The organism is Phyllobacterium sp. 01N428, from assembly GCF_056399405.1.
This window is the reverse complement of the sequence record NZ_JBFTRH010000005.1, coordinates 281047-337475: the sequence shown is the minus strand read 5'-3', so window position 1 is coordinate 337475 and position 56429 is coordinate 281047. Positions and strand designations below refer to the sequence as shown.

The following is a 56429-nucleotide window of genomic DNA, read 5'->3' as shown; positions in this document are numbered from 1 at the left end:
AATTTCCTCCGCGAGGGCCGTCGATTCTCTATCGGCCTTTGCGCCAATATCCTGCAAAACTTCATCGACCAGTGGGGCATCACTTGGCCTGGGCGTTTCTGGCGGCGGTTGATCAGTCATCTTCTTGCTCCTTTGCCAACGAGTTTAGAAACAGCGGCCAATGAAAATTGTTCCGGAGCGAATGTCGTCCCTAGGACAATCGCCAGCAACTGAATTTCTCGCATCGGTGAAGTGGTGAGAGTGAGATGAGACGTTGATTGATGATGACGAAAACGCCGCAAAATCTAAGGGCCAGGTTTTACAGCGTGCGCAACGACGCTGCTGGGATCGGTAGCCAAAAAAGCAAAGATGTCGGCCTGTACGGGGCCTTCCTTATTTTTGCGAACGCAATACCAACCCGATTATGCGCGGCATGGTCGGGGATAAGCTCACGGTCGTTGTTCCGACCATTCCGTGATCCAAGACATCAGGCGCGCTTGGAGCGACGGGGCGCAGGAGCGGTGAGATCCTGCCACGGATCGGTCAGGAGACAATCATCATCGTTGGCGCACCACACGGCCCCGGGCCGGTGTTCGCTCTGGGCAACCGCGAAGTGCAGGGCCGATTCCCTGTCAGCAAAGAGTCCGCCGACCAGACGCTGCCTGTCGCAGACGATCCAGCATCCTTCCAGATTTCGACCAACGAGAAAACGGGTGCACGTTCTAAAACGATCGTGGCTTTTACGTGGGTATCGCATGATCTTCGCTTTCAGCAGCTGGCAGGCGCAGGCCTGGCGGATGCAGCATTGTTTGATGAAGAGTCGCTTGCTCAGATCCGCCAGTTGAGCGGCTGGGGTGCTTTTTCGATCGGCCTTTCGTCCGCGCCGAAAATCGCATCGGCTGGATCGCACGGGACTTCGCTGCCCGGATCGCCCAATCGGTCGAGCGCTATCCTGATCCGATCCGCCGTCTCTGCCGAAACAGGCACGAGCGGCAGACGCATTTCGTCATTCATGCCGCGCCGATATTTCAGGGCGTACTTGATGGGGCCGGGATTCGTGTCGAGGTCGAACGCTTTATAGACCCGCATCAGCCGCTGCTGAATATAATTGGCGGTGGACCAGTCGGGTTTCCGGCATGCATCGTGCAACGCGGCGAAGACGTGCGGCAGGACATTGGCAGTTACGGAAATCGTGCCGTCGCCTCCCGAAAGGTTGAAGGCGTGCGACGACGCATCATGCCCGGACAAAAGAATGAAACGGTCTTCGAATGCGCGGCGCATTTCCCCGACACGCCTGACTTCGCCCGTCGCGTCCTTGAGGCCGATAATGGAGGGGATCTCGGCAAGCCGCGCGAGCGTCCCCAGTGACAGGTCAATGCCGGTACGCGAGGGTACATTGTAGACGATGATAGGCAGGTCGACGCGCCCTGCGATCGCCTCGAAATGACGGACAATACCATCCTGGCTCGGCTTGTTGTAATAGGGCGTTACGACCAGCGCAGCGTCGGCGCAGCAGGATTGGGCGGCCAAGGTATGGGCGATCGTCAGTTCCGTACTGTTCGTGCCGGTTCCGGCGATCACGGGCACCCGTCCGCGCGAGGCTTTCACGCAGGTCCTGATGATTTTCAGCCGCTCGTCCCAGGCAAGCGTGGGGGCTTCGCCGGTTGTCCCGCAAGGAACCAGTCCGCTGATTCCGAATTGAATCTGCCAATCCGCAAGGGCGGCGAGGGCGTCGTAGTCGACGGCTCCGTGGTTGAAGGGGGTGATGAGGGCGGTCATCACGCCCTTTAATCGTGAGGGTTGCTCGGTTCTGCTGTTTATCATGGATTTGCTCATCGATTGTGATCGGCAACGACTCAAGCCCGATTGTGTCGGGACCGTAAGATAGCGGCTTGCTCAGATCATGTGGTTGAAGGCGACCCAAACGCGGAGCGCTATACAAACTGCGACGATGACGGCAAGGGCGATAAAAGTTGGCAAGTTCCGCCAATGTCCATGCTTAAAATCGGCGGCGGGCTGGCAACGGTATATTACCTTCGTTAGTCGCTCAGACATTCCAGGCACTCCTTTGTTGAGTACGTGGCAACAGGTATCATGGGGTCGGATAGGCTTTCTATTCCGGCTTCAAGGCAAAATATCAGGAATTCATAAAAATCGGTCGTCGCCCTCTCGGTTGTGCAAATATGCGTCATTTTCACGATCGACGTTAACTTGTGCTCTGGCAGACGCTTGGTTACGGTGAACAACCACAAAACAGGTTTTCAATGAGCAAAATCGAATTCGACCACACTTATAGCCGGCTGCCGGACAAATTCTTCATCCGCACGTTGCCTACGCCCGTCGCGTCTCCGAGATTGATTAAACTGAACCATGATCTCGCACGACAGCTAGGTCTCGAGGATCAGTGGTTGAGCAGTGCAGAGGGTATCGACATGCTGGCGGGAAATAATGTTCCGCAAGGCGCTCACCCCATTGCCACCGCATATGCAGGGCATCAGTTTGGTCATTTCGTCCCTCGACTGGGCGATGGTCGGGCGATCCTCCTCGGCGAAGTCATCGATCGAAACGGCGTCCGCCGTGATATTCAGTTGAAGGGTTCGGGACGCACGCCTTTTTCGCGGGGCGGAGACGGACGCGCGGCGCTGGGTCCTGTGTTGCGCGAATACATCATAAGTGAAGCAATGAATGCCCTGCGGATTCCAACAACCCGCGCGCTCGCTGCCGTTCTGACCGGAGAAACGGTTGCACGTGAGACGTCTCTGCCCGGTGCCGTTCTCACCCGTGTTGCGTCCAGTCATATAAGGATTGGCACGTTTCAATTTTTTGCCGCACGGGGTGATATTGAGGGAGTTCGTACTCTCGCGGACCACGTCATTGCCCGGCATTACCCCACGGCGGCAGAGGCTGAAATGCCCTATTTGTCGCTCCTGGCCGAAGTGATCGGAGTCCAGGCTTCGCTGGTTGCGCAGTGGATGTTGGCCGGATTTATCCACGGAGTGATGAATACAGACAACATGTCTATCGCGGGCGAGACCATTGACTATGGTCCATGTGCATTCCTGGACAATTACGATCCGGCGACCGTTTTCAGTTCCATCGATCATGCGGGCCGCTACGCGTATGGTAACCAGGGGCCGGTCGCTTTGTGGAACCTGGTGCGTATGGCAGAGACACTGCTCCCGTTGTTAGCGGACGATCAGGACAGGGCGGTGTCCCTGGCCCAAAACGCGCTAGCCACCTTCGACGCACAATTCGAGGCGGTGTTTATTACGGGGATGCGAAGTAAGGTTGGTTTGTTCACCGAAGAAGAAAATGACCTGACGCTTATCAAAGAACTGCTCGACATAATGACCAGGGGGCAGGCGGACTTTACTTTGACGTTCCGCTATCTGAGCCATTCTGCCGGGAACGCTACGGAGGACGAGGAACTGCTCAGCCTGTTTGCAGAACCTGGCGTATTTGTGGAGTGGCTGGCACGCTGGCGGTCGCGCATCTCGCGCGAAGCGCAGACAGGTTCTGAGCGCCGGAATGCAATGCTCCACGTCAATCCGCGCTTCATCCCGCGAAACCACCGCGTCGAAGCGGTCATCACCGCAGCGGTCCGGAATAATGATTTCCGCCCGTTTGAAGAATTGCTGACAGTTCTCGGCCAACCCTTCGAGGACCAACCGGAATTCGCACATTACGCAGATCCTCCGAAAATCAACGAGCGCGTCCTTCAAACGTTTTGCGGCACTTGACGTCTCGTTCCTTCAGAAGAAATAGAGGGTTGCTCCACAAATTTGAGCCTCCAAGCGTGCTTGGACGAGCACTAGGTGACGGTGGCTGACGCAGTCGTCGGATCACATATTTCGGCTTTGGCAGGCCGATGGTCCGCCGATCACAAACAGAAGAGACCGATTGTGCCGTGCTAGAAATGTCAATTCGTGTCAATATTGTTGATGCTATCAACACGAGTCCGTAAGGGGGCTTTCAGGTCACGTGCACCGGGCCGCACTTTAAACTCCATCGTACCAACATGCGAACGAACGCAGTTGCGGCAAAAGGCGTGTAACGGTATGAAGTTATGAAAATTGAAACGTTCTGTTCGAAGCTAGGGGAGCCCTTCTACCGTTTCGGTTCCATGGACAGCCGAAGCGAGGCACATCTACGGCAAGCGAATCTTCAGCCGAACGCGTTGCTCGATAGATTTCATCAAGTTTATTCTGGAGGGTAGCGTGCGTCACAGACCTAAAGCGCGTACCAACAACGTCATACAGAAAACGCTACCTCGCGAAAGGGCCGATCTGAATATCAACACTTAGTTGACGAACCGTACAATAACGCCAGGCTTCACCATTCCAGCTAGCTCCTCGGCGTCCCAGTTGGTCAGACGAATGCAGCCATGCGATCCAACTTTGTCGATAAGTTCGGGATCAGGCGTTCCATGAATGCCGTATGTTGGCTCGGTTAGATCGATCCAGACAGTTCCGACCGGTCCATTGGGGCCTTTGGGGATCGTGAGTATCTTATTGTTCTTCCCTTGCTTAAAGTTGACCTTTGGATTGTATCTGAACACGGGCATCCGCGCGACGCCCCTCACCTTGTGCGTACCCTTTGGAGAAGGATTATCCTCGCTGCCAACTGTCGCGGGATATGCCGCTAGTATGGCGTCGCGCCTGTCGTAAGCCGTGACCTGCCCAGCGGTCTTGTCGGCTTCGATGCGGACCACCTTTCCATGGCGCGGGGGACCGGGCATCGCCACCTGGACCGTATCCCCGGAAGCGAAATCAGAACCTGGATTGAGCGTAGTCAAAAGGTCGATATGCATGTGAAAACGCTCTGCCAGTTTTTCGGCGACGCTGGTGTATCCCAAGCTGGGCATCTTCGCCTTTTCGCCGTAGTCCACGGAAATATGGTCCACGAGACCTTTCAGGTCATCGTCCGTCACCGTGTAGGTGCCAATAATCGGGCCCCCTGTCTCCAGCCTGCTGACAACATCGGGGTCGATCGCACCGTCCGGAGGCATCCCCATCATATTTTCGAAACTTGTCACCGCCTTGGTGACGTTTGTTCCATCAAGGCCGTCGATCACTCCCGGCGACACACCTGCGCGGTCTAGGAGAACCTGCAGACGGACGATCGCTGGATCGGGATCAGATATTGATTTGGAAGCGGGCCCCGCAGTAATTGTGGAAAGTGAAGCAGAATTGATCGCGTCGGGTGTTACCTCTGCAGCTTCACCGACGATGACGGAAACGATCAGAAAGAATGTGGACATTCCAACAATTGTTTTCATGTCGTTCAAATGGAGTTGGTGATGAAGATGTTCCAAAAATAAGTTTCTTGTGAAGTTACAACATCTTCATAAAGTTTCGTGGTTCGAAAGTCGCGTCATCGCTCAGCAGGAACCGCACGTTCCGCAGACAGGTCCGATTCTGCTCCTGGAAAGGGCCGCTCGTACGCCGACGTCACGCCGACCAACTGGCCGGGCTGCCTCCCGAACACCTGCACCATTTTGAATGTTCGATAATCTTCATACACGGCCGCAATGTAGGGGCGGCGTTTCCGGATTCCGAATCATTAAATCGCACTTTATTTTTTTTGCGGGTCCGGCGTGGCCCGATCCGCCATTTCGCATTTACATGGGCGGGTCGGGCCGGCTGATGTTGGCCTATCAACCAATGGAAGCCTGCGCTGCCATGGTTAAAATATGGTGAAAGATGTATGCGTTTCCAATGGGCTACTTAGCTGATAATGCCGCTCGGTGGGCTGTACTTCGGAGGCGTGACGGCTTCTACAACGACAACTCATGTTCCTTGGCGCGCCATAAGGCATCGATCGTTGCCGGAATTTCCACCAGATTATTGAAGGCCCAGGGTTAGCGCCGTTTTGTCCTATCTGGACTATCTCCAGTCGGAGGTAACCGATGAGTTCGCTTATCGCCTCATCGATCTCCTTGAAGTGTTGCACTGTCATGATGCTCAGTGGGCCTTTCGAAGATGTGAGAAAGCTCCGCCAGATCGTCTGAGTATATTCGATAGTTTTGTCCAATCGCGTGATGGTCTCGGCTCAAGCGCGTGGGCGGCCAAGAGTTCCTCTGGCGATGCGAAGTTATCTTTTCTGGTGTCACGACTGCCGCGTAAGCGGGTCACTACGTGCTTTAAACGCTTCATGATGCTATCTCCTGAAAAAGATTAAAGTATTTAGATGCCTCGAAAAGGCATTCTGGCGAATGCGAGACGTCAGCAATGTTTTGGATAGCAACTAGTTAATACGAAATTGAGGTTTAACTAAGTTTTACCACAGGGTCCACCATGGGAAACTAGCTCTGCATGCCGTGAGGCCCGACGTTGACGGGGTACAGCGCTTCTCGCCGAGCCTCGGCCGGAGGTTGGGCTCTCCGACGTGGCCCAACGCCACCACCCTTCACAAGTTCCAGCTCTAAATCGAACTGCCTAGTTGCCTTTGGCGGGCAGCCTTTGCAGCGCGTGGGTTTACAACCCGACAGGTCGGATGTGTTGCTTACAGACGCTGCTGGATTGTGAATAGAGAGCCTGGTTGGTGCTTATGACGGCAACCAAGCCAGGCTCGCGCTGAATACTCGGCAGAGGTCAGCGGCCAAAAATAGCTGTTACTATAGCGCGACGAAAGATGTCTTTGGGCGAACTGGGATTTAAGCACGTGGCCTGAGCCGCCGATACGAAGCAAGTAAGGCCGGCTTATCAAGCATCAAATCTTTAGCCGGTCGCTTTGAAGGTTGTCGCCAAGGGTTAGACGCCTCGGATATCGTTGCGACAGCCGTTGATGACGTTTTTTCCCCAAGGGCGACCGGTTGATGTAAAGTCCGAGGTAACCCAGAGGAGGACCGGTGAGATGCCCATACAAGGGCCACCAAGTTGTGAGGAATATGCCGATCGAACCATTGATTGTCAAAAGGCTCTGGAGCCGCGGTTCCGCGAGGCGCTGGAGCAAAAAACCGAGCTGTTGGACATTTTGGAGGAAGCGACATCGGTAGGGTGGAGCCGCGAAGAGTCGCTGCTTGCCTTGAATGAATTGTTGGCTGCCCAGACAAAAGAGGACGATGCGCTTGAGGCTGAGGAAGAAGGTTCCCCCAAGAAAAACAGCCATCAGCCTGAGTGATTGGGCTAGGCAACTTTAAACCGATAGTCGCTCAATCGGTCCTTGTGTCTGGATGGCCTCCGTGGTCTATCGATCGCCATTTGAAGCGCTCCCATCGTCGGCAGCAGTACGGCGTCTTTTCGCACGCTGCCGGGCTAATTACCGCTCGCGATTCTTAGCATACCAGGCGTTTTGCTCGCTCGGCTTCCTTTGCTATCTGCTCACGGGAGCCACCGCTGCACACGTTCAGATGATCCTTCAAAAGTTGCCTCGAAGACCGATGACGCAAGCACGGCACGCAAGTGAAGGATAGCGGGCCCTACGTTTCTGAAACCGTGTTTCCGTCGAGCGGGCACAATGAGGGATTGGTCGCCAGTTACAATAAAACGTTCGTCAACTATCCACATCTCCGCTTCACCTGAGACAACGGTAAGTACTTCCTCGACCGCATGCCAATGGGTCGGAGCGCCAACGGCTGGCGTTACCCATTGCTCAAATATGCAAAGCTGCGTTGCACCTTTGCGGGCCGAGACCTGCATCTGCGTCTTTACTCCTACTCGCCAGTCTTCAAATGGTTGGTCTCTATGAGCGATGGTCGTCATCAGAACAGATCCCTTTTTGACAATCCAGACATCAAGTCATCAACAGCTGGCCCCAGCGAGGCTGTCGCTACTCTTGTTCGGGCGGGCTTACGCGCAGTCGGTTTGCGAAGGAACGGCCCCGGTTGCATCCGCCGCCAAGTTCTTCAGATCGAAGTTCAGGTATTTTGCCACAAGCTTAGAAATAGTCATCATTGGTGTCGGCCAGGGCCTGATTGGTCGCAGCGCCCCTGCCTTCGATCATCGCCTCGCTACACGAGCACCCGCACTCGCTGGAATGTCCTGTAATCCTCTTAAGCCACGGTCGGAAATATAGGACCGGTGTTTCGGGAATCCGAAGCAATCAATTTATTCATTGAGGGAACAGTAGCCTGTCTGGACGCTTGTTGATATGCGGTCACTTCAACAGGAGCTATAGGCACAATGCCAATCTTTCATTTCGCCTATCACGAGGGAGACGGGCTTCCCATCGAAGTGGTCGAAATGGAGTGTGTCGATGGTGAAGCCGCCCTTCACGCTGCCGCAGAAGCCGCTCGCGACAATATCCATGAAGCTGTCGGGAAGAATATCGATCCTTCGAAGTTCTTGGTCCATGTATATGATGATACAAGCAGGCTTATCGGCACGATGCGCATTTCTGACGTTATGACCGCACCTGGCGGGTGATAGTCGCGCACGGCTGACTGTTTTGTCGTTTGAGGCACAGATTGGGCGATTCGACCATACTACGTGTCATTTGATTATTTGATTTTGCAACGCTGTGGACACATCAAACACCCCATCAAAACAAGTCAAAAAGAGTTGCACACCTCAACGGGTTGATCTAAGACTTTAGCCGGAGGAGAATTCTCGTGGGGAAAATGACGCTTGAAGACGTCGCCCGAGAAGCCGGTGTAAGTCTCGCAACGGTTGATCGCGTCGTGAACGGGAGGATGGGCGTGCATGCACGCACCATCGAGCGCGTCAATGCGGCCATAAAACAGCTTGGTTTCCTGTCGGACCCACATGCCTCGCGCCTTGCACGCGTGCGTGACTACGACTTCCGCATCATTCTGCCGACCGGCGAAAACGAATTCATGCAGAGCCTCGCCGCCGAGTTTCGCGCAACACGCGAGCGCCAGCTGCAGGAGCGCGTGCGACTTTCGATCGAGCATGTCGATACCTTTGACGGCGTCGCCGTTGCAGCGGCGCTGGAAAGCCTTCCTTCCGGAATAGATGGCGTCGCCGTCGTCGCGCTTGATCATCCGGCCGTGACCGAGGCGATCAACGCGCTCGCCGATTCCGGGGTCGTTGTACTGACACTCGTATCGGACGTTCCAAATTCCCGCCGCGCCCACTATGTCGGTATCGACAATTTTGCTGCCGGTCGCACGGCAGCCTCGCTCATTGGCCGCTTTGTCGGGCCGCGCAAGGGCAAGGTCGGCATGATCGCGGGGTCGCTCGCCCTGCGCGATCACATCGAACGCCAGTTTGGCTTTGAGCAGATCATTTCACGCGAGTACCCGAACCTCGAAGTATTGCCGGTGCGCGAAGCCCGCGACGAGAACGCCCGCGTCGAAGCGGCGGCAGGCGCGCTTTTGAAGGACCATTCGGATCTTGTCGCAATCTATAATGCCGGCGGCGGACAGGCGGGCGTGATCAAGGCGCTTGAGGCAAGCGGCCACGTCTCCGACGTGATTTTCGTTGCCCACGAACTGACGCCCTCGACGCGGCGGCATCTGGTGCGTGGCACCGTCGATGCGCTTATCAACCAGGATGCAGGCCATATGGCGCGCAGCACCGCACGCATCCTGACGGCGCTGCGCGAGGGACGCCCCATCGTTCCGGGGCAAGAGCACATTCGCATCGATATTTTTCTCAGGGACAACATGCCCTGACGGCAGGAGACTTAAGGGAGGAATTCATGAAGACGATCAAAGGACCAGCCATTTTTCTCGCACAGTTCGCGGGAGATGCGGCGCCATTCAATTCCTTCGATGCCATCTGCGGATGGGCCGCATCCCTCGGTTATAAAGGGGTGCAGATTCCGGCTTGGGATGCGCGCTTGATCGACCTGAAGAAAGCGTCGGATTCCAAGGATTATTGCGACGAACTCGCCGGTACGGCGTCGGCGCATGGCCTGACCATCACCGAGCTTGCCACCCATCTTCAGGGGCAGCTCGTGGCGGTTCATCCCGCCTATGACGAAATGATGGATGGATTTGCGGCACCGGAAGTGCATGGCAATCCCAAGGCGCGTCAGGAATGGGCGGTTGATCAATTGAAGCGCGCTGCGCGGGCGTCAAAACATCTCGGCCTGAAATCCATGCCGACCTTCTCCGGCGCCCTTGCATGGCCGTATATTTATCCGTTTCCGCAGCGTCCGGCCGGTCTGGTCGAAACAGCGTTCGATGAACTTGCCAAACGCTGGACCCCCATCCTCAACTATCTCGACGAGCAGGGTATCGACGCCGCCTATGAAATTCATCCTTCGGAGGACCTCCATGACGGCATAAGCTACGAAATGTTTCTGGAGCGCGTGAACAATCATACGCGTGCCAATCTGCTCTACGATCCCTCGCATTTCGTACTGCAGCAGCTCGACTATCTCGACTACATCGATATCTATCACGAGCGGATCAAGGCGTTCCACGTCAAGGATGCAGAGTTCAATCCGACGGGACGCCAGGGTGTCTATGGCGGGTTCCAATCATGGGTCAACCGCGCCGGTCGCTTCCGTTCGCTGGGCGACGGTCAGGTGGATTTTGGCGCGGTGTTCTCGAAATTGACCGCCCATGATTTTGATGGCTGGGCCGTTCTGGAATGGGAATGCGCGCTGAAGCACCCCGAGGATGGTGCACGCGAGGGCGCCGAGTTCATTATTGCGCATCTCATCCGTGTGACCGAACGCGCGTTCGACGACTTTGCCGGAGCCGGCACCGATGAGGCCGCAAATCGCCGCATACTTGGCTTGAAGTAAGGGGAACGAGATGGTCATCGGAGCATCGAAGGAAAAGCCGGCGTCACGCCGCATTCGCATCGGCATGGTCGGCGGCGGGCAAGGCGCCTTCATAGGGGCGGTGCACCGCATCGCCTTGCGTATCGACGACCAATATGAGCTGGTCGCCGGCGCGCTGTCGTCCGATCCGGAACGAGCCAAGGCTTCGGCACGCGAGATCGGCATCGCCGAGGACCGCGCCTATACCTCCTTCGAGGATATGGCCAAGCAGGAGGCCAAGCGGTCGGACGGCATCGAGGCGGTTTCCATCGTCACGCCCAACCACATGCACGCGCCAGCCGCCAAGGCATTCCTGAAGGCCGGCATTCATGTCATCTGCGACAAGCCGCTGACGACGACGGTGAAGGAAGCCAAGGAACTGGTCTCGCTTGCCGGCAAGAGCGGCAAGCTGTTCATCCTCACCCACAATTACACCGGGTACCCAATGATCCGACAGGCGCGGGCCATGGTGGCAAAGGGTCTGCTCGGCGACCTGCGCGTAGTGCAGGCTGAGTATCCGCAGGACTGGATGACCGAAAAGACCGAGGCCACGGGTTCCAAGCAGGCTGAATGGCGCGTCGATCCGAAACGCTCGGGCGCTGGCGGAGCCATCGGCGATATCGGCACGCACGCGTATAACCTTGCCTGTTTCGTTTCGGGGCTGAAGCTGAAGCAGCTATGTGCCGAGTTGACCAGTTTCGGCGAGGGCAGGGTGCTCGACGATGACGTGCAAATCCTGCTCCGCTTTGACGGTGGAGCAAAGGGCATGATCTGGGCAAGCCAGGTGGCGCCCGGCAACGAAAACGGGCTGAAGCTGCGCGTCTATGGCACCAAGGGCGGTCTCGAATGGACCCAGGCCGACCCGAACTATCTCTGGTACACGCCATTCGGCAAGCCCAAGCAATTGCTGACCCGGGGCGGGGCGGGGGCTTCGCCCGAGGCGGCGCGCCTGACGCGCGTGCCAAGCGGCCATCCTGAAGGCTATCTGGAAGGTTTCGCCAATATTTACAGCGAGGCGGCGCAGGCGATCATCGCTGCGCGCACCGGCAAGAAGGCACCAAAGGATGTAGTATTCCCAACCGTGGAAGATGGTCTCATAGGCATGGAATTCATCGAAGCCGCGGTGAAATCGTCGAAAGCCGGCGGCGTCTGGACGAAGGTGTGATGGGCAATCGGCAGGACAGAGGGCGGTGCCAATCATGAGCGTGGCATCCACAGGAGAGACCAGCACTTCGCTCCCCGTCCTCGAGGCGCGTGGCATCGCCAAGGCATTCGGCCCGGTCGAGGTCCTGACCGATATAACCCTGTCGGTCATGCCGGGCGAGGTGCATGCCATCATCGGCGAGAATGGCGCTGGCAAGTCGACCCTGATGAAGCTCCTGAGCGGCCATCTTGCACCGACGCGTGGAACGGTGGCGATTGACGGAGAGCCCGTCATATTCAACGGTCCCGTAGATGCGGAACACCGCGGCCTCGTGCTCGTCCACCAGGAGATTTTGCTCGCGCCGGATTTGACGGTTGCCCAGAACATCTTCATGGGCCGGGAACTGAAGCGCGGTCTAATGGTCAACGACCGCGAAATGAACCGCCAGTCCGCAGAGGCGGTTCGCAGCCTCGGTGCAGAGATTGAGCCGACGACGCAGATTGCGCGGCTATCGATTGCCCGCCGCCAGTTGGTCCAGATCGCGCGCGCCCTGCAGGTGCCGCATCGTGTCGTCATCTTCGATGAACCCACTGCCTCGCTGACGCCCTTCGAGACGGAAGCCCTGCTTAAGGTCATCCGCGACCTGCGCGACAAGGGCGTCGCCGTGCTCTATATCTCGCATCGCCTGCCGGAAGTCGCGGCGATCGCCGACCGCATCACCGTGCTGCGCGACGGCAAGCTGATTGCAACCCGCAATGCGGCTGAACTGCAGCCAGTCGACATGGCACGGCTCATGGTCGGGCGCGACATGTCGAAGCTCTATCCCGAACGGGAGGATACTGCTACGCGGCAAAACGTTCTCGAGGTAAAGAATTTTGACGTGCCGGGCTATGCAAGCGATGCGAGCTTTGTCTTGCGCAAGGGTGAAATCCTCGGCTTTGCAGGCCTGATCGGCGCTGGGCGCACGGAATTGTTCGAGGGTCTTGTCGGCCTGCGCACTGCCCATGGCGAGGTCAAACTCAATGGCAAGCTGGTCAAGTTTCACAGCGTGCGCGACAGCATGGCAGCGGGCATCGTTTACCTGAGTGAGGATCGCAAGGGCAAAGGCCTTTTGCTGGCGCAAGACCTGCGCACCAACCTGACGCTGGCGACGCTCGGCAAATTTACCAACGGGCCGCTCATCGAGCGCAAGCGCGAGGACAAGAGCCTCGACAAGGCAATCGCTGATTTCGACATCAGGGCGCGCCGGCGCGACCTTCTTGCTGGACAGCTTTCAGGCGGCAACCAGCAGAAACTGCTCCTTGCCAAGATGATGCTGCTCGAGCCGAGCATCGTCATCATTGATGAGCCGACGCGCGGTATCGACATCGGCACCAAGGAACAGATCTACAGGTTCATTGCCGATCTCGCGAAGGCAGGCAAATCCGTCGTCGTCATATCCTCCGAAATGCAGGAACTCATCGGCATCTGCCACCGCATTCTCGTCATGCGTTCGTCGCGCATTGTCGGCGAGGTCACCGGCGACGCGATGACGGAAGACGAGATCGTCGTCTACGCCACCGGCGTCAAGATCAACGAAGCAGAGCTTTACAGTGCGGGGAACGCATGAGCGACACCAAGGTAATCACCGACACACGCGGTTTTGGCCGCAAACTGGCGGATCTCGACAAGACGGCGATTGCGCCATTCCTGGCGTTGGCGGCGCTGTTCGTCCTCGGCGCGCTCGTCAATCCGAACTTCCTTTCGATCGACAATTTGCTCAATGTCTTAACGCGCTCGTCCTTCATCGCCATCATTGCCGCTGGCGCGACTTTCGTGATTTCCGCGGGCGGGCTCGATCTTTCGGTCGGATCGATGGCGGCGCTCGTCGCCGGCATCATGATCCTGTTCCTGAATTCAGGTGCTGTTGATGGCGACATGGCGATGCTTGCGGCCGGCGTAGTTGTCGCCATCGGCGTCGGTGCGCTGGCGGGTCTGCTCAACGGTGCTGTGATCACCATCGGCAAGATCGAGCCCTTCATCGTGACGCTTGGCACCATGGCGATCTTTCGTTCCGTGACCGTGTGGCTGGCGGATGGCGGCTCGATCGCCATGAAATCGATCGCGATGCGCAACATGTTCCGCCCCGTCTACACCGGCGTGTTTCTCGGCCTGCCGATACCGGTCTGGATCATCATCATCGTCGGCGTTCTTGGCGCCTTCATTCTCTATAAGACGTCCTTTGGCCGCCACGTGATTGCTGTTGGCTCGAACGAAGACGTCGCGCGCTATTCGGGCATTCACGTCAATCGCGTACGCGCCATGACCTATATTCTTCAGGGCATTTGCGTCGCCATTGCGGTCGTCGTCTATGTGCCGCGTCTCGGCGCAGCGACGACGACAACGGGCATGCTGTGGGAATTGCAGGCGATCACTGCCGTCGTCATCGGCGGTACGGCGCTGCGCGGCGGCGTCGGCCGCATCTGGGGAACGATCTGCGGCGCCTTCATGCTGGAAGTCGTCGGCAACATCATGGTGCTCTCCAATATTGTCAGTGAATACCTGATCGGTGCCGTTCAGGGCACGATCATCATCATCGCCATGCTGGTGCAGCGCACGCTGCAGAAGAAAAAGGCGTGACGCTGGCAGAGGCAAACCGGTGGCAGGGCCACCGCAACGAGACCGGACGGGGGAACAGGGCCACCCACCGCGCCGCAATCAAGGCCCGAGCAGAAAATTGGGAGAAGACAAATGCGTAAACTATTGATCGGTCTTGTTGGAGCGGCGCTCGCTTCGACGATGACCTTCGCCTACGCGCAGGACAAGAAGGTCAATATCGCCGTCTCTATACCTGCGGCCGACCACGGCTGGACCGGCGGCGTCGTCTATCATGCAGAACGGGCCGCCAAGCTTCTAGAAGCCGCTCACCCAGGCCTGAAGATCACCATCAAGACTTCGCCGGACGGTGCTGCGCAGGCAAACGCGCTCGAAGACCTGACCACACAGGGCATCGACGCGCTGGTAACCCTGCCGCACAATTCGGACGAACTGACTGATCCAATCCGTGCGGTAAAGGAAAAGGGCGTCTTCGTGACGGTCGTTGACCGCGCTCTTTCCGATCCGACGATCCAGGATCTCTATGTTGCCGGCAACAATCCGGAGCTTGGCCGCGTCGCCGGCGAATACCTCAAGGATACGTTGAAGACCGGCGACGTCGTTGTCATCCGGGGCCTCCCGATCGTCATTGACGAAGAGCGCCAGAAGGGTTTCGACGATGCGATTGCCGGCAGCGGAATCAAGGTTCTCGACAAGCAGTTCGGCAACTGGTCGCGCGATGATGCCTTCAAGATCATGCAGGACTATCTGACCAAGTTCCCGAAGATCGACGCCGTATGGTGCCAGGACGATGACATGGCAGTTGGCGTGCTCGAAGCCATCGATCAGGCTAAGCGCACTGACATCAAGATGGTCATCGGCGGCGCCGGTATGAAGGACATGATCAAGCGCGTTGCCGACGGCGACAAGATGACCCCGATCAACGTTCTCTACCCGCCATCAATGGTTGCAACGGCGATGGAACTGACGGTTGCGAACTTCTACGATCAGGTTCCGGTGCGCGGCAAGTACATCCTCGACGCAACCCTTGTGACCAAGGACAACGCCAAGGAATTCTACTTCCCGGATTCACCGTTCTGATTAAGGCTGATCTGTCCAGCTTGCGATCGAAAGGCCCGCAAGGGCCTTTCTTTTTGACTGAAATCCGGGTCCAGCGATGTTGTCTGACTTTCGATTGATTGACTTGATCTGAGTGTTCGGATTAAATATGAATATATTTATCAAGTTTATTGAACGGCGGCCGACGCGGGTTGCCGTTCAACGAAAGGCCCAAAATGTCCCGCCGCCAGATCATCGACCTTCAGGTCCGCCTTCCAAATCCTGTCTCGCGACCTGCCGCGCCTGTCCAGCCATCAGCACCTGAATTCCGCGTTCTAGGTAGTGATGTGCTTTTCAAAGGCAATAAGGAAGTTGGTATCGAACATGGCGGCTCCTTGTATCGGTTGAAGATCACGCGCCAGGGCAAACTCATTCTCAACAAGTAACCGAGCGATTCCTATGTCTCGGACGAGCCTCGGGAGGGCCGCGTGGCAGGGTGGTGCGCGCCTGCGGCGTTGCGACATTTTTTGCCGCCATTAGAACTGACTTGTTGACATAAAGATATCTTTATGTGACCTTGGCGCCTCTCTAAAAATCATTATGAGGCATTTCGAGTCATGGGTATTGCATCTGGAACCATTGGCGAAAAATTGCTCGGCCCGGAAGCGGCACCCCGCGACGGCTCCGAGGTTTTTGCAGCGCTGACGCAGGCAGCAAAAGAGCGAATCCTCATCCTTGACGGCGCTATGGGAACTCAAATCCAGGGCCTCGGCCTGAAGGAGGAAAATTTTCGCGGCGAGCGTTTCGCCGATTGCGCCTGCCACCTCCAGGGCAACAACGATCTTCTCATCTTGACCGAACCGCAGGCGATTGAGGACATCCACTACGCCTATGCCATGGCCGGCGCGGACATCATCGAGACCAATACTTTTTCCTCGACCACGATCGCCCAGGCCGACTACAGCATGGAGGATGTGGTCTATGAGCTCAATCGCGATGGTGCCCGGCTTGCCCGCCGCGCCGCGCTGAAGGCGGAGCAGAAGGACGGCAAGCGCCGCTTCGTTGCGGGCGCGCTCGGACCGACGAACCGCACGGCATCGATATCGCCTGACGTGAACAATCCGGGCTACCGCGCGGTGACGTTCGATACCCTGCGGGCGGCCTATGCCGAGCAGGTGAGGGGGTTGATCGACGGTGGCGCCGACATCATCCTCATCGAGACGATCTTCGACACGCTGAATGCCAAGGCTGCCATCTTCGCGACGCAGGAAGTCTTCGAGGAAAAGGCAATCACCCTGCCGGTCATGATCTCCGGGACCATCACAGATCTTTCCGGACGCACCCTGTCGGGACAGACGCCGACCGCCTTCTGGTACTCCGTACGTCATGCCAGGCCCTTCACCATCGGTCTCAATTGTGCGCTCGGGGCCAGTGCCATGCGCGACCATCTGGCCGAGATCGCGGCAGTCGCCGATACGTTCGTGTGCGCCTATCCCAATGCAGGACTCCCGAATGAATTCGGTCAATATGACGAGAGTCCTGAAGCGATGGCGGCGCAGCTCGAAGAGTTTGCCAAGGACGGCCTGCTGAATATTGTCGGCGGCTGCTGCGGATCGACTCCGGAACACATAAGAGCCATTGCCGAAGCGGTCGGCAAATACAAGCCGCGCGCCATTCCCGAGACCGAAACCCATATGCGGCTATCCGGCCTGGAGCCATTCACGCTGACCAAGGATATCGCCTTCGTCAATGTCGGCGAACGCACCAACATTACCGGCTCGGCGAAATTCCGGAAGCTGATTACCGCAGGCGATCTGCCAGCGGCGCTCGATGTTGCGCGCGACCAGGTCGCAAATGGCGCGCAGATCATCGATATCAACATGGACGAGGGACTAATCGACAGCGAGAAGGCCATGGTCGACTTCCTCAATCTGATCGCCGCCGAACCTGACATTGCACGGGTGCCGGTAATGATCGATTCGTCGAAATGGGACGTGATCGAGGCCGGGCTCAAATGTGTCCAGGGCAAGCCGCTCGTCAATTCTATCTCGATGAAGGAAGGTGAAGACGCCTTCATCGCCCACGCAAGGAAGGTTCGCGCCTATGGGGCGGCCGTCGTCGTCATGGCGTTCGATACCGAGGGCCAGGCCGATACGCTCAAGCGCAAGGTCGAGATTTGCACGCGCGCCTATGAACTCCTGATACGGGAGGCTGGGTTCGCGCCTGAGGATATCGTGTTCGACCCGAATATTTTCGCGGTCGCTACCGGTATCGAAGAGCACAACGGTTATGGCGTCGCCTTCATCGAAGCCACACGGCAGATCACGCGGACCTTGCCGCACGCTCATATTTCCGGAGGCGTTTCCAATCTTTCCTTCTCGTTCCGTGGGAATGAACCGGTGCGCGAAGCGATGCACGCCGTTTTTCTCTACCATGCCATTCAGGCCGGCATGGACATGGGCATTGTCAACGCCGGACAATTGGCGGTTTACGAATCGATCGATCCGGAACTGCGCGAGGCCTGCGAGGATGTGGTCCTCAACCGGCGCAATGATGCGACTGAACGCCTGCTCGACCTTGCCGAGCGCTACAAGGGCTCGGCCGGCAGGGAAGCACGCGAGCGCGATCTTGCCTGGCGCGAATGGAGCGTCGAAAAGCGGCTCGAACACGCGCTCGTCAATGGCTTAACCGAATTCATCGAAGCCGACACCGAAGAAGCGCGTGCACGGGCCGAGCGCCCGCTTCATGTCATCGAGGGACCGCTGATGGCCGGCATGAACGTTGTCGGCGACCTGTTTGGTTCCGGCAAGATGTTCCTGCCGCAGGTAGTGAAATCCGCCCGCGTGATGAAGCAGGCCGTCGCCGTGCTGCTGCCCTACATGGAGGCGGAGAAGCTTGCCAATGGCGGATCGGGAAAACGCGAAAGTGCCGGCAAGGTGCTGATGGCGACCGTCAAGGGCGATGTCCACGACATCGGCAAGAACATTGTCGGCGTTGTCCTCGCCTGCAACAACTACGAAATCATCGATCTCGGGGTCATGGTGCCGTCAACGAAGATTTTGCAGACGGCGCGCGACGAGAATGTCGATATTATCGGCCTTTCGGGCCTTATCACCCCCTCGCTCGACGAGATGGTGCACGTTGCGTCCGAACTCGAGCGCGAGGGCTTCGATGTTCCGCTGCTGATCGGAGGCGCAACCACGAGCCGTGTACATACGGCGGTCAAGATCAATCCGCGCTACAGCAATGGCCAGACCGTATATGTGACCGATGCAAGCCGGGCGGTGGGTGTCGTCTCGAACCTTCTGTCGATCGATGCGAAGCCCGGCTATGTCGATACGATCCGCACGGAATATGAGAAGGTTGCGGAAGCGCATGCCCGCAACGAAGCTGACAAGCAAAGGTTGAGCCTCGAAAAGGCGCGTAGCAACGCTCATAAGGTTGACTGGTCGTCCTATCAGCCGCCCGAGCCGCAATTCACGGGCACACGCGTTTTCGAAAATTACGATCTTGCGGAAATTGCCCGCTACATCGACTGGACGCCTTTCTTCCAGACCTGGGAGCTCAAGGGTCGCTATCCTGCGATCCTGCAGGACGAGGCACAAGGCGAGGCGGCGCGCCAGCTCTTTGCGGATGCGCAGGCGATGCTGACAAAGATCATCGATGAGAAGTGGTTCAATCCAAAGGCCGTCATCGGGTTCTGGCCCGCAGGGTCCGTCGGGGATGACATTCGCCTCTTTGCCGACAACGCCCGCGATAAGGAGATCGCAACGCTGTTCACGCTGCGCCAGCAGCTTTCAAAACGCGATGGCCGGCCGAATCTCGCTCTTGCTGATTTTGTCGCGCCGGTGTCGAGCGGTGCACAAGACTATGTCGGTGGCTTCGTCGTCACGGCAGGCATTGAGGAAATCGCCATCGCCGGACGGTTCGAGCGCGCAAATGATGATTATTCCTCGATCCTCGTCAAAGCGCTCGCCGATCGCTTTGCCGAAGCCTTTGCCGAACTCATGCACGAGCGCGTCCGCAAGGAATTCTGGGGCTATGCGCCGGAAGAAACATTTGCGGCGGATGAACTTATCGGCGAGCCCTATCGTGGCATCCGTCCCGCTCCCGGCTATCCGGCGCAGCCGGACCACACAGAAAAGGATACGCTGTTCCGTCTGCTTGACGCGGAAGACAAGATTGGCGTGCGGCTGACGGAAAGCTATGCGATGTGGCCGGGCTCCTCCGTGTCGGGCATCTATATCGCTCACCCGGAATCCTATTATTTCGGCGTTGCCAAAGTCGAGCGCGATCAGGTGGCTGACTATGCGAAGCGCAAATCCATGCCGGTTGAAGAGGTTGAGCGTTGGCTGGGTCCGATCCTCAACTATGTTCCGGGCCCCCGCGTTCAGGCGGCGGAGTGAAGGTAATGGCGCGGCGGGGCGCCCAGCATGCGTTTGAACATGGTCGTGAAGGCGGGAACGCTGTAGCCGAGATCGAGTGCGACGCTGGTCACAGGTTCGCCCTCGGTAAGGCGGGGCAGGGCCGCGAGCAGACAGGCCTGCTGACGCCACGTCGAGAGGCTTAATCCTGTTTCGCGGCGGAACATACGGGTAAACGTGCGCCGGCTCATGCCGAGCCGGTCCGCCCAATTGTCGATATTGGTGTGCGGCGAGGGATCTTTCAGGAAACCCCGACAGAGCATGGCAAGCCGCCGATCCTCGGGAAACGGCAGGCCAAGTGGGCGCTCCTCAAGGTTCGGAATCTCATGCAACAACAGTCCCATGACGAACATCGTGCGTTCTTCCGCCTGCCTCTCGGGCGCAACGGCGACTGCTTCGCGAATGAGATTGTCCATCAGCGGTGTCAGGCCGACGACGTGCAGGTGATCCTTCAATCCCGCCACGGCATCCGGCCGCACATAAATCGAATGCATCGAAACATCGCCAAGCATGTCAACCGCGTGTTCGACGCCGGCCGGCAGCCACAGCGCGTGGTGCGGAGGCACCATCCAGCGGCCGAATTTCGTGGTCACCATCGCGACGCCGGAAATTGCGTGGAGCAATTGCGCCTGGATATGGTGGTGGTCGGGAATGTGGTGGCCTGACGGATAAAGCGTGGCCAGCGCGAAAACATCGCCCTCGGCCTGCTCCAGCCATTGCAGCCGCAACCGGTGCAACTGTTCGAGCTCCAATCCGGCGGCATTACGCGCAACAAAGGTTTGGTAACGCATGTTTTGGCCCACTTGCGAAAGAATTGGACCAAACCACGAAAGCAGGTTGATGGCAACCGATATATCAGTTTGAAAAAGGGCGGGGCAATCCTTGCGACGACGCCCTTGTTTTTCGATGGAACGCCTTGATGACCGATACGACCTTGCCCGCACAGCGGACCTCCGCTGACACGACCGTCTTTGCGATAATTTTCGCCGTCAGCTTCTGCCATTTGCTCAACGACATGATGCAGTCGCTGCTTGCCGCGATCTATCCGATGCTCAAGCAAAATTACGGTCTCGATTTCAAGCAGATCGGCTTTCTGACGCTTACCTTCCAAGTGACCGCCTCGCTGCTGCAGCCCATCGTCGGAACGTATACCGACAAGCGGCCCATGCCGTATTCGCTCCCGGTTGGCATGGCGTTTTCGCTCGTCGGCCTCGGACTTCTTTCTGTGGCGACCCACTACGCGATGCTTCTTGCCGGCGCAGCCTTCATCGGCATCGGTTCATCCATTTTTCACCCGGAATCCTCGCGGGTGGCGCGTCTTGCCTCGGGCGGCCGCCACGGTCTTGCGCAATCCTTCTTTCAGGTGGGCGGCAATTTCGGTACCGCACTCGGTCCGCTGCTCGCAGCTTTCATCGTGCTGCCTCGCGGCCAGCAGAGCATTGCGTGGTTTTCCGCCGCGGCCCTCATCGGAATGATCGTCCTTTATCAGGTCGGCAACTGGTACCAGCGCTATCGCAAGGCCAACGCGAACAGGCCGGCTGCAAGCAAGCAACTCAAACTGCCGCGCGGCAAAGTTGCCATGTCGCTGATCATCCTGACCTTGCTTGTCTTTTCCAAGAACATCTATCTCGCAAGCATATCGAGCTATTACACATTCTATGTCATCCACAAGTTCGGGATCTCGGTGCAGCAGTCCCAGATGATGCTGTTCCTGTTCCTTGGCGCAGCGGCAGTCGGCACCATTGTCGGCGGGCCGATAGGCGACAAGATCGGCACGAAAGCCGTGATCTGGTTCTCGATTCTCGGTGTCTTGCCCTTCACGCTGATCATGCCCTATGCGGACCTCTTCTGGACAGGTGTCCTCACGGTCCTGATCGGCCTTATCCTGTCGTCAGCCTTCCCTGCGATCGTTGTCTTCGCTCAAGAACTGGTACCGGGCCGTGTCGGCATGATTGCCGGCATCTTCTTCGGCTTCGCCTTCGGCATGGCCGGCATAGCGGCGGCGGTGCTCGGTTTCGTCGCCGACAACAAGGGCATCGACTACGTTTACATGATCTGCTCGTTCCTGCCCTTCCTCGGCCTGCTCACAATCTTCCTGCCGAGCATGAAGGAAGTGCGCGGCGAACAGGCTTAACAATTGAAGGCCCGGCATTATCCGGGCCTTTTTCTCGATCAGCCAGATCCTGGGCTCTGCTGACGCCGAATGTCAGGAGAGGTGGTTTGAAAATCCCGGCTTAACCCCATATAAGGAACACCATTCCCCTGGCGACCTCCGCCAAAGGGTTTCGTTTCGCGCGCCGCATTCAAACCCAAAGTCCTCCCCGGGAAGCTTCATGTCGTCAGCCATTTCCGTCTCCAGCCTCAACAAAACCTATGAGTCCGGTTTTGAAGCGCTGAAGAATATCAATCTCGCTATCCGCCACGGCGAAATCTTCGCACTGCTCGGGCCGAATGGCGCAGGCAAGACGACGCTGATCAGCACGATTTGCGGCATCGTCAATCCGACCTCCGGCACGATCCTCGCCGATGGTCACGATATCATCAAGGAATACCGCGCGGCGCGTTCCAAGATCGGTCTCGTCCCGCAGGAGTTGACGACGGATGCATTCGAGACCGTCTGGGCGACGGTCAGTTTCAGCCGCGGCCTTTTCGGCAAGCCGGCCAATCCCGCACACATCGAGAAGATCCTCAAGGAACTTTCGCTATGGGACAAGAAGGACAGCAAGATCATGACGCTCTCGGGAGGCATGAAGCGGCGCGTCATGATCGCCAAGGCGCTGTCGCACGAGCCGGAAATCCTTTTTCTCGATGAGCCGAGCGCTGGCGTCGATGTCGAATTGCGGCGCGACATGTGGAATGTGGTGCGGGCGCTACGGGAATCGGGCGTCACCATCATCCTCACGACGCACTATATCGAGGAGGCCGAACAGATGGCCGATCGCATCGGCGTCATCAGCCATGGCGAGATCATTCTCGTCGAGGAGAAGGACGCATTGATGCGCTCGCTCGGCAAGAAGCAGTTGCGCCTGCTTCTCCAGGAGAAACGCGAGGAAATACCCGAAGCTTTGGCGGCCTACGGGCTTGAACTTTCGCCTGACGGCAGCGAACTCGTTTATCACTACGATACGCGCAAGGAACGAACGGGCATTACGGCGCTCCTGAAGGATCTCGACAAGGCGGGTGTCCGCTTCAGCGATATTCAGACGCGGGAAAGTTCGCTCGAGGAAATTTTCGTCAACCTGGTGAGGGAACGCAAATGAACCTTTACGCGATCAAGGCGATCTATCTCTTCGAGATGCATCGCACCTGGCGCACGCTCATGCAGAGCGTCATTTCGCCGGTTCTGTCGACGAGCCTTTACTTCGTGGTTTTCGGTTCGGCGATCGGCGGCCGTATCCCCGAGATCAACGGCGTAAGCTACGGTGCGTTCATCGTGCCGGGCCTGATCATGTTGTCGCTGTTGACGCAGAGCATTTCCAACGCGTCGTTCGGCATCTATTTCCCAAAGTTCGTCGGCACGATCTACGAACTCCTCTCGGCACCTGTCTCCTACGTGGAGATCGTGATCGCCTATGTCGGGGCTGCGGCGACGAAGTCGATCATTCTCGGGGTGATCATCCTTGCGACTGCGGCGCTTTTTGTACCGCTGCGCATCGAACACCCCTTCGTGATGCTGCTGTTCCTGGTGTTGACAGCGGTAACCTTCAGCATGTTCGGTTTTATTATCGGCATCTGGGCTGATGGCTTTGAGAAGCTGCAGCTCGTGCCGCTGATGATCATCACACCGCTGACGTTTCTCGGCGGTAGTTTCTATTCGATCGACATGTTGCCGCCATTCTGGCAGACCGTGACGCTGTTCAATCCGGTGGTCTATCTTATCAGCGGGTTTCGCTGGAGCTTCTTTGGCCTTTCGGATGTGCATATCGGAACGAGCCTTGTCATGACAGCCGTGTTTCTCCTCGCGTGCATTCTGATCCTGCGCTGGATATTCAGGACGGGGTACAGGCTGAAGAGCTAAGTGGTTCGTTCGCCAATGACATGCAGACAATTTCGGCCATCCCGTACTGCATCGGTTACGAGGCGCCGATCAAAGGTCGCCAATTTCCCTTGGTGTGCCTGAGCAAGCGCCAGGAGGTATGTATCCGTGACCTGACCGGCATTCAACAGCCGCGACGGATCAATGGAATTGTCCATCAAGCTGATGTCATCTGGCCAAAAGACATGACCCGGAATGGCACGTAATCCGGCCAGAAGCGCAACAACCGCGGCTGGCGTGCCCGGTGAGTTAGGGTAGCGGGCGCTGCTGATAATACGGATCGCACCGTTCTCGGTTATTGGGCAAGTGGCCCAACTGGACCGTCCAATATCAGCAAACCACTCATGTGCAGGATCGTGATGGACATGTGCGGGATCGAATAGGGCAATCAGCACATTGACGTCCAGGAGATATGGCGTCACGGCAATTCATCGCGAAGTTGGTTCACCTGTTCCATCGTTACCGGTGTGGAATTGGTGCCTGCTGGCAGGAGCGGCACGCCGTTTCGCATCGCTTGACGTGCCGTTGGAGCTTGCAGACCTTTGCGGGCGAGTGTCGATATGACTTCACCTACAGTTTTGCGCTGGCGCTCCGCAAGGCCCTTGGCCGCCGCGAGGACGTCATCATCAATTGCAAGCGTTGTTCGCATCGTCTTGCCCCTCATCACGCATCAAACATCACGCATCATATATGCGAGATCGTTGCCTAAATCAATGCGGCGCCGCTTCCAGCAGTCTATTCCGCGAGTTTCTCCAGCGCCTCGAGGCCATGCTTCAACGCTGCTGCTCCACGCGGTCCCAGTTGCTGCAGCAGTTCAGCCTCGAAGTCATGCGCAACTTTCACAAGGTCGAGATAGGCCTTCCGCCCGGCCGGCGTCAGCACAAGATTTTCGACACGGCGGTCGGTCTCATCGCGCTTTCGCAACAGCCAGCGCCGCTGTTCGAGGGCAAGCACGGCGCGCGAGACTTTTGTCTTGTGCATTGACGAATGAGTCCCGATCGCCGTGGCGGTCATGGTGCCAAACTGGCCCAGCGTTGCAAGTGTTCGCCACTCCGGCCGTGTCAGTCCATACTGATCCCGGTAAAGGCTCGCGAAACGATGGCTCACGGCTTCTGCCGCCTTGTTGAGACGGTATGGGGTGAACGCCTCCAGTATAAGCGGCGGGTCGATGTCGATCTTGTTGTTCATGTCTACAATCCCGATTGTCATTGATAGTTACAAAATAGATCGTCACAATTGCAACTAAATTGGAGGTTCGATCATGGCTCTTCACTATATGCCGGGCTTCGGCAACGACTTCGAGACGGAATCGCTTCCAGGCGCCCTGCCGCAGGGACAAAACTCGCCGCAGCGCTGCGCTTACGGCCTTTACGCCGAGCAACTCTCCGGCTCCCCTTTTACTGCGCCGCGCGGCACGAACGAGCGATCCTGGCTCTATCGCATTCGCCCATCGGTCAAGCATAGCGGGCGATTTTCGCCGGCAAAGCGCGAGCACTGGAAGACCGCGCCAAACCTCGATGACCATGAATTGCCGATCGGACAGCTACGCTGGAATCCGACGCCAATGCCGCGCGATTCCGTCAACTTTATTGATGGCATTCGCACCATGACCACGGCTGGCGATGTCCACGGTCAGGTGGGCATGTCCGCACATGTCTACGCGTTCAATACTGCCATGGAGGACGACTACTTCTTCAATGCGGATGGCGAAATGCTGCTTTTGCCCGAGAAGGGCAAGCTCAACATTTTCACCGAGATGGGCATCATCGAAATCGAACCTTCGGAAATCTGCGTGATCCCACGCGGGATGATGTTCAAGGTGTCGGCGCCTGACGGCGAGGCCAGGGGCTATATTTGCGAGAATTACGGGGCAAAATTCGCCCTGCCGGATCGCGGACCGATTGGTGCCAACTGCCTGGCCAACCCGCGCGATTTCAAGACACCGGTTGCAGCCTTCGAAGACAAGGAAGTTCCTTGCCGTCTGCATGTGAAATGGTGCGGCAAGTTCTATCAGACGACACTCGATCATTCCCCGTTGGACGTCGTGGCTTGGCACGGAAATTATGCGCCCTACAAGTATGACCTGCGCACGTTCTCGCCGGTCGGAGCGATCCTGTTCGATCATCCCGATCCATCGATCTTCACCGTGCTCACCGCGCCGTCGGGCGAGGAGGGAACGGCCAATGTCGATTTCGTTATTTTCCCGCCGCGCTGGCTGGTTGCCGAGCACAGTTTCCGGCCGCCCTGGTACCACCGCAACATCATGTCCGAATTCATGGGCCTGGTGTATGGTCAATACGATGCCAAGGAAGAAGGGTTCGTGCCTGGGGGCATAAGCCTTCACAACATGATGCTGCCGCATGGACCGGACACGATGGGGTTCAACAAGGCATCCACGGTGGAACTCAAGCCGCAGCGGCTGGACAACACCCTTGCCTTCATGTTCGAGACGCGCTTCCCCCAGCACCTTACCCGCTATGCAGCTGATACACCGGCGCTGCAAGACAATTACGCCGACTGCTGGAAAGGTCTCCGCAAGCGGTTCAACGGGACGCCGGAAGGCGACTGGTCCGAGGAGATCGTAAAGTAATGAAACTCGCCTCTCTCAATAATGGAACGCGCGACGGCAAACTGGTCATAGTGTCGAAAGATCTGACCCACTATACCGATGCCTCGTTCCTCGCGCCGACGTTGCAGTCCGCACTTGACGACTGGTCGCGTATCGCCCCGCACCTCGCGGCGCTTGCCTCCAGCCTTGAACTGCGGGCTGTTCCCCTGGAGCGCTTTCACGAACATGATGCGCTGTCGCCTCTGCCGCGCGCCTATCAGTGGGCCGACGGTTCAGCCTATGTCAATCATGTCGAACTGGTCCGCCAGGCGCGCAATGCGCCGATGCCCGAGAGCTTCTGGACTGACCCGCTCATCTATCAGGGTGGGTCCGACAGTTTCCTTGCTCCGCGCGAACCCATCCGCATGGCCGACGAAGCCTATGGCATTGACATGGAGGGTGAGGTTACGGTGATCGTCGACGATGTGCCGATGGGCGCGGGTCTCGACGAAGCGCGGGCCGCGATCCGCCTGATCATGTTGGTCAACGATGTCAGCCTGCGCAACTTCATTCCGGCCGAGCTTGGCAAAGGGTTCGGCTTTTTTCAGTCAAAACCGTCGTCGGCTTTCTCACCCGTGGCGGTCACACCCGATGAACTCGGCGAGGCCTGGGATGGCGGCAAAGTGCGCCTGCCGCTCTGTGTCGATCTCAACGGCCGGCCCTTTGGCCGCGCCAACGCCGGCATCGACATGACGTTCGATTTTCCGACGTTGATTGCCCATGCGGCGAAGACGCGCCCGCTTTGCGCCGGCACGATCATCGGATCGGGAACGGTGTCGAACAAGCTTGACGGCGAAGCGGGCAAACCCATTGAAGAGGATGGCGCCGGCTACTCGTGCATCGCCGAAATCCGCATGATCGAGACGATTGCCACCGGCAGTCCGCGAACGCCATTCATGCGTTTCGGCGACACAGTTCGCATAGAGATGAAAGACGCATACGGCCATTCGATCTTCGGCGCCATCGAACAACAGGTGACCCGCCATGAGCGCTAAAGCCATCCTCTATGATTATTGGCGCTCGTCGGCGAGCTACCGCGTGCGCATTGCCCTTAACATGCTCGGGCTTGAGTATGACAGGGTGCCGGTCGACCTCTTGAGCCAGGAGCATAAAGGCATCGATCACCTCTGTCGCAATCCGCAGGGGCTCGTGCCGACACTCGCGATCGACGGGCATATGATGACCCAGTCGCTTGCGATCATCGAATACCTCAACGAATCCCACCCCGAGGCTCGCTTCCTGCCTGACGATCCTTTGGGGCGACAACGGGTTCGCGCGCTTTCCTACGCAATCGCGATGGAAATCCATCCCGTCTGCAATCTGGGTGTGGCATCGCATGTCATGCAGCTTGCAGGGGGCGATGAAGCGGCGCGGCGCAATTGGATGCATAAGTTCATCTCTGAAGGTCTGGGCGCATTCGAGACCATGCTCGATCACCCCGAAACCGGGCACTTTTGCCATGGCGATACCCCTTCCATGGCCGATTTCTGCCTCGTGCCGCAGGTCTTCAATGCGAGGCGCTGGGGAGCCAAAATCGAAAGTCTGGAGCGCGTCAATGCCATCGCTGCCCGTTGCGATGCGATCGGTGCCTTTGCCGCGGCGCATCCTGATCGGCTGAGGCCGGGATCACTTGGTTAATCGCCGGACGGGTCTCGCGGTTATCTGTAGCCATCGGCTTCGGGATAACGTTGGGCAAAGTCAGAGGTTTAGACGCCGCTGAAAGATCCGATAGGGTTTTGGACGTGGTCTGGCCAGCGACGCATGACTTCGCCCGTTAAAGCTCTGATGGATCTCCTCGCATCGGTCATTTCCATTTGCAGTACTTCGCTTGCACGCTGCAATTCGTCTGTCGAGTTCAATTTCGAAACGACCCACGCGAGTTTGCGGACAATGTCGGCACCATAGGCACCTTCGGCCTTGGCGATCGCATTATCGGGTATGTTTTTATGATGGTGCACGAGCATGCCAAGGTCGATGGCATCCCGATATGCAACGGAGCGATCGTGACACCTGTCGGCATTTGCCAGGAGCTTCTCCGCAAACAAATCCTCTTCGACAAGCATCGGTAGGCCAAGCTCCGAGTCGATATGGCCACACAGCTCAATCCGCGCTTCGCGGATGATTTCGAATTTGATCACCTGTTCGTTATGCCGTAGCGCGGTTCGCAATCCGTATTGATCGATTTTGAATGTGCGCAGCGGTTCGACAGGTGCTGGAAAGAACGCGCGAATACCACGCTCGACAGCTGCGCTGCGCAGTTCGCGATATCCGTCCGGGTCAGCGCAAAGGAAATCAACATCCAGCGACTGCCGATATTCGCCCAGTTTGAGGACGATTGACGTACCACCACCGAACCAGCATTGGTTGGTCGCCAGAAACGAAGCATCCATCAGGCGCAGCGCCTCAAGGATAACGCGGTGTTCCGCCCTTTTTAGTTCGGTCATATTTGTTCTCGCTGTGCACTGGTACTATGCAGCAGCAAGCATGGATCCGAAAGTCAGGAATTCAGCAATACGCCATTGCCGAAAGTATCGGTCAAATCTTTGATGAGATCCGCTTCAGGTCCCGTCAGCTTATCCGTATCGATGAAGCGCCAATTGCGCTCGTAGATTTCAAACGCTTCTTGTGCCGGTATCGCGCGCGCAACATCGCGGTTCCAGGCAAGCTGCTTAAGCTGCGGGAAATCGGCTGGTACAATAGGGGCGATTGTCGCTGGTTTCATAATGCATCCAATATAAATGTGGACTGCGGATCTTTAAAGCTCCAATCTATACCTACTCCGCCGCTTCGATATTGATGACGCCGCGCCGGATCTGGTCTTCCTCGATCGATTCAAACAAGGCGCGGAAATTGCCTTCGCCAAAGCCTTCGTCGCCCTTGCGCTGAATGAACTCGAAGAAGATCGGGCCGATCACGGTCTTGGAGAAAATCTGCAGAAGGATCTTCGTAATGCCGCCATCTATGACACCTTCGCCGTCGATCAGAATGCCGTGCGTCTTCATGCGCTCGATCGGCTCGTCATGGCCCTGCACACGCTCGTGCGACTTCTCATAATAGGTTTCAGGCGGGCCGGGCATGAATTTGAGCCCGTTTAGGGACAGCTTGTCGGTAGCTTCGTAAATCGCCTCTGTCCCGACCGCGATATGCTGAATGCCTTCGCCCTTGTATTTCCGCAGATACTCCTCGATCTGGCTCTTGTCGTCCGTCGACTCATTGAGCGGGATGCGGATCTTTCCGCAAGGCGACGTGATCGCGCGGGAGACGAGCCCCGTCAGCTTCCCGGCTATATCGAAGAAGTGGATCTGCTTGAAGCCAAAGAGCTCGCGGTAGAATGCCCACCATTTGTCCATGTTGCCGCGATAGACATTGTGGGTGAGGTGGTCGAGGTAATAGAACCCGACGCCTTCCGGCTTCAGATCGCGTTCGCCGAGCCATTCGAATTCGGCGTCGTAAGCCGATCCGCGCTCGCCATAGGTTTCGATGAAGTACAAAAGCGAACCGCCGATCCCTACGATGGCAGGAACGTCTAGGGTCTTGTCCTCGCCTTCATACGGGGTCGCACCCTTGGCGACCGCGTGATTGAAGGCATGATTGGCATCGACCACGCGCCAGGCCATGGAAGGGGCGCAAGGGCCATGCTTCGAAACGAAATTGGTCGCATGAGAATTTGGCTCGGCGTTGAGAACGTAATTGATGTCGCCCTGCCGCCACACAGTGATGTTCTTGCTCTTGTGGCGCGCAACCGGCACATAGCCCATGCGTGCGAACAACTCTTCGAGCTTTTCCGGCTCGGGATGGGCAAATTCCACGAACTCGAATCCGTCGGTGCCAGCTGGGTTTGCCTTGGTGATTGCGGCTTTCGGTGCGTCGTGCGGAAACGGTCCCATATCATCCTCCATGTACCACCCTCATTATCGCGCAAATCAACCGCATGGTGCTTGCATTTCAACGCTGTCTGGACGTAAATAATGCACGTTGTATGCATATTGGCGTTACAAGGAGCACGAATGGAGCATCTTGACGCATTTGACCGCAAGATACTGTACAGCTTGCAGGAAGATGGACGGCTGACAAACAACGAGCTTTCGGAAAAGATCAATCTCTCGCCCTCGCAATGTTCGCGCCGCCGGTCGCGCCTGGAGGAGGAGGGCTATATTCGCGGCTACCGCGCGGAGATCGACCGCGAAAAACTCGGCCTTGGCATCGTCAACATTATTTCGGTGACGCTCGCGACACACAATCGCGACAACGCCCGGCGCTTCTCCGACCTTATCTCAAGATTGCCGCAAGTGATGGAGGCCCATGCGCTCACAGGCGAAATGGATTACTTTATCAAGGTAGTGACGCCTGATCTGCGGGCGCTCTCCGCCTTCGTCAATGAGGTATTGCTGCCGCATGAATCAGTTCAGAATGTCAAAACCGCTATCGTGCTCGACACGCTGAAAGAGGATGGGCGGTTGCCAATCTAAAGATAAAGCGCCTTGCCGGTCATCGCGTAAACGCGGGCGCGCCCGAGCATATAGGCGGTGAGGGCATGGATATCGAAGAGGCCGTGGAATGCGCGGCTCATGATGTTCATCCCGCCCGTATAGGCGCCGAATGCCGGCATGATCAGCCGCGAATGGTCGCTGACGAAGCAGCGCCGCTGCACTGACTGGCCGCGGTGCACCACCTTGGCTGCCGGGTGGAGGTGTCCGGCAATTTCGCCGCGGCACGCAAATTTCGAGGGCTCATGGCGGAAAATGAGATTGCCGAATGCAAGTTCCGTGAAGGTTTCGCCCGGAAGGTCGGCCGGATGTTCGGGGTCGTGGTTGCCTGTGATCCATATCCATTCGCGCCCCGCCATCAATGCGGCAAGCTGCGCCGCATAGACCGCTGGCAGGCGCGCCGCGGCCTTGCCGTCATGAAAACTGTCGCCGAGGCTGATGACGCAGGCCGGATCATAGCGCGCCATCACCTTGGCAAGCGCCGCGAGCGTCGAGGCTGTATCATATGGCGGCAGCATCATGCCGCGCCGCGCGAACGACGATCCCTTCTCGAAGTGCAGATCCGAAACGATGAGGACACGGTCGTCTTCGAGATACAGCGCGCCTGAGGGATCCCCGATCGCCGGATGTCCCGCAACGGCAATCTGCGCCGAGCCGTGCAGTGCTGTCTTCGTTGTGTGGAATGCCGGATTCACTTCTGTTCCATCTCGCGGGTAAGATCGTCGGCAATCTCCTCGAGGATCCTTTCATGCGCCTCGCCCGGAACGCGTTCCCTGCCGATTTCCAGCATGACGGGAACGGCAAGCGGCGAGATCTGATCAAGATCCTTGTGAACGATATTGCCCTTGATTCGCCCAAGCATATCGGCAAGTCGGCGAATGTCGAGGAGGCCGGTCGCCGCATCGGCCCGCGTCGCCTGAATAAGTATGTGATCCGGCTCGTGCTCGCGCAGGACATCGTAGATAAGATCGGTCGAAACCGTCACCTGCCTGCCCGTCTTCTCCTGCCCGGGATGACGCTTTTCGACAAGGCCCGATATCAGCGCGCAGTTACGAAAGGTGCGCTTCAGCATCCAGCTTTCCGCCAGCCAGGCTTCGAGGTCATCGCCCAGCATGTCCTCATCGAAAAGCTCGGCCAGCGGCAGTTCGCCGTTCTTGAACATGCGGCCCATGTCGCGCATGCCCCAGATGGTCAACGCATAGTCCGTTGCAACAAAGCCGAGTGGACGCGCCTTGGCCCGTTCAAGACGCCGGGTCAAAAGCATCCCGAGCGTCTGGTGCGCCAGTCTTCCTTCGAAGGGATAGGCCACCATATAGGAGCGCTCGCCGCGCGGGAACGTCTCGACAAGCAGGCTGCCGGCTTGTGGAATGATCGACCTGTCCCTCTGGATGCGCAGCCAGTCGCTCACCTGATCCGGGAGCGCGCCCCAACGCTTCGGGTCGGCGAGCATTCCTCGCACCTGATCCGCGAGATAGGTGGTCAGCGGGAACTTGCCACCGGCATAGGAGGGAATCTTTGCGTCGAAGCCGTCCGCTTTCGATACGAGGCACTCGTTTTCGCGAATGCCTTCGAACCGCAGCACGCGCCCGGAAAAGAAGAAGGTATCGCCCCGCGACAATGCTTCGATAAACGATTCCTCCACCTTGCCGAGAACCGGTCCGCCGCGCACAGCGCCCTTGCTCCCTTGCCGGACGAGCCTGACATTGAGCGCCGGAGCTTCGATGATAGTGCCGACATTGAGCCGATATTGCTGGGCGAAACGCGGATGCGTCACCCGCCATGTGCCGTCGGCGGTCTGCCTTATCTTGGCGAAGCGCTCATAGCTCTTGAGGGCGTAGCCGCCGGTTGCCACGAAATCGATGATCCGGTCGAAGGTTTCGCGCGGCAGGTCGGCATAGGGAAGGGCGGTGATCACTTCAGCATAGAGATCGTCGGCGTGGAACGGCGCGGCGCAGGCCATGCCGAGAACGTGCTGCGCCAGCACGTCGAGCGAACCCGCGCCAAGCGGCGGGGTATCCTGTGCGCCGATGTAGTTCGCATCGAGCGCGGCCTGGCATTCCATCACCTCGAAGCGATTTGCAGGAACGAGGATCGCGCGCGACGGCTCGTCCATGCGGTGATTTGACCGGCCGATGCGCTGCGCAAGGCGGCTGGCACCCTTCGGCGCGCCGACATGGATGACGAGGTCGACGTCGCCCCAATCGATGCCGAGATCGAGGGTCGAGGTGGCAACGACGGCACGCAGGGTATTAGCGGCCATCGCCTGTTCGACCCTGCGGCGTTTGCTGACATCGAGCGAACCGTGGTGTACGGCGATTGGCATGTTGTCTTCGTTCGCCATCCAAAGGTCATGGAACAGGCGCTCAGCCTGACTGCGGGTATTGACGAAGATCAGTGTTGTCCGGTGCGCCTTGATCGCCTCATAAATACCGGGGATCGCATAAATCGCCGAATGTCCGGCCCAGGGCACGTGGTCCTCGGTATCTAGGATGGTGATATGGGGTTTGGCGCCGCCCTCCACGGTCACGAGGCTCGCTTTTGGCGCATCCTCAGTCTGTGGCAGCAGCCATCGCCGCAATCCGTCTGGGTCGGCGACGGTCGCGGACAAGCCCACCGCTTGTAATCCGGGCTGCAGTTGCCGTAGGCGTGCCAGGCCGAGGGCAAGCAGATGACCACGTTTCGAGGTGACGAGCGAATGAAGCTCGTCGAGGATGACGTAGCGCAGGTTTTCGAAGAACTTGCCGGCATCCTTGCCGGATATGAGCAGAGCGAGCTGCTCGGGGGTGGTCAACAGAATGTCCGGGGGGGCGAGTTTTTGCCTCTGACGCTTATAGGCGGGCGTATCGCCGGTGCGTGTTTCCAGCGAAATATCGAGGCCCATCTCGTCGATCGGCTTTTCGAGGTTGCGGTGGATATCGACGGCAAGGGCCTTCAGCGGCGAGATGTACAACGTATGGACGCCGCGGCTTGGCGCATTGCTCTTGCCGCGGGTGGACAGGTCGACGAGAGCGGGCAGAAATCCTGCGAGGGTCTTGCCGGCGCCGGTCGGGGCGATCAGAAGCGTCGATCTTCCCGCCTGCGCCTCCTCGAGAAGTTGGAGCTGATGCGCGCGCGGCGACCAGCCCTTCGACTGGAACCAGTCGAGAAAGGCCGGCGGCAGCATGGGTATGCCGGTCTCGGCTATGGCGGCTTTGCTGGTGCTCACTTGCGCGAATGTAATGGCGCGGTGTCGATGCGCCAAGTTTTCTTTGTCAGGATTGTACGGAGCCAAATGTGACCTATGTTCGTTCATGCCAATAATGGAAAGGTGGCGATGAATTTTTTCCGATCAAATGTGGCGCTGGTCTTTCCCTCCCCCTTGTGGGGAGGGTCGACGCGCAGCGTCGGGGAGGGGTTTTGCAATGGTAGAAGTGCCCCTCCCGGCTGCTGCGCAGCCACCCTCCCCACAAGGGGGAGGGAAACCATCGGCATCGTTGCGTCATGTTAACTCGCCCCGAAGCGCTCCTTTGCTCAACCCCGGCCGGGCTCTACTCGCCGGCCGGGGATTTCTATATCGATCCGGTACGCCCAGTTGACCGGGCGTTGATTACTCACGGACATTCCGATCATGCCCGCTCTGGACATGCGAAGGTCATGGCCACAAGGCAGACGCTTGATATCATGGCGCTGCGCTATGGTGCGGGCTTCGCCGGCCAGACCCAGGCAGCAGAGCTTGGCCAGACCACGGAAATCAATGGCGTGTCCGTGAGTTTCCATCCGGCAGGGCATGTGCTTGGTTCCGCCCAAATTGCTGTTGAAAAGGAAGGAATGCGGATCGTTGCCTCGGGTGATTACAAGCGGCGTCCTGATCCGACCTGCCTCGGTTTCGAGCCAGTTGCATGCGATGTTTTCATCACCGAAGCAACCTTCGCTTTGCCGGTCTTTCGCCATCCAGACAGTCGCGATGAGATCGCCAAGCTGTTGAAATCTGTCGAGCAGTTTCCCGAGCGTTCGCACCTCGTCGGTGCCTATGCGCTCGGCAAGGCGCAGCGGGTTATCCGTATGCTAAGAGATGCCGGCTATGACCAGACGATCTACATTCATGGCGCGCTGGCAAAGCTGTGCGACTACTACCAGTCGCAGGGCATCGACCTCGGCAAGCTTGCGCCCGCGACGGTCGAGAACGGAAGGTCCGATTTTCGCGGTGCCATCATTGTCGGGCCGCCATCGGCGTTTCTCGACCGCTGGGCCCGCCGCTTTCCTGATCCGGTGTCATGCTTCGCCTCGGGCTGGATGCGCATCCGCCAGCGGGCGCGTCAGCAGGGCGTCGAACTGCCGATCATCCTTTCGGACCATTGCGACTGGGATGAGCTCACGCAGACCATCGGCGATCTCGGGCCGAAGCAGGTTTGGGTCACCCATGGCCGCGAGGAGGCGCTGGTGCGCTGGTGCGACCTCAACCATATCGCGGCGCGGCCGCTGCATCTCGTCGGCTATGAGGACGAGGGCGACTGATGGAAGAATTTGCAGAACTTCTCGACCGGCTTGTTCTTACCCCGGCACGCAACGGCAAGATCACCTTGCTGGTCGATTACTTCCGCGTGACGCCGGACCCCGATCGCGGCCTTGCGCTCGCGGCGATCACTGGCGATCTCGACATTGCCAACGTCAAGCCGGCGATGCTTCGCGCGCTGGTAAACGAGCGCATCGATGAGCAGCTCTTCGCCTATTCCTACGACTATGTCGGCGACCTTGCCGAGACCATTTCGCTTGTCTGGTCGGCGGATGAGGCGGTGCGCGCCAATGCGGCGCCCTCGCTTGGCGATGTCGTCGCATCTCTCGCTCTGGCATCGCGCAGCGACGCCCTCCGACTGGTCGAGCGCTGGCTCGACCAGCTCGATGCTTCGGCGCGCTATGCCCTGATCAAGCTCGCCACCGGCGGCCTGCGTATCGGCGTGTCGGCGCGCCTTGCCAAGCAGGCGCTGGCGCAGTTCGGCAATGTCGACGTCGTGGAGATCGAGGAGTTATGGCACGGCTTGAAGCCGCCCTATGAAGAGCTGTTCGCCTGGCTGGAAAATACGGCGGAGAAGCCGCAAACTCTTGCCGCCGCTCCCTTCCGTCCGGTCATGCTCTCGACCCCGCTGGAGGAGCCGGACTATGCCCGCATCAATGCTGAAGACTATGCGGCGGAATGGAAATGGGACGGTATCCGCGTTCAGTTGACGGCGGAAGGCGGGCAAAGGCGCATCTACTCGCGCACGGGGGACGACATCTCCCATGCCTTCCCGGATATCGCCGATGCCATGGATTTCGAAGGCACGCTCGACGGCGAACTCCTCGTCGGTCGCAGTGCCGAAGACGGTATCGAGATTGGTGCATTTGGCGACCTGCAGCAAAGGCTGAACCGCAAGGCGGTCTCGGTCAGGCAACTTGAAACGCATCCGGCTTTCGTGCGGGTCTATGATATTCTTTTCGACGGACCTGATGATGTCCGCGCTTTGCCCTTTGCCGAGCGCCGGGCACGCCTCGAGACGTTCGTCGAGAAACTCGACCCAACGCGCTTCGATCTATCACCGCTCGTCCCATTTGCCGGTTTTGAAGATCTTGTCGAACTGCGGCGCAACCCGCCACATCCGATCATTGAAGGACTTATGCTCAAGCAGCGCTCGTCCTCCTATGTTCCCGGCAGGCCGAAGGGGCCATGGTTCAAATGGAAGCGCGATCCGTTCATCATCGACGCTGTGCTCGTTTATGCGCAGCGTGGCCATGGCAAGCGCTCGAGCTATTATTCGGACTATACATTTGCTGTCTGGACGGGTCCGGAGACGGAGCCGCACCTCGTGCCTGTCGGCAAGGCCTATTTCGGTTTCACCGACGAGGAATTGAAACGGCTCGACGCCTATGTGCGCAACAACACCACCGAACGCTTTGGCCCCGTGAGGTCGGTGCGGGCCGAGCCCGAACATGGACTTGTGCTTGAAGTCGCCTTCGAGGGACTCAATCGTTCGAAGCGCCACAAGTCCGGCGTCGCCATGCGGTTTCCGCGTATCTCCCGCCTGCGCTGGGACAAACCGCCCATCGAGGCGGATCGGCTCGAAACCCTCGAAGCATTGTTGCGCGATACCGAGGCGGTCGACTGAGTGGTCAACGCGGCGGGCGCGGGAAGAAAATACTGGTGCGCCGTTGATAATCGCGAAAGGCACTGCCCCGTGTTGCCAGCATGTGCTGCTCGAGTGGCGGAACCCCGGAAACGTGACGCAGAAGCACGTACATCAGGACAGGCGCGACTAACGTCAGCCAGCCATGGGCATAGTCGCCGTCGAAATCGGCGCCGATAAAGACATAGGAAGTCCATCCAAGCCACTCGAAGAAATAGTTGGGATGGCGCGACCATGACCAAAGACCGGCATTGCAGACCTTGCCGTAGTTGGCGGGATCGCTGGCAAACTTTCTTAGCTGCCAATCGGCGACGGCCTCGCCGAGGAGCGCAACAAGCATGATCAGCGCGCCGAGATAATCCGGAAATTCGAGTTCGGCATCGGGACGCGATGCTGCTACGTAGACGCAGATTACCAGCATCGCTCCGGCGAACGCCTGGCTTTGCAGGAAGAAGAACATGCGCGAGGCGGCATTGGGTCCCCATTCGTGCCGCAGCCTGGCATAGCGGGGATCGTCGCCATTCTTCAACGTCCGGACGAGAATGTGGCCGCCGAGCCGGAGTGACCAGATGAGGACGAGGGCAATGACCAGATATTTGCGGTCGGCAGAAACCATATCGCTTGAGACATAAACGGCGAGCGACGCTATCGTTCCGACACCGAAAGACCAGAATACGTCGGCCCATCCGTCGTTGCCAGTTACCCGCTGCACCAGCCACGCCGCCGCCATAACGGCCGAGAAGGCAATCGTCGCGGTAATTAGAATGGCAACTGCCGACATTGGAACCACAACTCCTTTCCAACTTGCGCGTGAAGTGAAGCTCGCACTGGAAGGAGCGACTCACCGCTCATGAGTATACGTCACGCCGGACAATTCGGACTACCGGCTACAAAAGGGACTAGCGCTTTGTCTGGCCAGTGGAAATCAGTCGCGCTGCTTTTTGCTCTCGATACGCCATTCTTTGGCGCCGAACGTTACGTCGAAGCGCGACAGGAAGGAGCGCCCGAGCAAGCCGTCGGTACCGTCCCCCAAGGCATGGTCGTCTGCATGAACAACAGCCGCTACATCTTCGGCTTCGACTTTTCCAAGCTTCACTTTGTCGAGCGAAGTGCGCTGCGCTATGGCGATCCCGTTCGCCGTTTGCAACCGGACCGTGTGATCGCGTCCAAGACGTATCTTGGCCCTCTCGGCAAACGACTTGGTGAGCGAGACTGAGCTTGCACCTGTGTCGACGACGAATGTGCCGGTCACGCCGTTTACACTGACCTGGGCGGTGATGACATCCTTGCCCTGTGTGGGAAATCGATCGCTGCCCGTGGCATAGCTTTCGGCACATTTGCCCTTGCGGCTATAGTCCTTGATGATCGACTGGGTGCGCGGCGTATCGTTTTCAGACGGATCGATGGAGATCCATGTCTGGATCGGCGTGATGGCCTGGCAATATTGACCGAGAGCCGCGTAGCTCAACGACAATCGGCGAAAAACGGTGCTGTTGAGCGATTTCAGATCGTCGGTCAGTCCAATGGTCGAGTCATACTCGTCTATGGCTTCCTGGTAGCGCTTGGCGTCCTCGAGAATTTGTGCCCGCATGAAATGGTTCTGGGCAAGGTCGGGCGACATAACGATGAGATCGTTCGACACCTTCAACGCCGCGTCCAGATCGCTCAGGCCGTACAATATGTCCGCGGCATTGTAGAGCGCGACGTCCGAGGGATTGCACTTGGCGGTAAACGCCAGAAAGACCTTCGCTGCCTCGCGGCGATACCCTGCTTCGCGAAGGTCGTCCGTAAAATTATAAGTGGCTTGCCAATCGCACGGTTCTCTTACGAGAATGGCGAGATTCCTGGCCATGGAACCGCTGCCTGCAACCTCGGCAGGCAAGGGCTGAATATCGAAGCGCGCGTAAAATTCCGGTGAAATCCCGCTCTGAGCTTGGCTTGCAACGCCCTTCGACGGACGACCATTCAAGAGCTCCTCGCCGAAAAAATAGAGCGCGGTTCCACCGGCTGCGATGAGCAAGATGACGATGATAATGAAGCTGTATGCGCTCCAGAAGGTTTCGCGTGGCGGCATTCCGCCGTTCCGGTCGTTCCAATCGACGTTAAGCATTAGCCGCTTTCAAAATGCATTATGAAAAAGTCTTGAGTAACCCACTATGCAACAGGAGGTGGGGGCCATGAAATACGACCTAAGTGCTACGAATTCATGCTATCACCCAGCCGATACCACGGGTTTCGCGTCCGAAAATGAGTCCTAGAGGGCAGTTTTCCACATGATCCGCGGTTGTTTTGTCCCGAATCTGAATCTGCCGCATCTTCTCGATAAAACGGCGCCAAATGACCATTTGGTCCATATGGTGCAACAATTTTTTGACGTGCTCGTAAGCCCCGAGACAAGAAAATATTACGACTAAAGCATTACACCCTCCTTGCGTTTGGGAAAATTTTGTCATTTGTTCATGCCTTCGCAATTCTCTTAGAGGGGAAGGAAAAGAAAAATGACCTTTATGAAACTGAATATCCGCGCGGCAATGCTGCTTGGATCGCTGATGATGGCGGCAAGCCCGGCGCTGGCCGAAGCTGTGCTGCATCGCGGCAATAGCGGTGAGCCACAGACCCTCGATCAGTCGCAGACTTCCATTGATATTGAAGCCTTCATTCTGAAGGATCTTTACGAGGGCCTGACGATCTATGACGCCAATGGCAAGATCGTTCCGGGCGTAGCCGAAAGCTGGACTGTATCCGACGACGGCCTCGTCTATACGTTCAAGCTGCGTGAAAACGCCAAGTGGTCCGATGGTTCGCCGGTCGTTGCTGAAGATTTCATCTTCTCGATGCAGCGTGAGGAAGATCCGAAGACGGCTGCCGGCTATGCCAACATTCTTTATCCGATCAAGAATGCCGAAGCGATCAACAAGGGCAAGATGCCGGTGGACCAGCTCGGCATGAAAGCCGTCAACGACAAGACGCTTGAAATCACGCTGGAACGCCCGACGCCGTTCTTTATCGAACTTCTGTCGCACCAGTCCGCACTGCCAGTCAACAAGGCGAGCTTCGAGAAGAACGGCGCCGAATTCGTCAAGCCAGGCAAGCTAGTCGGCAATGGCGCCTTCAAGCTGGTGGAGCACGTTCCGAATGACCACCTCACGGTCGTGAAGAACGAAAACTACTGGGACGCTGCCAACGTAAAGCTCGACAAGGTCATCTTCTACCCGCTCGAAGACCAGGCCGCTGGCCTGCGCCGCTACGAGGCCGGCGAACTCGATCTCGTCTATAATTTCTCCTCCGACCAGATCAAGCGCCTGCGCGACGCCAATCCGAAGCAGGTTCATGTGACGCCCGCCGCCGCGACCTATTATTATCCGTTCGACACGCGTACCGAACCCTTCAACGACGCCCGCGTGCGACGTGCCTTGTCGATGGCGGTTGACCGCGACTTCCTCGCCAAGGACATTTACGACGGCACGAAACTTCCGGTCTATTCGCTGGTTCCTCCGGGCCTTGAAAATTATGGCGAGCCGTCCAAGGCCGATTTCGCCGGCATGTCGCAGCTCGACCGCGAAGACAAGGCTATCGAGTTGATGAAGGAAGCCGGATACGGCGAGGGCGGCAAGCCGCTCAACATCGAAATCCGCTACAACACCAACCCGAACCACCAGAAGGTTGCGACAGCCGTCGCCGACATGTGGAAGAAGACCTTCGGCGCCAATGTAACGCTGATGAATCTCGATATTTCGTCGCACTACGCCTACCTGCAGGAAGGCGGCAAGTTCAACGTTGCGCGCGCCGGCTGGACCGCCGACTATGCCGACGCCGAGAACTTCCTCAATCTCAACGTCAGCACCAACAAGACCTTCAATTACGGGCACTATGAAAACCCCGAATTCGATGCGCTGATGAAGAAGTCCTATGAGGAGCGCGACCCCGCGGCCCGCTCCAAGATCCTGCATGAGGCCGAGGCGCTGATCATGAAGGATCAGCCCATCGCCCCCTTGATGAACGATGCCAATCTCTGGCTCGTCTCCGACAAGGTGAAGGGTTGGGGTGACAACGCCAACAATGAACATCTGAGCAAGTATCTGAGCGTCGAATAGCATCGTGGGCGCAACCCGGTTTTCCCGGGTTGCGCCGTTCGTTTGCCCGGCTCGCAATGCGGCACGTTCCGACAGAACAACAGTCAAGAGCGCCAAACCGGTGATCCTCATGGGTCGGCCGAGCGGAACCATTTGCGCCGTGCAACGGGATGATGCAGTCTTCAAGTTGAGAGAAACACAACCTCATTCTTGAACTGTTCCGACAAGAAGAAGAGACTAGTTCGATGTTTCATTTCGTCCTTCGCCGACTGGCGAGCGCCGTGCCGACGCTGTTTATCGTCGTCACGATTTCCTTTTTTCTCATGCGCTTTGCGCCAGGCGGACCATTCAATCTGGAACGACCTTTGCCGCCGGCGACGATGGAAAACCTGATGCGGGCCTACCATCTCGATCAGCCGTTATGGAACCAATATCTCCAGTACCTGAAGAACGCGGTTACCGGCGATTTCGGGCCGAGCTACATCTACAAGGACAACACCATTGCCGAGCTCATTGGCAAAGGTCTTCCTTACTCGGTTCAGCTCGGTACCTACGCCTTGCTGTTCGCCTTGATCGGCGGGGTGCTGATCGGAACGATCGCGGCGCTCAGGCAGAACAGTTTTATCGATTTCCTCGTCATGTCCGTGGCAACGACCGGCGTCACCGTGCCAAATTTTGTCGTCGGCCCGATCATGACCCTGATCTTCGCGCTCATGCTTGCATGGGTTCCTGCCGGCGGCTGGGGCGACGGATCGCTTAAGTTCCTCATCCTCCCGGTGATCACGCTAGGCCTGCCCCAGCTCGCGGTGTTTGCTCGCCTTACGCGCGGGTCGATGATCGAGGCCCTCCATGCGGATCACATCCGCACCGCGCGCGCCTACGGCCTGCCTGCGAAGGTGGTGGTCGTAACCCACGCTATGCGCGGCGCTCTCCTGCCGGTCGTTTCCTATCTCGCGCCTTGCGCCGCCGCCTTGCTGACTGGCTCGGCGGTCGTCGAGTCCATCTTCACAATTCCCGGCGTCGGTCGCTATTTCGTTCTGGGCGCAATCAATCGCGACTATACGCTAGTGATGGGAACGGTCGTACTCGTCGCCATTTTCGTCATTGTTTTCAATCTTGTGGTCGATATTCTCTACGGCCTTCTTGATCCGAGGGTCCGTCATGACTGATCTGATCGATGTTCCCACCACCATCATTCCTCCAGAGGAATCAAAGGGTCGCAGCCTGTTCCAACTTGCGGTCATGCGCTTTCGCCGCAACTACGCGGCGATGGCCGGCTGCGTCATGCTTGCGCTTATCACGATCTTTTCTTTTGTCGGTCCCTATTTCCTGAGCCACACCTATGACCAGGTGTTTCCGTCCTACGTAAACATGGGTCCGAGCCTCGAGGCCTATCCGAAGGCCGATACCCTCAACGACGTGATGAAGGGCGTAGCCAGCCGGGCTCGCGTCGAGCTCAACGAGTTTGCCGTGGATGGTAACAACTTCACCGCGAGCGTCAGCTCCGAGCAGCCGATCGATCCCCGCGTGACGCGCTATTTCGACCGGGCCAACGAGTTCGAAAACACCAAGGTCACGGCCACGGAAAATGACGGCAAGACCCTGAAGCTCGCGGGCGAGGTCAAGCGCGAGTACTTCCTTTTCGGCACGGACGACAATGGCCGCGATCTCATGGCGCGCGTCATGCTAGGCGGACAAATTTCGCTCGCCGTTGGTTTGCTTGCCAGCCTGGTTTCCCTGGTTGTCGGCGTCGTCTACGGCGCCATCTCCGGCTATATCGGCGGGCGTCTCGACAATGTGATGATGCGTCTTGTGGAAATTCTCTATTCGCTGCCCTTCGTCTTTCTCGTCGTCGTGCTTGTCGTTTTCTTCGGACGCAGCTTTATCCTGATATTCCTGGTGATCGGCGCGGTGGAATGGCTCGACATGGCCCGCATCGTGCGCGGCCAGACCCTCGCGCTGAAGCGCCGCGAATTCATCGGCGCTGCGCAAGCCCTGGGACTGACCGATTGGCAGATCATTCGCCGCCACATCATTCCCAACACGATCGGTCCGGTCATCGTTTTCGTCACTGTGGTGGTGCCGAAAGTCATCCTGCTCGAAAGCTTCCTTTCCTTCCTCGGATTGGGCGTGCAGGAGCCGTTGACGAGTTGGGGCGCATTGATCTCGGCCGGCGCCAACAAGATGCAGTCTTCACCGTGGTTCCTGATCTTCCCCGCGATTTTCTTTGTCCTGACGCTGTTCTCGCTCAACTTCATTGGCGACGGATTGCGCGATGCTCTCGACCCGAAGGACCGCTGATATGACGGACATCAAAGAAAATATCTTGTCCGTACGCGGGCTGAAGGTCGACTTCTCGACACCCGACGGCGACGTCAATGCTGTCAAGGGGATTGATCTCGACGTCAAGGCGGGCGAAACCCTTGCGGTCGTCGGTGAATCCGGCTCGGGCAAGAGCCAGACCATGATGGGCATCATGGGCCTCCTTGCCAGGAACGGCAGGGTAACGGGCTCAGCGAAATACCGCGGCAAGGAACTGGTCGGTCTGCCGCTGAAGCGCCTCAACGAGGTGCGCGGTTCGAAGATCACCATGATCTTTCAGGAACCGATGACCTCGCTCGATCCGCTCTATACTGTTGGCCGCCAGATCGCCGAGCCGCTCGTCCACCACAAGGGAATGACCTTCAGGCAGGCAAAGGTGCGCGTCCTGGAGCTCTTGAAGCTCGTCGGCATCCCCGACCCGGAGCGGCGCATCAACAGCTATCCGCATGAAATGTCAGGCGGACAGCGCCAGCGCGTCATGATCGCCATGGCCCTTGCCAACGAACCGGATCTGCTGATCGCCGACGAGCCTACCACGGCGCTCGATGTGACGATCCAGGCCCAAATCCTCGACCTGTTGCGATCACTGCAAAAGCGTTTCGGCATGGCCATCGTGCTGATCACCCATGATCTCGGCATCGTCAAGCACTTCGCCGATCGCGTCGTCGTTATGCGCCGCGGCGACGTCGTCGAACGCGGCAGCATCAAGGATATCTTCGAAAATCCGCAGGAGGATTATACCAAGATGCTGCTTGCCGCCGAGCCGAGCGGCACCAAGGAGCCGCCGGCCGACAATGCGCCAATCATCCTTGAGGGGCGCAATGTCGCGGTCGACTTCGCCATTGGCGGCGGATTCTTTACCAGCGCGAAGACCATGTTCCGCGCGGTAGACGGTGTAAGCGTCCGGCTGAAAAAGGGCCAGACAATCGGGATTGTCGGCGAATCCGGTTCAGGCAAATCGACCCTGGGCAGGGCGCTGCTGCGGCTCCTGCCAAGCAGCGGCCAATATCATTTCGGCTCGAAGAATATCTCCAATTTCGACCGATCCGCCATGCGCCCTTTGCGGCGCGAATTGCAGCTGGTATTTCAGGACCCATACGGGTCCCTGTCGCCGCGCCAGACCGTCGGTGAAATCATAACCGAGGGCCTGTTCATCCACGAGCCGCAATTATCACGCGCCGAGCGCGACAAACGGGCAATTGCTGCACTCAAGGAGGTGGGGCTCGATCCCGCAGCGCGCAATCGCTATCCGCACGAGTTTTCGGGCGGCCAGCGCCAGCGCATCGCCATTGCCCGCGCCGTAATCCTCAAGCCGAAGGTGGTCATACTCGACGAGCCGACGTCAGCGCTCGACCGTTCCGTACAGGGACAGGTCATCGATCTTCTCCGTGACCTCCAGGACAAGCACGACCTCTCCTATATTTTCATCAGCCATGATCTCGCGGTAATCAAGGCTATGTCCGACTACGTCATCGTCATGAAGAACGGCAAGATTGTCGAGGAAGGCGAGACCGAGGACATTTTTGAAACGCCGACCCAGAACTATACGAAAACCCTGATGGCCGCCGCGTTCGATCTGGAGTGACGAACGGCCTTGCAAGCGAGCTGCGAAAGGACCATTTTATAGACGCGGGCGTATATACGTATAGACGCGGGGTATAGAATGGCCTTTTCGGTAAAAGACAAAGCGACGGATGAAGCGGTGCGGCGGCTTGCCAAACTGAAGAAGACGAGTTTGACCGAAGCTATCCGCGAAGCGGTTGTGCACGAATATGAGCGCGTCAAACAGGAAGCCCCGATACACCAACGGCTCGAAAAAATCTTCGCGGAGTATCGCGGCTATCCCATGACGGGTCTTGAGGCAGACAAGTCGTTCTTCGACGAACTATCGGGTGACGAATGATATTCATCGATGCGTCTGCTATCATTTCGATTGTGGACGGCGAAGATGATGCCATCGCGCTGGCGGCGAGATTGCCGGAGGCTTCGCCGACCTATATTTCACCTGTGGTGCTGTATGAGGCAGTCACCGGGCTTGCCCGCAAGCGTGCTGCGCCGATTGAGGTGGCAGAACGCTCAATAGAAATTTTTATCGCGCAGACCAATGCCCAGATGATTGAGATCACCGCCGAGATTGGTCTCAACGCCATAGAGGCATTCAAGAAATTTGGTCGCGGGCGCCACAAGGCCGGCCTTAACATGGGTGACTGCTTTGCTTACGCCTGCGCTAAGGCGCACAATCTGCCTTTGTTGTTCAAGAGTAGCGATTTTCCTTATACGGATATCGAGTCGGCCTAGCGGACAGCGCTACACCAACTCCGATCGCCACGGCGGGTTGGCGCCCGCGCGCGATACCGTCACCGCTGCGGCTTTCACCCCCAGCGACAAGGCCTCGCGGACTTGGCCTTCAGTGAGCCGCGTGACTGCGTGCTTGGTCAAAAGGCCCGCTTCTTCAAGGGAAGCCAGTACACCGGCGGTAAAAGTATCGCCAGCGCCGACCGTATCGACGACGGGAACTTTCTGGGCCGAGACGTGCACTGTGAGGTCCGCCGTATAACCTGTGACACCGTCGGCTCCGTGGGTAACGAGGATCAGTTTCGGTCCGCTCTTATTCGCCGGCACGATCCAGCGCCGGGCGATCTCGTCCATCGTTCCGCTCTCGCCGAACCAGCGCATGTCCTCGTCGGAGATCTTGAGGATGTCGGTCATGGCAATCATCCGACGCATGCGGGCCATGTGCTTTTCCCGGTCGGGAATGAAGCCAGGGCGAATGTTGGGGTCAAGAATGGTGACACGCTTCTCGTGCTCGCGTGCCATCAGCGCTTCATAGGTCGAGCCGCAGGGCTCCGGGATAAGGCTGATTGCGCCGAACTGTAGGGCGGTCATATCGCCGCCCAGCTGTGGCAGATGTTCGACCGCAAGCGAACGTCCGGCGCTGTTCTCATCATAGAACATGTAGCTTGCCTGCCCGTCGGTCAAACGGACGAAAGCGAGGGTCGTCGGCTGCGCCGAAATATGGGCATAGGTGGTGCCGACCTTGTTGGCGGCGAGACTGTCGAGCAGCATCTGCCCGAAAAAATCCGACGAAATTCCGGAAAAGAACTCCGTTGCAATTCCGAGCCGGCCGAGCGCGATGGCCGTATTGAAAACAGCGCCGCCCACATAGGGTGCAAAGGCAGGCTCTCCTGACTCGCTCTTGCGCTGCAACATGTCGATCAGGGCCTCGCCACAACATAAAATCATAGGTCAATCTCTCTTGGATATATGACACCCTTGCGGATGATAATATTGGCATAGAGCCGCGGTTCACCTGTCGCAATGATCGTGTGTGCGGCTTTCACACGTGCATAGAAGGCATCGCCGGCCAGTGCAACAAGCTTGAAACCCTTGGCACGGCGGGCACAGACTTGCGTCATTTCCTCGTGTACCGGATCTGCAAGGGCGGGATCGCCTTTTGCCGAAGCCCGAAACAGCGCCTCCGCGACGAAATCGTCGACGGGCAAGACTTGCAGGATAGCGTCGAGGAGGGGAATGAGCGGCAGGCCGTCCGCACGAATAAGGCGCCTTGCGTGTTCCAGCGCCGGGTAATTGCCGTCGACAAGTGCGATCTCGTCCCCATGGCCCATGGAGCGCAGGGTGAAAAGCAGTTCCGGCCCCAGCATCGGCGGGATCCCGATGAGCATGTCAGTCCACCTTCCTGTAGATTTTCTGCCCGATCAGAAAGCGGTCGGCGAGCGGAAGGCTGGCCGCCCCGATGGCGCGGGCGTGGATGCCGACAGTCCCCTCGAAAATCGCCGGCAGTTGCAGCCCTTCAAGATCGAAAGTCCCGACATGGAGGCGTACAGCGGCAACGATTCGCGCGCGCACGTCTGCTGGCATCCAGCCGTCGATGATCGCCGCCTCGAAATCCACCACAGATGAAGCAGCGACAACCGCCTGCGCGATGGCTTTGGCAGCCTGGTTGATCCATGCGTCGAGTTCGCCGCCCATCGGCCCCCAATCCTCGGGCGAGGCCCAAAGCGGGGAGGGGTCGCGGCCGAGGCTCGCGACGACCTTCTCGAGTGCGGTGATCGAGGCCACATCGATCAGCTGGCGCGGCGCGCCGTCGGGTCCCGGTACCGGCATCGAGCCGAGCGCGCCTGCATTGCCGCTGCGCCCCGGATAGAGATTGCCGCTGATGACGATGCCGCCGCCGATGAACGAACCGATATAGAAGTAGACGAAATCGCTGATGTCCTTGGTCTTGCCGAACACGAGTTCCGCGCCGCAGGCGGCCGTCATGTCGTTCTGCAGGTATACGGGATAGGGGCAGAGCGCTTCAATTCGCGCGCGAATATCGCAGTCGCGCCATTGGTCCATGACTTCCTGTGGACCTCCGAGCGTGTCGGCCCATTTCCAGAGTTCGAACGGAGCGGCGATGCCGATGCCGGCAATTCTGTCCCGCTGCCTGTCCGTCAGGCCCTTTGTCATATCGTCGATCGCCTTCTCGGCAAATGCGAAGATCGGCTCAGGGGCCGGATAGTCGTAGGAAATATGCAACAGCGAGCGGATGTTGCCGACAAAATCGATCAAAACGAGATGCGCGCTGCGCCGCCCGATCTTAAGTCCGAAGAAGAAGGCACCTTCCGGATTGAGGGACATCGGAATAAGTGGCTGGCCGATCCGTCCGCGCAGGGGCTCTTCGCGGGTCAGGAGTTCATCCGCTTCAAGCATGCGCATGATGATTGAGCTGGTTTGTGCCGAGAGGCCCGTCATCCGGGCAATCGCGGTTTTGGCAAGGCTGCCGTGCTGGCGCAACAACGACAGCACAACGCGCTCATTGTGCTCGCGCATCCCGCTTTGATTTGTGCCGTGGTGAAGCGGTGGCCTGGTTCCTCCCATGCCTGCCCGCTCAGTAGCTCGAATGCCCAAGTGGGACTCCTCCCGATGTCCACCGACAATGGCGGCATGAAGCCGGAGTGTCAATATTAAATCAGAGTGATTTATTAATGTTGACAGCCCGAGGCGAGTGGTATTTGCTAGGCCGAACACTTGGCCGGGAGGATAACTGTCCGAGGTGTTAGGAGTTGAACAAGGGACCGGCAGGGCGCCGGCCTATCGCGGACTGGCGCGATTTTTTGGGAGGAAGTGACATGCTCAGAAGCATTTATCTGAAATCAAGCGTTTTTGGTGCCGCCGCAGTGGCGATGACCGCTTTTGCTGTTCCGGCGCAGGCGGCGGATGTCGGTGCCTGCCTCATCACCAAGACCGACACCAATCCCTTCTTCGTCAAAATGAAGGAAGGCGCGGTCGCCAAAGCCAAGGAACTTGGCGTTAATCTGAAGACCTACGCCGGCAAGATCGACGGCGACAGCGAAAGCCAGGTCGCTGCAATCGAGACGTGTATCGCCGACGGCGCCAAGGGTATTCTGCTGACTGCGTCCGACACAGCCGGCATCGTTTCGTCCGTCAAGCAGGCGCGCGACGCCGGCCTTCTTGTCATCGCACTGGATACGCCGCTCGACCCTGCTGATGCGGCCGACGCAACCTTCGCCACCGACAACCTCCTCGCGGGCGAACTGATCGGCAAGTGGGCCGCCGGTACGCTCGGTGACAAGGCGAAGGACGCGAAGATTGCCTTCCTCGATCTGACGCCGTCGCAGCCAACGGTCGATGTCTTGCGCGATCAGGGCTTCATGAAGGGCTTCGGCATCGATGTTGTCGACATCAACAAGATCGGCGACGAAAAGGATCCGCGTATCGTCGGCCATGACGTCACCAACGGCAATGAAGAAGGCGGCCGCAAGGCGATGGAAAGCCTTTTGCAGAAAGACCCGAGCATCACCGTCGTCCATACGATCAACGAACCCGCAGCTGCCGGCGCCTATGAGGCTCTGAAGGCTGTTGGCAAGGAGAAAGACGTTCTCATCGTTTCCGTCGACGGCGGCTGCCCAGGCGTCAAGAACGTCGAGGCCGGCGTCATTGGCGCGACGTCACAGCAATATCCGCTGCTGATGGCATCGCTTGGCATCGAGGCGATCAAGAAATTCGCCGATACCGGCGAAAAGCCGAAGCCCACGGAAGGCAAGTCGTTCTTTGACACGGGTGTTGCGCTCGTTACCGACAAGCCGGTTCAGGGCCTCGAGTCCATCGATGTCAAGACCGGCATGGGCAAGTGCTGGGGCTGATCCAGGTTTGAGCCAGCAATAAAGCAAGCAGGGGGAGAGAGGAGGGTGTAACCTCCTCTCTCCGACTTCAGCGGTTCAGGGAGGGCCCAGCCATGACGGAAACCAACACCACATCTCAGACCGGGCAAGAGTTCGAGCGCGTGCTGTCGCAAAGTGCGACGACGGTCGCGAGCTTCGACCAGCATGAGCGAAGCCCCCTCGAAAAGCTGCGGCACTTTCTGCATTCGAGTCCGGCCTCGGTACCGCTGATCGTTCTCGTCCTGTCACTGCTGATCTTCGCAGTCATCGTCGGGTCGCGATTTTTCACGCCCTTCGCGCTGTCGCTTATTCTTCAGCAGGTGGCGATTGTCGGTATCGTCGGCGCGGCGCAAACCTTGGTCGTGCTTACCGCCGGCATCGACCTTTCGGTAGGCGCGATCATGGTGCTGACTTCCGTGGTCATGGGCCAGTTCACCTTTCGCTACGGAATGCCGGTTGAACTTGCGATCCTCTGCGGCGTTGCGCTCGGCGCATTGTGCGGCTTCATCAACGGTTTTCTTATCGCGACCGTGAAGCTGCCGCCCTTCATCGTCACCCTCGGCACCTGGCAGATTTTCCTCGCAACGACCTACATTTATTCCGCCAATGAGACGATCCGGGCCCAGGATATTGAGACAAACGCGCCCTTGCTCCAGTTCTTCGGTCAGAAGATCAATATTGGCGGGGCCACTTTCACCTATGGCGTCTTTGCCATGCTCATTCTGATTGCCGTTCTCTGGTATGTCCTCAACCATACGGCGTGGGGCCGCCACGTTTACGCCATCGGCGACGATCCCGAGGCCGCGAAGCTTTCCGGCGTCCGGACGAAGCGTGTAGTGATCACTGTCTACGTGCTTGCCGGTCTCATCTGTGCACTGGCCGGGTGGGCCTCCATCGGGCGCAACGGTTCGGTTTCGCCGCAGATCGGCCAGTTTGCCAACATCGAATCGATCACCGCCGTGGTGATCGGCGGTATGTCGCTCTTCGGCGGACGCGGCTCCATCCTCGGCATGCTATTTGGCGCGCTCATCGTCGGCGTGTTCTCGTTCGGAATGCGCATGTACGGCACTGACGTGCAATGGACGTACCTGATCATCGGCGTCCTGATCATCCTTGCCGTCGCAATCGATCAGTGGATCAGAAAGGTAGCAGGCTGATGCAAAGCGAACCCCTTCTAACCGCTCGTGGACTGGTCAAGCGTTACGGCCGGGTCACAGCCCTCGATTACGCGGATTTCGACCTCTATAAGGGCGAGGTCCTCGCGGTGATCGGCGACAATGGCGCTGGAAAATCCTCCCTCATCAAGGCGATTTCCGGCGCTATCCACCCCGATGACGGCGAGATCAAGCTGGACGGCAAGCCCATCCACTTCCGCTCCCCCATGGAAGCCCGCGACGCGGGCATCGAGACGGTGTACCAGAATCTTGCCCTGTCGCCGGCGCTTTCGATCGCCGACAACATGTTTCTCGGCCGCGAGATCCGCAAGCCCGGCATCATGGGCAAGTGGTTCCGCATGCTTGACCGCAAGGCCATGGAGAAGCGGGCGCGCGACAAGTTGACGGAACTCGGCCTAATGACCATCCAGAACATCGGCCAGGCGGTAGAGACGCTTTCGGGCGGGCAGCGCCAGGGCGTTGCTGTCGCCCGGGCCGCGGCGTTCGGCTCCAAGGTGGTGATCATGGACGAACCGACGGCTGCCCTCGGCGTCAAGGAATCGCGGCGCGTGCTTGAACTCATTCAGGACGTGAAGAAACGCGGACTTCCGATCGTACTGATTTCGCACAACATGCCGCACGTCTTCGAGGTGGCCGACAGAATTCATATTCATCGCCTCGGAAAACGTCTTTGCGTCATCAATCCGAAGGAATATACGATGTCCGACGCCGTCGCTTTCATGACTGGCGCAAAGAGCCCGCCGGCCGAACTGGTTGCGTAATTTACATGAAGGAAAAATTTGAAAAATGAAGCGTTCCGAAGTCAATGAAATCATCCGCGAGAGCGACAAGTTCATCCGCTCTTTCGGCTATGTTATGCCGCCCTTCGCTTATTGGTCACCGGAGGAATTGAAGGCGCGTACCGCCAGCGATTCAAAGGCCATTCTGCAGGCCCGCCTCGGTTGGGACATTACGGACTATGGCCAGGGCAAGTTCGATGAACTCGGCCTGTTTCTGTTCACTACCCGCAACGGCAACCAGGAAGACCTGAAGAAGGGCGGCGGCATGCTCTACGCGGAGAAGATCATGATCTCGCGCGAAAAGCAGCTGTCCCCGATGCACCGCCATATCGTCAAGGCGGAGGACATCATCAACCGCGGCGGCGGCACGCTTGTGCTCGAACTCTTCAATTCCAATGCCGACGGCAGTGTCGATGAGAACACCGATGTCGAAGTCGCGACGGACGGACGTATCGTCAAGCTGAAAGCTGGCGGTTTGCTGAAGCTGCAGCCGGGTGAAAGCGTAACCCTGCTACCGGGCAACTGGCATGCATTCTGGGGCGAAGGCGGTGACGTGCTGATCGGCGAAGTGTCGACCGTCAACGACGATCTGACCGACAATATCTTTCGCGAGCCCATCGGCCGTTTCTCGTCGATCGACGAAGACGAAGCGCCGCTGCATCTCCTGGTTTCCGATTACGACAAGTGGCTCGCCGCCTGAGTTAGCAGCTTCCGGAGCCTTTCCCCGCCGGTTTTCGCGGCGGGGATTCGGTCCTTGTTACGGTTACGCACTTTTTAAACATGCCAATCCGAGCTAATCGCTTCGCATTTGATATACCCATTGCGAGGTTGATATTGTGCTTGACTATGTTGCGCTCGCGCTTCTGTTTTTTCTGGCCGTTACTCTCGTCTACGGCATTATCGCGATCCACGATGTTCCCTACAAGATAGCCAAGGCGCGCGACCATCCGCACCAGGATGCGATTGAAGCTGCAGGTTGGGTCAGTCTCTTTACGCTGCACGCGATCTGGCCGTTCCTCTGGATCTGGGCGATGATGTACCGGCCCGACCGGGGATGGGGCATGGGCTCTGGCGGGTCGAAAGCGCTTGAAGACCGGATTGCCGCGCTGGAACGCCGGCAGGTTACCGGGCCCTCCGCGAAATGACCACGCTCCTTTGCCTCCTTTATGCGGCTCTCTGCATTGTCGCATTCCGGCTCCTGCGGCTGCCGGTCAATCAATGGACACTGACGACGACCGTGCTCGGCGGCGTCGTTCTCATCGGCGGCATCGTCATCGCCATGAACTATAATCACCCGTTCACGAGCGAGGCCCGGCTCTATTTTTACGCGACGCCCATCAGCCCGGCCGTCAACGGCCAGGTGGTCGATGTTCCCGTCGCACCCAATACCCATGTGAAGAAAGGCGACGTCCTGTTCCGGCTCGATCCGCGCCCCTTCAAATATGCGCTCGCCCACCGGAAAGCGGCTTTGGCCAAGGCACAGCAGGACGCACTCGAACGCCAGGCGGCGCTTAAGGCTGCCAACGCAGCCGTCGATGGCGCGCGCGATTCACGCGACCGCGCCAAGGATGACTACGACCGGCATGCGACGGCCAACGCGCGGGCGGGCGGGAAGGGCGATGCACCATTTTCGGAGGCTGAGGTGGTCAACCGGCGCGACCTCTATCTGGCAGCGGAAAGCGCACTTGCGAGCGCGGCCGCGCAGGCCGATCAGGCGCTTCTTGCCGCCAACGCGCAGATCGGTGGTATCGATACGACGGTCGCACAACTCGAGGCCGAGGTGGCGCGAGCGGAGTTCGATCTCGAGCAGAGCGTCTACCGCGCGCCAACGGATGGCTATGCGGCGCAGGTGTTCCTGCATCCGGGGATGATGGCCGTCTCCCTGCCGCTCCGTCCTGTCATGACGTTTGTGCACACAGACCGGCGCGTCTTTGCGGCAGCCTTCAATCAATTGTCGCTGCAACGGGTCGCGGCCGGCGACGAAGCGGAGATCTCCTTCGCAGCTGTTCCAGGCCAGGTCTTTCGCGGCACGGTAAAGACCGTGGTTGAAACCATGGCGACGGGACAGCTTGAACCCTCGGGTACGCTCCTTGCTCCCGACGACCGCCAAGCGCCTGGACGCATGATTACGGTGATCGATCTTGGCGAGGAAGTCGCCGCCTACAATTTGCCGGGTGGCGCAACGGCGGAGGTTGCTGTTTATACCAAAAGCATGGCGGCGCTTGCCGTTATCCGCAGGATACTGCTCAGGATGCGTGCCTGGGAGAACTATCTCGTCTTCGATCGCTAGACGCCAAGAAAATACTTCCTCCGCATCGTTGGGAACGGTAGAAGCGGTAGCGTAGAACATCGCAGAGTATCGCCCATGATGATCACCGTCGAAGATCTCGTTCCCGAACTTCTTGCCCGGGCGGCTAGGACCGACCGTCTGATCGTCGCGATTGCGGGCGCGCCCGGCGCCGGTAAATCGACTGCTTCAGCGGCGCTTTGCGAAGCCATCAATGCTCGCGAACCCGGTGCGGCAATCGTCGTGCCGATGGACGGGTTTCACCTCGACAACGCCATTCTCGACGCCATGAACCTGCGTAAGCGCAAGGGTTCGCCGCCGACCTTCGACTGTGCCGGCTTTGAGGCGCTGCTGAAACGCCTGCGGCATATCGGCGATGATGTGGTCATCCCGCTATTCGACCGCAAGCTCGATCTGGCGCGGGCCGGTGCCGATATCGTGCGTGCCGGGCAGCGCATCCTCCTTGTCGAGGGCAACTACCTTCTCTTGGATCAGGCTCCATGGGGTCGGCTCGCGCCGCTCTTCGACGTCACCGTCTTTCTCGAGGTCGATCGCCTCGAACTCGAAAACCGTCTCGTCCAGCGCTGGCTGGGCCTCGGCCACAATGTCGGCTCGGCCCAGCAACGGGCACTTTCCAACGACATGCCCAATGCCGAACTCGTTCTCGAAGAGTCGCGCGAGGCGGATTTTACCATCCGCAATTAGTCGCTCAGGCTGAACGGCGCGGCGAGAACTGGATCGCCATGTCATGCATGATTGCTGCCGCCGCTGCGCGAGTAATGCCGGCCCAGGAGGAGAGGATTTCCGGCGTGATACGGTATGCCGGCCCCGTCACCGATACGCCAGCGATGAGCTTTTTGTCAGTCGACGAGACAGGTGCAGCCACGCAGCAAATCCCGAGTTCATGTTCCTCTCGATCATAGGCGTTGCCCGCAATGCGGATCGTGGAAATCTCGCTCAGCAGGCTCGGTACATCGACGATCGTATGCGGTGTAAAGCGGGTAAAATTAATTTTGCCGATACGGTCGTGCAGATCTTCATCGGCCATCGCCGACAGTGCGGCCTTGCCGACACCTGTACACCAGGCTGGCGCCGTATTTCCGATGCGCGAAACGAGGCGGATATTTTGCCGGCTTTCGATCTTGTCGAGGTAGACGACCTCGGTGCCCTGCAAAACACCGAGATGCACGGTTTCGCCCGTCGCCTCGTGCAGTTTGCGGATATGCGGTTCGGCGATAGCGCGCAATTCGTTGCTCGCCCATGCCCGTGATGCAAACTGCAGCAGCCGAAGGCCAAGGCCGTAGGACTGATCGCGATTGACTGTGAGCAGGCCCTCTTCAATAAGGTTTGAAATCTGCCGGTGAAGCGTGCCGCGCGGTTGACGGGTCAGGCGCAGAACATCGGTAAATCGCAGCGGCTCGCTCGCGTTGGCGATGATATCGAGCACGCTGACCGCTTTGCCGAGTGTGCCCGTATCTCTGGCGCTGGCAGTCGTTCGGCTCTTGCTCACTCGCGCTCTCCATGCACCTTCACCGTGAATCGGGGCTCACTACACAAATGTGAGTTGTCCGGGTGCGGAATTCAGGGTCACATCTTGACTTCCGGGAGCCTAGGAGATCAATTCGATATAGTCAAACACTGTTCCAAATAATGGAACTTATGCTGTGAGTTCGAGCCATGATGCCTTCTGCCGTTTTCCCCGACCTGAAGAACCGCTCCGTGCTCATAACGGGTGGCGGGTCCGGCATCGGCGCTGCCCTCACGGAGGGTTTCGTCGCGCAAGGTGCACGCGTTGCTTTCATCGACATTGCTGAGGCTGCTTCACAGGACCTGGCCAACGCGCTCGACAAGAAATACGGCAACCGCCCGTTTTATTTGAAGGCCGATCTCACCGACATCGAGGCCCTGCGCAACGCTGTTGCCACGGCAATTTCGAAGAACGGACCCGTTACCGTTCTCGTCAACAATGCCGCCTGGGATGACCGGCATGACATTGACGATGTGACAGAGAATTACTGGGACGGGAACCAGGCGATAAATCTCCGTCCGCACTTCTTTACCGCCCAGGCTGTCGTACCCGGCATGCGAACGGCAGGTGGGGGATCGATCATTAATTTCACGTCGATCTCCTTCATGATCAATCAGGGCAACCTGCCGGCCTACACCGCTGCCAAGGCTGGAATCATAGGCCTGACAAAGGGATTGGCCGGTCGGCTCGGACAGGAGAAGATCCGTGTCAATGCCATCGCCCCCGGCTGGGTGATGACGGAACGGCAACGCACGCATTGGGTCACGCAAGAAGGGCTGGAAGCGTATATGAAAAGGCAGGCCATTCCTGAGGAATTGCTGCCCGGCGACATGGTGGGACCTTGCCTCTTCCTGGCCTCGGACGCATCACGCATGCTGACAGCGCAGACGCTGATCGTCGATGGAGGCTGCCTGTGACGTCTGCACCCGCCTATGGCCTCGCCGATTGGGGAACG

53 protein-coding genes (1 of these 53 running past the window's edge) are annotated in these 56429 nt (G+C 58.3%); 35 read left to right on the top strand and 18 right to left on the bottom strand.

All coding sequences use genetic code 11. The features are described from left to right. Nucleotides 1-807: 807 nt before the first annotated feature. Entirely contained in the window at nt 808-1803 is a 996-nt protein-coding gene (dapA, locus tag AC1DNI_RS15165; RefSeq protein WP_477692430.1) for a 4-hydroxy-tetrahydrodipicolinate synthase, read from the bottom strand. A 440-nt stretch (nt 1804-2243) separates the two neighbouring features. Between dapA and AC1DNI_RS15160 the strand changes: the two genes are divergently transcribed. Next, nucleotides 2244-3719, top strand: coding sequence for a protein adenylyltransferase SelO (locus AC1DNI_RS15160; RefSeq protein ID WP_477692429.1), 1476 nt, complete (start codon nt 2244-2246; stop codon nt 3717-3719). Nucleotides 3720-4279: 560 nt separating this feature from the next. Here AC1DNI_RS15160 and AC1DNI_RS15155 read toward each other — a convergent pair. Next, complete coding sequence (locus AC1DNI_RS15155; protein ID WP_477692447.1) at nt 4280-5257, bottom strand: L,D-transpeptidase family protein; 978 nt, start codon at nt 5255-5257, stop codon at nt 4280-4282. 1577 nt (nt 5258-6834) lie between these two features. On the opposite strand from AC1DNI_RS15155, the gene AC1DNI_RS15150 reads away from it, so the two are divergent. Next, nucleotides 6835-7101, top strand: coding sequence for a hypothetical protein (locus AC1DNI_RS15150; RefSeq protein ID WP_477692428.1), 267 nt, complete (start codon nt 6835-6837; stop codon nt 7099-7101). Nucleotides 7102-7301: 200 nt separating this feature from the next. Here AC1DNI_RS15150 and AC1DNI_RS15145 read toward each other — a convergent pair whose 3' ends face one another. Further along, nucleotides 7302-7619: a cupin domain-containing protein gene (locus AC1DNI_RS15145; RefSeq protein ID WP_477692446.1), complete on the bottom strand. Its 318-nt coding sequence runs from the start codon at nt 7617-7619 to the stop codon at nt 7302-7304. A gap of 483 nt (nt 7620-8102) precedes the next feature. Between AC1DNI_RS15145 and AC1DNI_RS15140 the strand changes: the two genes are divergently transcribed. The 9 genes from AC1DNI_RS15140 to metH all read left to right on the top strand — a co-directional run bounded on the left by AC1DNI_RS15140 (nt 8103) and on the right by metH (nt 19839). Beyond that, nucleotides 8103-8345 carry a DUF6894 family protein gene (locus AC1DNI_RS15140; protein WP_477692427.1) on the top strand — a complete coding sequence of 81 codons (243 nt, stop codon included), beginning with the start codon at nt 8103-8105 and terminating at the stop codon, nt 8343-8345. A 194-nt stretch (nt 8346-8539) separates the two neighbouring features. Next, nucleotides 8540-9556: a LacI family DNA-binding transcriptional regulator gene (locus AC1DNI_RS15135; protein ID WP_036814676.1), complete on the top strand. Its 1017-nt coding sequence runs from the start codon at nt 8540-8542 to the stop codon at nt 9554-9556. A 26-nt stretch (nt 9557-9582) separates the two neighbouring features. Next, nucleotides 9583-10638 carry a sugar phosphate isomerase/epimerase family protein gene (locus AC1DNI_RS15130; protein ID WP_477692426.1) on the top strand — a complete coding sequence of 352 codons (1056 nt, stop codon included), beginning with the start codon at nt 9583-9585 and terminating at the stop codon, nt 10636-10638. A gap of 10 nt (nt 10639-10648) precedes the next feature. Next, nucleotides 10649-11821, top strand: a complete 1173-nt coding sequence (locus tag AC1DNI_RS15125; RefSeq protein ID WP_477692425.1) for a Gfo/Idh/MocA family protein — start codon at nt 10649-10651, stop codon at nt 11819-11821. A gap of 34 nt (nt 11822-11855) precedes the next feature. Next, nucleotides 11856-13409, top strand: a complete 1554-nt coding sequence (locus AC1DNI_RS15120) for a sugar ABC transporter ATP-binding protein (protein ID WP_477692424.1) — start codon at nt 11856-11858, stop codon at nt 13407-13409. Then, nucleotides 13406-14419 carry an ABC transporter permease gene (locus tag AC1DNI_RS15115; protein WP_477692423.1) on the top strand — a complete coding sequence of 338 codons (1014 nt, stop codon included), beginning with the start codon at nt 13406-13408 and terminating at the stop codon, nt 14417-14419. Before AC1DNI_RS15120 ends, AC1DNI_RS15115 begins: the two co-directional genes overlap by 4 nt. 111 nt (nt 14420-14530) lie before the next feature. Beyond that, nucleotides 14531-15475 carry a substrate-binding domain-containing protein gene (locus AC1DNI_RS15110; protein WP_027232299.1) on the top strand — a complete coding sequence of 315 codons (945 nt, stop codon included), beginning with the start codon at nt 14531-14533 and terminating at the stop codon, nt 15473-15475. A gap of 194 nt (nt 15476-15669) precedes the next feature. Further along, nucleotides 15670-15879, top strand: a complete 210-nt coding sequence (hemP, locus tag AC1DNI_RS15105) for a hemin uptake protein HemP (protein WP_477692422.1) — start codon at nt 15670-15672, stop codon at nt 15877-15879. A gap of 171 nt (nt 15880-16050) precedes the next feature. After that, entirely contained in the window at nt 16051-19839 is a 3789-nt protein-coding gene (gene metH, locus AC1DNI_RS15100; protein WP_477692421.1) for a methionine synthase, read from the top strand. On the opposite strand, the gene AC1DNI_RS15095 is transcribed toward metH, so the two are convergent. After that, the gene (locus tag AC1DNI_RS15095; RefSeq protein WP_027232296.1) at nt 19824-20648 is read right to left on the bottom strand and encodes an AraC family transcriptional regulator; all 825 of its coding nucleotides are present in this window, start codon (nt 20646-20648) and stop codon (nt 19824-19826) included. The two genes, metH and AC1DNI_RS15095, sit on opposite strands and share 16 nt — an antisense overlap. A 128-nt stretch (nt 20649-20776) precedes the next feature. Here AC1DNI_RS15095 and AC1DNI_RS15090 point away from each other — a divergent pair, with 128 nt between their 5' ends. From AC1DNI_RS15090 to AC1DNI_RS15080, 3 genes are all read left to right on the top strand, one after another. Further along, nucleotides 20777-21991, top strand: a complete 1215-nt coding sequence (locus AC1DNI_RS15090) for an MFS transporter (RefSeq protein ID WP_027232295.1) — start codon at nt 20777-20779, stop codon at nt 21989-21991. Nucleotides 21992-22190: 199 nt separating this feature from the next. Continuing rightward, the gene (locus AC1DNI_RS15085; RefSeq protein WP_477692420.1) at nt 22191-23117 is read left to right on the top strand and encodes an ABC transporter ATP-binding protein; all 927 of its coding nucleotides are present in this window, start codon (nt 22191-22193) and stop codon (nt 23115-23117) included. Further along, entirely contained in the window at nt 23114-23875 is a 762-nt protein-coding gene (locus AC1DNI_RS15080; protein ID WP_027232293.1) for an ABC transporter permease, read from the top strand. The genes AC1DNI_RS15085 and AC1DNI_RS15080 overlap by 4 nt, the downstream gene beginning before the upstream one ends. On the opposite strand, the gene AC1DNI_RS15075 is transcribed toward AC1DNI_RS15080, so the two are convergent. From AC1DNI_RS15075 to AC1DNI_RS15065, 3 genes are all read right to left on the bottom strand, one after another. Continuing rightward, the gene (locus AC1DNI_RS15075; RefSeq protein WP_091951185.1) at nt 23872-24315 is read right to left on the bottom strand and encodes a TA system VapC family ribonuclease toxin; all 444 of its coding nucleotides are present in this window, start codon (nt 24313-24315) and stop codon (nt 23872-23874) included. The genes AC1DNI_RS15080 and AC1DNI_RS15075 overlap by 4 nt on opposite strands. Continuing rightward, nucleotides 24312-24542, bottom strand: a complete 231-nt coding sequence (locus AC1DNI_RS15070; protein ID WP_477692419.1) for a CopG family transcriptional regulator — start codon at nt 24540-24542, stop codon at nt 24312-24314. Before AC1DNI_RS15070 ends, AC1DNI_RS15075 begins: the two co-directional genes overlap by 4 nt. A gap of 86 nt (nt 24543-24628) precedes the next feature. Beyond that, nucleotides 24629-25081: a MarR family winged helix-turn-helix transcriptional regulator gene (locus AC1DNI_RS15065; RefSeq protein WP_477692418.1), complete on the bottom strand. Its 453-nt coding sequence runs from the start codon at nt 25079-25081 to the stop codon at nt 24629-24631. A 73-nt stretch (nt 25082-25154) separates the two neighbouring features. On the opposite strand from AC1DNI_RS15065, the gene hmgA reads away from it, so the two are divergent. The 3 genes from hmgA to maiA are packed head-to-tail and all read left to right on the top strand — an operon-like array spanning nt 25155 to nt 28139. After that, nucleotides 25155-26483 (top strand): homogentisate 1,2-dioxygenase, encoded by a 1329-nt coding sequence (hmgA, locus tag AC1DNI_RS15060; RefSeq protein WP_477692417.1) that lies wholly within the window; start codon nt 25155-25157, stop codon nt 26481-26483. Further along, nucleotides 26483-27496, top strand: a complete 1014-nt coding sequence (locus AC1DNI_RS15055) for a fumarylacetoacetate hydrolase family protein (RefSeq protein WP_477692416.1) — start codon at nt 26483-26485, stop codon at nt 27494-27496. The genes hmgA and AC1DNI_RS15055 overlap by 1 nt, the downstream gene beginning before the upstream one ends. Further along, nucleotides 27486-28139: a maleylacetoacetate isomerase gene (maiA, locus tag AC1DNI_RS15050; RefSeq protein WP_477692415.1), complete on the top strand. Its 654-nt coding sequence runs from the start codon at nt 27486-27488 to the stop codon at nt 28137-28139. The genes AC1DNI_RS15055 and maiA overlap by 11 nt, the downstream gene beginning before the upstream one ends. A 68-nt stretch (nt 28140-28207) precedes the next feature. Here the strand turns inward: maiA and AC1DNI_RS15045 are convergent, their stop codons facing one another. The 3 genes from AC1DNI_RS15045 to hppD are packed head-to-tail and all read right to left on the bottom strand — an operon-like array spanning nt 28208 to nt 30388. After that, on the bottom strand, nt 28208-28945 hold the full coding sequence (locus tag AC1DNI_RS15045) for a nucleotidyl transferase AbiEii/AbiGii toxin family protein (RefSeq protein ID WP_477692414.1): 738 nt from the start codon (nt 28943-28945) through the stop codon (nt 28208-28210). Between the two features lie 53 nt (nt 28946-28998). Next, nucleotides 28999-29223 carry a hypothetical protein gene (locus tag AC1DNI_RS15040; protein WP_091923483.1) on the bottom strand — a complete coding sequence of 75 codons (225 nt, stop codon included), beginning with the start codon at nt 29221-29223 and terminating at the stop codon, nt 28999-29001. A gap of 52 nt (nt 29224-29275) precedes the next feature. Beyond that, nucleotides 29276-30388 (bottom strand): 4-hydroxyphenylpyruvate dioxygenase, encoded by a 1113-nt coding sequence (hppD, locus tag AC1DNI_RS15035; RefSeq protein WP_477692413.1) that lies wholly within the window; start codon nt 30386-30388, stop codon nt 29276-29278. Between the two features lie 120 nt (nt 30389-30508). On the opposite strand from hppD, the gene AC1DNI_RS15030 reads away from it, so the two are divergent. After that, nucleotides 30509-30970, top strand: a complete 462-nt coding sequence (locus tag AC1DNI_RS15030) for an Lrp/AsnC family transcriptional regulator (RefSeq protein WP_477692412.1) — start codon at nt 30509-30511, stop codon at nt 30968-30970. Here the strand turns inward: AC1DNI_RS15030 and pdeM are convergent. Both pdeM and AC1DNI_RS15020 read right to left on the bottom strand, forming a co-directional pair. Continuing rightward, nucleotides 30967-31683, bottom strand: a complete 717-nt coding sequence (gene pdeM, locus AC1DNI_RS15025) for a ligase-associated DNA damage response endonuclease PdeM (RefSeq protein WP_370645618.1) — start codon at nt 31681-31683, stop codon at nt 30967-30969. The two genes, AC1DNI_RS15030 and pdeM, sit on opposite strands and share 4 nt — an antisense overlap. Then, on the bottom strand, nt 31680-34151 hold the full coding sequence (locus tag AC1DNI_RS15020) for a ligase-associated DNA damage response DEXH box helicase (protein WP_477692445.1): 2472 nt from the start codon (nt 34149-34151) through the stop codon (nt 31680-31682). The genes pdeM and AC1DNI_RS15020 overlap by 4 nt, the downstream gene beginning before the upstream one ends. A 317-nt stretch (nt 34152-34468) precedes the next feature. Here AC1DNI_RS15020 and AC1DNI_RS15015 point away from each other — a divergent pair, with 317 nt between their 5' ends. Together AC1DNI_RS15015 and AC1DNI_RS15010 are read left to right on the top strand one after the other, a co-directional pair. After that, nucleotides 34469-35482, top strand: coding sequence for a ligase-associated DNA damage response exonuclease (locus tag AC1DNI_RS15015; protein WP_477692411.1), 1014 nt, complete (start codon nt 34469-34471; stop codon nt 35480-35482). Beyond that, a complete protein-coding gene (locus AC1DNI_RS15010) occupies nt 35482-37107 on the top strand; it encodes a cisplatin damage response ATP-dependent DNA ligase (RefSeq protein ID WP_477692410.1) in 1626 nt (541 codons plus the stop codon). The genes AC1DNI_RS15015 and AC1DNI_RS15010 overlap by 1 nt, the downstream gene beginning before the upstream one ends. A 4-nt stretch (nt 37108-37111) precedes the next feature. On the opposite strand, the gene AC1DNI_RS15005 is transcribed toward AC1DNI_RS15010, so the two are convergent. After that, a complete protein-coding gene (locus tag AC1DNI_RS15005; protein WP_477692409.1) occupies nt 37112-37906 on the bottom strand; it encodes a DUF1295 domain-containing protein in 795 nt (264 codons plus the stop codon). Nucleotides 37907-38050: 144 nt separating this feature from the next. Next, nucleotides 38051-39235, bottom strand: coding sequence for a TIGR02281 family clan AA aspartic protease (locus AC1DNI_RS15000; protein ID WP_477692408.1), 1185 nt, complete (start codon nt 39233-39235; stop codon nt 38051-38053). 388 nt (nt 39236-39623) lie between these two features. Here AC1DNI_RS15000 and AC1DNI_RS14995 point away from each other — a divergent pair, with 388 nt between their 5' ends. The 6 genes from AC1DNI_RS14995 (at nt 39624) to AC1DNI_RS14970 (ending at nt 45818) form a co-directional block, all read left to right on the top strand. Continuing rightward, nucleotides 39624-41219 carry a peptide ABC transporter substrate-binding protein gene (locus AC1DNI_RS14995; RefSeq protein WP_027232278.1) on the top strand — a complete coding sequence of 532 codons (1596 nt, stop codon included), beginning with the start codon at nt 39624-39626 and terminating at the stop codon, nt 41217-41219. Between the two features lie 224 nt (nt 41220-41443). Then, on the top strand, nt 41444-42367 hold the full coding sequence (gene oppB / locus AC1DNI_RS14990; RefSeq protein WP_027232277.1) for an oligopeptide ABC transporter permease OppB: 924 nt from the start codon (nt 41444-41446) through the stop codon (nt 42365-42367). Beyond that, nucleotides 42360-43499: an ABC transporter permease subunit gene (locus AC1DNI_RS14985; protein ID WP_091923465.1), complete on the top strand. Its 1140-nt coding sequence runs from the start codon at nt 42360-42362 to the stop codon at nt 43497-43499. The genes oppB and AC1DNI_RS14985 overlap by 8 nt, the downstream gene beginning before the upstream one ends. Before the next feature lies 1 nt (nt 43500). Next, nucleotides 43501-45105, top strand: coding sequence for an ABC transporter ATP-binding protein (locus AC1DNI_RS14980; RefSeq protein ID WP_477692407.1), 1605 nt, complete (start codon nt 43501-43503; stop codon nt 45103-45105). Nucleotides 45106-45183: 78 nt separating this feature from the next. Further along, nucleotides 45184-45423, top strand: a complete 240-nt coding sequence (locus AC1DNI_RS14975; RefSeq protein WP_477692406.1) for a type II toxin-antitoxin system VapB family antitoxin — start codon at nt 45184-45186, stop codon at nt 45421-45423. After that, the gene (locus AC1DNI_RS14970; protein WP_477692405.1) at nt 45420-45818 is read left to right on the top strand and encodes a type II toxin-antitoxin system VapC family toxin; all 399 of its coding nucleotides are present in this window, start codon (nt 45420-45422) and stop codon (nt 45816-45818) included. Before AC1DNI_RS14975 ends, AC1DNI_RS14970 begins: the two co-directional genes overlap by 4 nt. 9 nt (nt 45819-45827) lie before the next feature. Here the strand turns inward: AC1DNI_RS14970 and AC1DNI_RS14965 are convergent, their stop codons facing one another. Genes AC1DNI_RS14965 through AC1DNI_RS14955 form a run of 3 tightly spaced genes read right to left on the bottom strand, consistent with a single transcriptional unit; the run spans nt 45828 to nt 48401 of the window. Beyond that, a complete protein-coding gene (locus AC1DNI_RS14965; RefSeq protein ID WP_477692404.1) occupies nt 45828-46763 on the bottom strand; it encodes a carbohydrate kinase family protein in 936 nt (311 codons plus the stop codon). After that, nucleotides 46760-47203 carry an RbsD/FucU family protein gene (locus AC1DNI_RS14960; protein ID WP_477692403.1) on the bottom strand — a complete coding sequence of 148 codons (444 nt, stop codon included), beginning with the start codon at nt 47201-47203 and terminating at the stop codon, nt 46760-46762. The genes AC1DNI_RS14965 and AC1DNI_RS14960 overlap by 4 nt, the downstream gene beginning before the upstream one ends. A 1-nt stretch (nt 47204) precedes the next feature. Continuing rightward, on the bottom strand, nt 47205-48401 hold the full coding sequence (locus tag AC1DNI_RS14955; RefSeq protein ID WP_477692444.1) for an ROK family transcriptional regulator: 1197 nt from the start codon (nt 48399-48401) through the stop codon (nt 47205-47207). Between the two features lie 251 nt (nt 48402-48652). Here AC1DNI_RS14955 and AC1DNI_RS14950 point away from each other — a divergent pair, with 251 nt between their 5' ends. The 7 genes from AC1DNI_RS14950 (at nt 48653) to AC1DNI_RS14920 (ending at nt 54651) form a co-directional block, all read left to right on the top strand. Beyond that, nucleotides 48653-49687 (top strand): substrate-binding domain-containing protein, encoded by a 1035-nt coding sequence (locus tag AC1DNI_RS14950; protein WP_477692402.1) that lies wholly within the window; start codon nt 48653-48655, stop codon nt 49685-49687. 92 nt (nt 49688-49779) lie between these two features. Then, complete coding sequence (locus AC1DNI_RS14945) at nt 49780-50862, top strand: ABC transporter permease (protein WP_027232270.1); 1083 nt, start codon at nt 49780-49782, stop codon at nt 50860-50862. After that, nucleotides 50862-51641, top strand: a complete 780-nt coding sequence (locus AC1DNI_RS14940) for an ATP-binding cassette domain-containing protein (RefSeq protein ID WP_027232269.1) — start codon at nt 50862-50864, stop codon at nt 51639-51641. Before AC1DNI_RS14945 ends, AC1DNI_RS14940 begins: the two co-directional genes overlap by 1 nt. A 25-nt stretch (nt 51642-51666) precedes the next feature. After that, nucleotides 51667-52359: a D-lyxose/D-mannose family sugar isomerase gene (locus AC1DNI_RS14935; protein WP_477692401.1), complete on the top strand. Its 693-nt coding sequence runs from the start codon at nt 51667-51669 to the stop codon at nt 52357-52359. 133 nt (nt 52360-52492) lie between these two features. After that, a complete protein-coding gene (locus AC1DNI_RS14930) occupies nt 52493-52804 on the top strand; it encodes a DUF3302 domain-containing protein (protein ID WP_477692443.1) in 312 nt (103 codons plus the stop codon). Continuing rightward, a complete protein-coding gene (locus tag AC1DNI_RS14925; RefSeq protein ID WP_477692400.1) occupies nt 52801-53949 on the top strand; it encodes an HlyD family secretion protein in 1149 nt (382 codons plus the stop codon). Before AC1DNI_RS14930 ends, AC1DNI_RS14925 begins: the two co-directional genes overlap by 4 nt. Before the next feature lie 78 nt (nt 53950-54027). Then, a complete protein-coding gene (locus AC1DNI_RS14920; protein WP_477692442.1) occupies nt 54028-54651 on the top strand; it encodes a nucleoside triphosphate hydrolase in 624 nt (207 codons plus the stop codon). Between the two features lie 4 nt (nt 54652-54655). On the opposite strand, the gene AC1DNI_RS14915 is transcribed toward AC1DNI_RS14920, so the two are convergent. Beyond that, a complete protein-coding gene (locus tag AC1DNI_RS14915) occupies nt 54656-55456 on the bottom strand; it encodes an IclR family transcriptional regulator (protein ID WP_477692399.1) in 801 nt (266 codons plus the stop codon). A 167-nt stretch (nt 55457-55623) separates the two neighbouring features. Between AC1DNI_RS14915 and AC1DNI_RS14910 the strand changes: the two genes are divergently transcribed. Both AC1DNI_RS14910 and AC1DNI_RS14905 read left to right on the top strand, forming a co-directional pair. After that, entirely contained in the window at nt 55624-56391 is a 768-nt protein-coding gene (locus AC1DNI_RS14910) for an SDR family NAD(P)-dependent oxidoreductase (RefSeq protein ID WP_477692398.1), read from the top strand. Beyond that, a protein-coding gene (locus tag AC1DNI_RS14905; RefSeq protein WP_477692397.1) for a 2-dehydro-3-deoxygalactonokinase crosses the window boundary here: on the top strand, nt 56388-56429 show its beginning. 870 nt of this gene lie beyond the right edge of the window; 42 of the gene's 912 nt are visible here — the first part of the coding sequence; it begins with the start codon at nt 56388-56390; its stop codon lies off the right edge, out of view. Before AC1DNI_RS14910 ends, AC1DNI_RS14905 begins: the two co-directional genes overlap by 4 nt.

Excerpts from the sequence above, each read along its gene's own strand:
- hemP (WP_477692422.1), top strand. The coding sequence starts at position 15,670 with ATGTCCCGCCGCCAGATCATCGACCTTCAGGTCCGCCTTCCAAATCCT.
- AC1DNI_RS15145 (WP_477692446.1), bottom strand. The coding sequence starts at position 7,619 with ATGCAGGTCTCGGCCCGCAAAGGTGCAACGCAGCTTTGCATATTTGAG.
- AC1DNI_RS15140 (WP_477692427.1), top strand. The coding sequence starts at position 8,103 with ATGCCAATCTTTCATTTCGCCTATCACGAGGGAGACGGGCTTCCCATC.
- AC1DNI_RS14955 (WP_477692444.1), bottom strand. The coding sequence starts at position 48,401 with ATGGGAGGAACCAGGCCACCGCTTCACCACGGCACAAATCAAAGCGGG.
- AC1DNI_RS15040 (WP_091923483.1), bottom strand. The coding sequence starts at position 29,223 with ATGAAACCAGCGACAATCGCCCCTATTGTACCAGCCGATTTCCCGCAG.
- AC1DNI_RS15160 (WP_477692429.1), top strand. The coding sequence starts at position 2,244 with ATGAGCAAAATCGAATTCGACCACACTTATAGCCGGCTGCCGGACAAA.
- oppB (WP_027232277.1), top strand. The coding sequence starts at position 41,444 with ATGTTTCATTTCGTCCTTCGCCGACTGGCGAGCGCCGTGCCGACGCTG.
- AC1DNI_RS15010 (WP_477692410.1), top strand. The coding sequence starts at position 35,482 with ATGGAAGAATTTGCAGAACTTCTCGACCGGCTTGTTCTTACCCCGGCA.
- AC1DNI_RS15150 (WP_477692428.1), top strand. The coding sequence starts at position 6,835 with ATGCCCATACAAGGGCCACCAAGTTGTGAGGAATATGCCGATCGAACC.
- AC1DNI_RS15115 (WP_477692423.1), top strand. The coding sequence starts at position 13,406 with ATGAGCGACACCAAGGTAATCACCGACACACGCGGTTTTGGCCGCAAA.
- AC1DNI_RS14950 (WP_477692402.1), top strand. The coding sequence starts at position 48,653 with ATGCTCAGAAGCATTTATCTGAAATCAAGCGTTTTTGGTGCCGCCGCA.
- AC1DNI_RS15020 (WP_477692445.1), bottom strand. The coding sequence starts at position 34,151 with ATGCTGCCGCCGGCCTTTCTCGACTGGTTCCAGTCGAAGGGCTGGTCG.
- AC1DNI_RS15080 (WP_027232293.1), top strand. The coding sequence starts at position 23,114 with ATGAACCTTTACGCGATCAAGGCGATCTATCTCTTCGAGATGCATCGC.
- AC1DNI_RS15045 (WP_477692414.1), bottom strand. The coding sequence starts at position 28,945 with ATGACCGAACTAAAAAGGGCGGAACACCGCGTTATCCTTGAGGCGCTG.
- metH (WP_477692421.1), top strand. The coding sequence starts at position 16,051 with ATGGGTATTGCATCTGGAACCATTGGCGAAAAATTGCTCGGCCCGGAA.
- AC1DNI_RS14920 (WP_477692442.1), top strand. The coding sequence starts at position 54,028 with ATGATCACCGTCGAAGATCTCGTTCCCGAACTTCTTGCCCGGGCGGCT.
- AC1DNI_RS15130 (WP_477692426.1), top strand. The coding sequence starts at position 9,583 with ATGAAGACGATCAAAGGACCAGCCATTTTTCTCGCACAGTTCGCGGGA.
- AC1DNI_RS15120 (WP_477692424.1), top strand. The coding sequence starts at position 11,856 with ATGAGCGTGGCATCCACAGGAGAGACCAGCACTTCGCTCCCCGTCCTC.
- AC1DNI_RS15155 (WP_477692447.1), bottom strand. The coding sequence starts at position 5,257 with ATGAAAACAATTGTTGGAATGTCCACATTCTTTCTGATCGTTTCCGTC.
- AC1DNI_RS15000 (WP_477692408.1), bottom strand. The coding sequence starts at position 39,235 with ATGCTTAACGTCGATTGGAACGACCGGAACGGCGGAATGCCGCCACGC.
- AC1DNI_RS14980 (WP_477692407.1), top strand. The coding sequence starts at position 43,501 with ATGACGGACATCAAAGAAAATATCTTGTCCGTACGCGGGCTGAAGGTC.
- AC1DNI_RS14975 (WP_477692406.1), top strand. The coding sequence starts at position 45,184 with ATGGCCTTTTCGGTAAAAGACAAAGCGACGGATGAAGCGGTGCGGCGG.
- dapA (WP_477692430.1), bottom strand. The coding sequence starts at position 1,803 with ATGATAAACAGCAGAACCGAGCAACCCTCACGATTAAAGGGCGTGATG.
- AC1DNI_RS15135 (WP_036814676.1), top strand. The coding sequence starts at position 8,540 with ATGACGCTTGAAGACGTCGCCCGAGAAGCCGGTGTAAGTCTCGCAACG.
- AC1DNI_RS14960 (WP_477692403.1), bottom strand. The coding sequence starts at position 47,203 with ATGCTCATCGGGATCCCGCCGATGCTGGGGCCGGAACTGCTTTTCACC.
- AC1DNI_RS14970 (WP_477692405.1), top strand. The coding sequence starts at position 45,420 with ATGATATTCATCGATGCGTCTGCTATCATTTCGATTGTGGACGGCGAA.
- hmgA (WP_477692417.1), top strand. The coding sequence starts at position 25,155 with ATGGCTCTTCACTATATGCCGGGCTTCGGCAACGACTTCGAGACGGAA.
- AC1DNI_RS15125 (WP_477692425.1), top strand. The coding sequence starts at position 10,649 with ATGGTCATCGGAGCATCGAAGGAAAAGCCGGCGTCACGCCGCATTCGC.
- AC1DNI_RS15015 (WP_477692411.1), top strand. The coding sequence starts at position 34,469 with ATGTTAACTCGCCCCGAAGCGCTCCTTTGCTCAACCCCGGCCGGGCTC.
- AC1DNI_RS15030 (WP_477692412.1), top strand. The coding sequence starts at position 30,509 with ATGGAGCATCTTGACGCATTTGACCGCAAGATACTGTACAGCTTGCAG.
- AC1DNI_RS14995 (WP_027232278.1), top strand. The coding sequence starts at position 39,624 with ATGACCTTTATGAAACTGAATATCCGCGCGGCAATGCTGCTTGGATCG.
- AC1DNI_RS14925 (WP_477692400.1), top strand. The coding sequence starts at position 52,801 with ATGACCACGCTCCTTTGCCTCCTTTATGCGGCTCTCTGCATTGTCGCA.
- AC1DNI_RS14935 (WP_477692401.1), top strand. The coding sequence starts at position 51,667 with ATGAAGCGTTCCGAAGTCAATGAAATCATCCGCGAGAGCGACAAGTTC.
- AC1DNI_RS14965 (WP_477692404.1), bottom strand. The coding sequence starts at position 46,763 with ATGATTTTATGTTGTGGCGAGGCCCTGATCGACATGTTGCAGCGCAAG.
- AC1DNI_RS14945 (WP_027232270.1), top strand. The coding sequence starts at position 49,780 with ATGACGGAAACCAACACCACATCTCAGACCGGGCAAGAGTTCGAGCGC.
- AC1DNI_RS15005 (WP_477692409.1), bottom strand. The coding sequence starts at position 37,906 with ATGTCGGCAGTTGCCATTCTAATTACCGCGACGATTGCCTTCTCGGCC.
- AC1DNI_RS15095 (WP_027232296.1), bottom strand. The coding sequence starts at position 20,648 with ATGCGTTACCAAACCTTTGTTGCGCGTAATGCCGCCGGATTGGAGCTC.
- maiA (WP_477692415.1), top strand. The coding sequence starts at position 27,486 with ATGAGCGCTAAAGCCATCCTCTATGATTATTGGCGCTCGTCGGCGAGC.
- AC1DNI_RS15110 (WP_027232299.1), top strand. The coding sequence starts at position 14,531 with ATGCGTAAACTATTGATCGGTCTTGTTGGAGCGGCGCTCGCTTCGACG.
- AC1DNI_RS15055 (WP_477692416.1), top strand. The coding sequence starts at position 26,483 with ATGAAACTCGCCTCTCTCAATAATGGAACGCGCGACGGCAAACTGGTC.
- AC1DNI_RS15090 (WP_027232295.1), top strand. The coding sequence starts at position 20,777 with ATGACCGATACGACCTTGCCCGCACAGCGGACCTCCGCTGACACGACC.
- hppD (WP_477692413.1), bottom strand. The coding sequence starts at position 30,388 with ATGGGACCGTTTCCGCACGACGCACCGAAAGCCGCAATCACCAAGGCA.
- AC1DNI_RS15085 (WP_477692420.1), top strand. The coding sequence starts at position 22,191 with ATGTCGTCAGCCATTTCCGTCTCCAGCCTCAACAAAACCTATGAGTCC.
- AC1DNI_RS14940 (WP_027232269.1), top strand. The coding sequence starts at position 50,862 with ATGCAAAGCGAACCCCTTCTAACCGCTCGTGGACTGGTCAAGCGTTAC.
- AC1DNI_RS14985 (WP_091923465.1), top strand. The coding sequence starts at position 42,360 with ATGACTGATCTGATCGATGTTCCCACCACCATCATTCCTCCAGAGGAA.
- AC1DNI_RS14910 (WP_477692398.1), top strand. The coding sequence starts at position 55,624 with ATGATGCCTTCTGCCGTTTTCCCCGACCTGAAGAACCGCTCCGTGCTC.
- AC1DNI_RS15065 (WP_477692418.1), bottom strand. The coding sequence starts at position 25,081 with ATGAACAACAAGATCGACATCGACCCGCCGCTTATACTGGAGGCGTTC.
- AC1DNI_RS15070 (WP_477692419.1), bottom strand. The coding sequence starts at position 24,542 with ATGCGAACAACGCTTGCAATTGATGATGACGTCCTCGCGGCGGCCAAG.